At 62.1% G+C, this 57,671-nt stretch carries 46 protein-coding genes and 2 pseudogenes (1 of these 48 running past the window's edge); 24 read left to right on the forward strand and 24 right to left on the reverse strand.

Going from position 1 to position 57,671, the window contains the following annotated elements; translation table 11 throughout:
* Nucleotides 1–558: 558 nt before the first annotated feature.
* The 3 genes from BJ122_RS11510 to pdxR all read right to left on the reverse strand — a co-directional run bounded on the left by BJ122_RS11510 (nucleotide 559) and on the right by pdxR (nucleotide 4,314).
* Nucleotides 559–1,344, reverse strand: a complete 786-nt coding sequence (locus BJ122_RS11510; RefSeq protein ID WP_110781166.1) for a YggS family pyridoxal phosphate-dependent enzyme — start codon at nucleotides 1,342–1,344, stop codon at nucleotides 559–561.
* 17 nt (nucleotides 1,345–1,361) lie between these two features.
* On the reverse strand, nucleotides 1,362–2,666 hold the full coding sequence (gene glyA, locus BJ122_RS11515) for a serine hydroxymethyltransferase (protein ID WP_110781167.1): 1,305 nt from the start codon (nucleotides 2,664–2,666) through the stop codon (nucleotides 1,362–1,364).
* 154 nt (nucleotides 2,667–2,820) lie between these two features.
* Nucleotides 2,821–4,314 (reverse strand): MocR-like pyridoxine biosynthesis transcription factor PdxR, encoded by a 1,494-nt coding sequence (gene pdxR / locus BJ122_RS11520; protein WP_110781168.1) that lies wholly within the window; start codon nucleotides 4,312–4,314, stop codon nucleotides 2,821–2,823.
* A gap of 115 nt (nucleotides 4,315–4,429) precedes the next feature.
* Between pdxR and BJ122_RS11525 the strand changes: the two genes are divergently transcribed.
* From BJ122_RS11525 to BJ122_RS11535, 3 genes are read left to right on the forward strand one after another with little or no spacing between them, the layout of a single operon-like run.
* Nucleotides 4,430–5,656: a benzoate/H(+) symporter BenE family transporter gene (locus BJ122_RS11525; RefSeq protein WP_110781169.1), complete on the forward strand. Its 1,227-nt coding sequence runs from the start codon at nucleotides 4,430–4,432 to the stop codon at nucleotides 5,654–5,656.
* Nucleotides 5,656–6,507 carry a pyridoxal kinase gene (pdxY, locus tag BJ122_RS11530; protein ID WP_110781170.1) on the forward strand — a complete coding sequence of 284 codons (852 nt, stop codon included), beginning with the start codon at nucleotides 5,656–5,658 and terminating at the stop codon, nucleotides 6,505–6,507. The genes BJ122_RS11525 and pdxY overlap by 1 nt, the downstream gene beginning before the upstream one ends.
* Entirely contained in the window at nucleotides 6,504–6,707 is a 204-nt protein-coding gene (locus BJ122_RS11535) for a hypothetical protein (protein WP_210205450.1), read from the forward strand. The genes pdxY and BJ122_RS11535 overlap by 4 nt, the downstream gene beginning before the upstream one ends.
* Nucleotides 6,708–6,944: 237 nt before the next feature.
* Here the strand turns inward: BJ122_RS11535 and BJ122_RS11540 are convergent, their stop codons facing one another.
* On the reverse strand, nucleotides 6,945–8,192 hold the full coding sequence (locus BJ122_RS11540) for an MFS transporter (protein WP_110781171.1): 1,248 nt from the start codon (nucleotides 8,190–8,192) through the stop codon (nucleotides 6,945–6,947).
* Entirely contained in the window at nucleotides 8,192–10,231 is a 2,040-nt protein-coding gene (locus BJ122_RS11545; RefSeq protein ID WP_110781172.1) for a TonB-dependent receptor, read from the reverse strand. The genes BJ122_RS11540 and BJ122_RS11545 overlap by 1 nt, the downstream gene beginning before the upstream one ends.
* A gap of 119 nt (nucleotides 10,232–10,350) precedes the next feature.
* Here BJ122_RS11545 and BJ122_RS11550 point away from each other — a divergent pair, with 119 nt between their 5' ends.
* The 5 genes from BJ122_RS11550 (at nucleotide 10,351) to BJ122_RS11575 (ending at nucleotide 16,622) form a co-directional block, all read left to right on the forward strand.
* Nucleotides 10,351–11,319, forward strand: coding sequence for a helix-turn-helix transcriptional regulator (locus BJ122_RS11550; RefSeq protein ID WP_245407705.1), 969 nt, complete (start codon nucleotides 10,351–10,353; stop codon nucleotides 11,317–11,319).
* A gap of 526 nt (nucleotides 11,320–11,845) precedes the next feature.
* Nucleotides 11,846–13,570, forward strand: coding sequence for an ABC transporter ATP-binding protein (locus tag BJ122_RS11560; RefSeq protein ID WP_181418940.1), 1,725 nt, complete (start codon nucleotides 11,846–11,848; stop codon nucleotides 13,568–13,570).
* Entirely contained in the window at nucleotides 13,567–15,342 is a 1,776-nt protein-coding gene (locus BJ122_RS11565; RefSeq protein WP_110781175.1) for an ABC transporter ATP-binding protein, read from the forward strand. The genes BJ122_RS11560 and BJ122_RS11565 overlap by 4 nt, the downstream gene beginning before the upstream one ends.
* Nucleotides 15,343–15,361: 19 nt before the next feature.
* On the forward strand, nucleotides 15,362–15,745 hold the full coding sequence (locus BJ122_RS19900) for a helix-turn-helix transcriptional regulator (protein ID WP_110781176.1): 384 nt from the start codon (nucleotides 15,362–15,364) through the stop codon (nucleotides 15,743–15,745).
* Nucleotides 15,746–15,785: 40 nt separating this feature from the next.
* A complete protein-coding gene (locus BJ122_RS11575) occupies nucleotides 15,786–16,622 on the forward strand; it encodes a class I SAM-dependent methyltransferase (RefSeq protein WP_110781177.1) in 837 nt (278 codons plus the stop codon).
* A 543-nt stretch (nucleotides 16,623–17,165) separates the two neighbouring features.
* Here the strand turns inward: BJ122_RS11575 and BJ122_RS11580 are convergent.
* Both BJ122_RS11580 and BJ122_RS11585 read right to left on the reverse strand, forming a co-directional pair.
* Nucleotides 17,166–17,876: a hypothetical protein gene (locus BJ122_RS11580; RefSeq protein ID WP_146227183.1), complete on the reverse strand. Its 711-nt coding sequence runs from the start codon at nucleotides 17,874–17,876 to the stop codon at nucleotides 17,166–17,168.
* A 782-nt stretch (nucleotides 17,877–18,658) separates the two neighbouring features.
* Nucleotides 18,659–19,252 carry a DUF3732 domain-containing protein gene (locus tag BJ122_RS11585; RefSeq protein ID WP_245407711.1) on the reverse strand — a complete coding sequence of 198 codons (594 nt, stop codon included), beginning with the start codon at nucleotides 19,250–19,252 and terminating at the stop codon, nucleotides 18,659–18,661.
* 353 nt (nucleotides 19,253–19,605) lie between these two features.
* Between BJ122_RS11585 and BJ122_RS19275 the strand changes: the two genes are divergently transcribed.
* Both BJ122_RS19275 and BJ122_RS19280 read left to right on the forward strand, forming a co-directional pair.
* Entirely contained in the window at nucleotides 19,606–19,971 is a 366-nt protein-coding gene (locus tag BJ122_RS19275; protein WP_110781179.1) for a hypothetical protein, read from the forward strand.
* 117 nt (nucleotides 19,972–20,088) lie between these two features.
* Nucleotides 20,089–20,625, forward strand: a complete 537-nt coding sequence (locus BJ122_RS19280) for a hypothetical protein (protein WP_110781180.1) — start codon at nucleotides 20,089–20,091, stop codon at nucleotides 20,623–20,625.
* Here BJ122_RS19280 and BJ122_RS11600 read toward each other — a convergent pair.
* On the reverse strand, nucleotides 20,622–21,131 hold the full coding sequence (locus BJ122_RS11600; protein ID WP_110781181.1) for a three component ABC system middle component: 510 nt from the start codon (nucleotides 21,129–21,131) through the stop codon (nucleotides 20,622–20,624). The genes BJ122_RS19280 and BJ122_RS11600 overlap by 4 nt on opposite strands.
* Nucleotides 21,128–22,312, reverse strand: coding sequence for an ABC-three component system protein (locus tag BJ122_RS11605; RefSeq protein ID WP_146227184.1), 1,185 nt, complete (start codon nucleotides 22,310–22,312; stop codon nucleotides 21,128–21,130). Before BJ122_RS11605 ends, BJ122_RS11600 begins: the two co-directional genes overlap by 4 nt.
* Nucleotides 22,313–22,591: 279 nt before the next feature.
* Here BJ122_RS11605 and BJ122_RS11610 point away from each other — a divergent pair, with 279 nt between their 5' ends.
* The 5 genes from BJ122_RS11610 (at nucleotide 22,592) to BJ122_RS11630 (ending at nucleotide 29,460) form a co-directional block, all read left to right on the forward strand.
* Nucleotides 22,592–23,221, forward strand: coding sequence for a DUF6088 family protein (locus tag BJ122_RS11610; protein WP_245407706.1), 630 nt, complete (start codon nucleotides 22,592–22,594; stop codon nucleotides 23,219–23,221).
* Complete coding sequence (locus BJ122_RS11615) at nucleotides 23,214–24,251, forward strand: nucleotidyl transferase AbiEii/AbiGii toxin family protein (RefSeq protein ID WP_110781183.1); 1,038 nt, start codon at nucleotides 23,214–23,216, stop codon at nucleotides 24,249–24,251. Before BJ122_RS11610 ends, BJ122_RS11615 begins: the two co-directional genes overlap by 8 nt.
* 102 nt (nucleotides 24,252–24,353) lie before the next feature.
* On the forward strand, nucleotides 24,354–25,160 hold the full coding sequence (locus BJ122_RS11620; RefSeq protein WP_110781184.1) for a restriction endonuclease: 807 nt from the start codon (nucleotides 24,354–24,356) through the stop codon (nucleotides 25,158–25,160).
* A 15-nt stretch (nucleotides 25,161–25,175) separates the two neighbouring features.
* The gene (locus BJ122_RS11625; protein ID WP_110781185.1) at nucleotides 25,176–25,955 is read left to right on the forward strand and encodes a Hachiman antiphage defense system protein HamA; all 780 of its coding nucleotides are present in this window, start codon (nucleotides 25,176–25,178) and stop codon (nucleotides 25,953–25,955) included.
* On the forward strand, nucleotides 25,939–29,460 hold the full coding sequence (locus BJ122_RS11630; RefSeq protein WP_110781186.1) for a DEAD/DEAH box helicase: 3,522 nt from the start codon (nucleotides 25,939–25,941) through the stop codon (nucleotides 29,458–29,460). Before BJ122_RS11625 ends, BJ122_RS11630 begins: the two co-directional genes overlap by 17 nt.
* Before the next feature lie 423 nt (nucleotides 29,461–29,883).
* Here BJ122_RS11630 and BJ122_RS11635 read toward each other — a convergent pair whose 3' ends face one another.
* The 6 genes and pseudogenes from BJ122_RS11635 to BJ122_RS11660 form a co-directional block, all read right to left on the reverse strand.
* Nucleotides 29,884–30,534, reverse strand: a complete 651-nt coding sequence (locus tag BJ122_RS11635; RefSeq protein ID WP_110781187.1) for a sensor histidine kinase — start codon at nucleotides 30,532–30,534, stop codon at nucleotides 29,884–29,886.
* Nucleotides 30,535–30,551: 17 nt separating this feature from the next.
* A complete protein-coding gene (locus BJ122_RS11640; protein ID WP_110781188.1) occupies nucleotides 30,552–31,244 on the reverse strand; it encodes a HAMP domain-containing protein in 693 nt (230 codons plus the stop codon).
* A pseudogene (locus BJ122_RS19615) lies at nucleotides 31,241–31,516 on the reverse strand (winged helix-turn-helix domain-containing protein); the annotation flags it as partial. The gene BJ122_RS11640 and the pseudogene BJ122_RS19615, both read right to left, overlap by 4 nt.
* A gap of 243 nt (nucleotides 31,517–31,759) precedes the next feature.
* A complete protein-coding gene (locus BJ122_RS11650) occupies nucleotides 31,760–33,988 on the reverse strand; it encodes a putative bifunctional diguanylate cyclase/phosphodiesterase (RefSeq protein ID WP_181418942.1) in 2,229 nt (742 codons plus the stop codon).
* A gap of 309 nt (nucleotides 33,989–34,297) precedes the next feature.
* Nucleotides 34,298–34,828: a hypothetical protein gene (locus BJ122_RS11655; RefSeq protein WP_110781191.1), complete on the reverse strand. Its 531-nt coding sequence runs from the start codon at nucleotides 34,826–34,828 to the stop codon at nucleotides 34,298–34,300.
* Nucleotides 34,829–34,958: 130 nt separating this feature from the next.
* The gene (locus BJ122_RS11660) at nucleotides 34,959–35,282 is read right to left on the reverse strand and encodes a hypothetical protein (protein WP_110781192.1); all 324 of its coding nucleotides are present in this window, start codon (nucleotides 35,280–35,282) and stop codon (nucleotides 34,959–34,961) included.
* Nucleotides 35,283–36,832: 1,550 nt separating this feature from the next.
* On the opposite strand from BJ122_RS11660, the gene BJ122_RS19460 reads away from it, so the two are divergent.
* A complete protein-coding gene (locus BJ122_RS19460; RefSeq protein ID WP_210205451.1) occupies nucleotides 36,833–37,195 on the forward strand; it encodes a hypothetical protein in 363 nt (120 codons plus the stop codon).
* A gap of 8 nt (nucleotides 37,196–37,203) precedes the next feature.
* On the forward strand, nucleotides 37,204–37,818 hold the full coding sequence (locus tag BJ122_RS11670; RefSeq protein WP_110781194.1) for a helix-turn-helix domain-containing protein: 615 nt from the start codon (nucleotides 37,204–37,206) through the stop codon (nucleotides 37,816–37,818).
* 163 nt (nucleotides 37,819–37,981) lie between these two features.
* Here BJ122_RS11670 and BJ122_RS19620 read toward each other — a convergent pair.
* Nucleotides 37,982–38,212, reverse strand: a pseudogene (locus BJ122_RS19620) (histidine kinase); the annotation flags it as partial.
* Nucleotides 38,213–38,525: 313 nt separating this feature from the next.
* Between BJ122_RS19620 and BJ122_RS11680 the strand changes: the two are divergent.
* A complete protein-coding gene (locus tag BJ122_RS11680) occupies nucleotides 38,526–39,860 on the forward strand; it encodes an IS5 family transposase (protein WP_013502955.1) in 1,335 nt (444 codons plus the stop codon).
* A gap of 175 nt (nucleotides 39,861–40,035) precedes the next feature.
* Here the strand turns inward: BJ122_RS11680 and BJ122_RS11685 are convergent, their stop codons facing one another.
* Nucleotides 40,036–40,650 carry a response regulator transcription factor gene (locus BJ122_RS11685; RefSeq protein ID WP_181418943.1) on the reverse strand — a complete coding sequence of 205 codons (615 nt, stop codon included), beginning with the start codon at nucleotides 40,648–40,650 and terminating at the stop codon, nucleotides 40,036–40,038.
* Nucleotides 40,651–41,599: 949 nt separating this feature from the next.
* On the reverse strand, nucleotides 41,600–41,962 hold the full coding sequence (locus BJ122_RS11690; RefSeq protein WP_013502957.1) for a YidB family protein: 363 nt from the start codon (nucleotides 41,960–41,962) through the stop codon (nucleotides 41,600–41,602).
* An 865-nt stretch (nucleotides 41,963–42,827) separates the two neighbouring features.
* Here BJ122_RS11690 and mscL point away from each other — a divergent pair.
* On the forward strand, nucleotides 42,828–43,238 hold the full coding sequence (gene mscL, locus BJ122_RS11695; protein ID WP_013502958.1) for a large conductance mechanosensitive channel protein MscL: 411 nt from the start codon (nucleotides 42,828–42,830) through the stop codon (nucleotides 43,236–43,238).
* Between the two features lie 689 nt (nucleotides 43,239–43,927).
* On the opposite strand, the gene BJ122_RS11710 is transcribed toward mscL, so the two are convergent.
* Nucleotides 43,928–45,114, reverse strand: a protein-coding gene (locus tag BJ122_RS11710) for an IS3 family transposase (RefSeq protein ID WP_110781196.1) whose coding sequence is annotated in 2 segments (ribosomal slippage) — nucleotides 43,928–44,862 and nucleotides 44,862–45,114 — 1,188 coding nt in all. Because the reading frame shifts where the segments join, the coding sequence is not laid out codon by codon here.
* 253 nt (nucleotides 45,115–45,367) lie between these two features.
* On the opposite strand from BJ122_RS11710, the gene BJ122_RS11715 reads away from it, so the two are divergent.
* A complete protein-coding gene (locus tag BJ122_RS11715) occupies nucleotides 45,368–45,844 on the forward strand; it encodes a hypothetical protein (protein WP_110781197.1) in 477 nt (158 codons plus the stop codon).
* Between the two features lie 172 nt (nucleotides 45,845–46,016).
* Here the strand turns inward: BJ122_RS11715 and BJ122_RS11720 are convergent, their stop codons facing one another.
* The 5 genes from BJ122_RS11720 to BJ122_RS11740 all read right to left on the reverse strand — a co-directional run bounded on the left by BJ122_RS11720 (nucleotide 46,017) and on the right by BJ122_RS11740 (nucleotide 50,120).
* Complete coding sequence (locus BJ122_RS11720; RefSeq protein WP_245407707.1) at nucleotides 46,017–46,553, reverse strand: hypothetical protein; 537 nt, start codon at nucleotides 46,551–46,553, stop codon at nucleotides 46,017–46,019.
* 76 nt (nucleotides 46,554–46,629) lie between these two features.
* Nucleotides 46,630–47,802, reverse strand: coding sequence for a HEPN domain-containing protein (locus BJ122_RS11725; protein ID WP_110781198.1), 1,173 nt, complete (start codon nucleotides 47,800–47,802; stop codon nucleotides 46,630–46,632).
* Nucleotides 47,799–48,632, reverse strand: a complete 834-nt coding sequence (locus BJ122_RS11730) for a hypothetical protein (RefSeq protein WP_110781199.1) — start codon at nucleotides 48,630–48,632, stop codon at nucleotides 47,799–47,801. The genes BJ122_RS11725 and BJ122_RS11730 overlap by 4 nt, the downstream gene beginning before the upstream one ends.
* Nucleotides 48,629–49,486 (reverse strand): nucleotidyl transferase AbiEii/AbiGii toxin family protein, encoded by an 858-nt coding sequence (locus tag BJ122_RS11735; RefSeq protein WP_245407708.1) that lies wholly within the window; start codon nucleotides 49,484–49,486, stop codon nucleotides 48,629–48,631. The genes BJ122_RS11730 and BJ122_RS11735 overlap by 4 nt, the downstream gene beginning before the upstream one ends.
* A gap of 13 nt (nucleotides 49,487–49,499) precedes the next feature.
* A complete protein-coding gene (locus BJ122_RS11740; RefSeq protein WP_110781201.1) occupies nucleotides 49,500–50,120 on the reverse strand; it encodes a type IV toxin-antitoxin system AbiEi family antitoxin domain-containing protein in 621 nt (206 codons plus the stop codon).
* Nucleotides 50,121–50,388: 268 nt separating this feature from the next.
* Here BJ122_RS11740 and BJ122_RS11745 point away from each other — a divergent pair, with 268 nt between their 5' ends.
* The 4 genes from BJ122_RS11745 to BJ122_RS11760 form a co-directional block, all read left to right on the forward strand.
* Nucleotides 50,389–51,582: a DUF932 domain-containing protein gene (locus BJ122_RS11745; RefSeq protein ID WP_110781202.1), complete on the forward strand. Its 1,194-nt coding sequence runs from the start codon at nucleotides 50,389–50,391 to the stop codon at nucleotides 51,580–51,582.
* Nucleotides 51,583–51,754: 172 nt separating this feature from the next.
* On the forward strand, nucleotides 51,755–53,905 hold the full coding sequence (locus BJ122_RS11750; protein WP_110781203.1) for a ParB/RepB/Spo0J family partition protein: 2,151 nt from the start codon (nucleotides 51,755–51,757) through the stop codon (nucleotides 53,903–53,905).
* A gap of 95 nt (nucleotides 53,906–54,000) precedes the next feature.
* Nucleotides 54,001–54,417 (forward strand): hypothetical protein, encoded by a 417-nt coding sequence (locus tag BJ122_RS11755; RefSeq protein ID WP_110781204.1) that lies wholly within the window; start codon nucleotides 54,001–54,003, stop codon nucleotides 54,415–54,417.
* Between the two features lie 147 nt (nucleotides 54,418–54,564).
* Nucleotides 54,565–57,671 carry the 5' portion of a strawberry notch family protein gene (locus tag BJ122_RS11760; protein ID WP_110781205.1) on the forward strand. It continues 1,222 nt past the right edge of the window, so 3,107 of the gene's 4,329 nt are visible here — the first part of the coding sequence; it begins with the start codon at nucleotides 54,565–54,567; its stop codon lies off the right edge, out of view.

Raw genomic sequence — 57,671 nt, forward strand, 5'->3', positions numbered from 1 at the left:
ATCCGATCGCCAGCCGCTCTGCCGCGGATGGCCGTCCGCGGCAGAGCATTCCTTTCGGAACACCCCAACGATATTCGATTTCGCTATTACAAGGGCGGGTTAGCCGCAGGCGTAACCCGCCGAATTACCGCAGGGCTTGTCCTGGCGAAATGGCGGATGACGCTTCGCTCATCCGCCCTACGGGCTTGACCACCTGCGTGAAGTTCACGAGCAGGCCCGTCGCGATATCTCAGGTCGGCGCGATCACGTGGAGCCCTGCCCGCCTTCATGGAGGCTTATGGCCCATGCAACCTCAAGGTGCAATCAGCACTAAAGCAGGAAAGGCCTGTAGCCCGGATGGAGCGCAGCGCAATCCGGGTGTCGCAAAGCTGGACGAGGTAAGCGCTGTTCCCGCGCCTTATTCCCATTATCCCTATCGTCAGCTGGAGGCCTTCGCCCAACTCAATCCGTCGATGGCGGGATCTGGATAGAGGCAGGAAATGCGAAGGGCCGGCATTCACGCGGGGATAGAGGAGCAGTCTGAACTGCCTGACTGGATATCGCCAAACATGCAGCTATTCACTGTTCAGCGAGACCGGGCCAATAGAACGCATTGCCGGTCGGCCGCGCACCAAAGATGGCCTGGCCGACCCGCACGACGTTCGCGCCTTCTTCGATGGCGATCTCGAAATCCCCCGACATGCCCATGGATAGCTGCGTGAGTCCCGGATGGGACCGGATGGCGCGATCCCGCAAATCGCGCAGCAGGCGAAAGCAGGTGCGCACCCGCCTCTGATCAGCGCTGAAGATCGCCAGTGTCATCAGACCGCGCGGCTTGAGGCGCGGATATTCCGACAGGCGTGCGACGAAGGGCATGAGATCGTCTGGGTGCAAGCCATATTTGCTTTCCTCGCCCGACGAGTTGACCTGCACGAAGACATCAAGATCGCGGTCCAGAGCGTCAAGCCGGCGGTTCAGTTCCTCCGCCAGCCGGAAGCTGTCGAGCGCATGAAACTCCGTCGCCAGCCGGACCAGATATTTCACCTTGTTGGTCTGGAGATGCCCGATGATGCTCCAGCGGATGGGTAATTCGCTCAAGGTCGCCTGCTTGTCGCGCGCCTCCTGAAGCTTGTTTTCCCCGAAATCCGAAATCCCGGCAGCATAGGCAAGTCGTAGGATATGAGCCGGAACCGTCTTGGTGACGGGGAGAAGGCGCACGTCGTCAGGAGACCGCCCGCAACGATGACAGGCAGCCGCGATACGCGCCTGCACGGTTTTCAGGTTCGCCGCGAATGTCGTGGCGGGGTCGTTGCCGAAGCGAGCGATGTCCTCTGGCAAAAGCTCGATCTTAGATCGCGGGTCCATGCCGATCTCGCCTCCGATCAATAGGGCAACGGGAAACGCGCGACGAGCTGGCGCACCTGGCCATTGATCTCCGGCCGGCGGGCATCGAGCGTTCCGCTACGGATAGCTTCGAGGGTGTCGAGCATGAACGCGGCGATCTGGCGGTATTCATCGACACCAAAGGCGCGCGATGTCCCGGCGGCGCTGCCGACGCGGATGCCCGATGTGACCATCGGTTTTTCCGGGTCGTTCGGTATGGCATTCTTGTTGAGCGTGATGCCGACTGATTCCAGCGCCTTTTCGGCGATATTTCCGGTTACGCCGATGGGACGCAGATCGACCACGGCCAGATGGCAATCTGTGCCGCCGGAGGTGATCTTCAAGCCGCCATCGGCAAGAGCCTGCGCCAAAGCCTGACAATTCTCGACCACCGCCCGCGCATAAGTTTGGAAGGACGGTTCCAGCGCCTCGCCGAACGCTACGGCCTTCGCGGCGATGACGTGCATGAGCGGACCGCCTTGCAGACCGGGAAAGACTGCCGAATTGATCTTCTTCGCGATCTCCGCATCATTGGTCAGGACGAACCCGCCGCGTGGTCCGCGCAAGGTCTTGTGCGTGGTCGAGGTGACGACATCGGCGAAAGGAATGGGCGACGGATAGACGCCGCCGGCCACCAGACCGGCGAAGTGCGCCATATCGACCAGCAGAGTCGCGCCAACGTCATCGGCGATCTGGCGGAAGTGCGCGAAGTCCATGACGCGCGGATAGGCCGAACCGCCGGCAATCATCAGCCTGGGCCGGTGCTGACGGGCAAGGGCGGCTACCTGATCCATGTCGATGAGATGGGTTTCCGGGTCCACGCCATAGCTGACGACGTTGAACCAACGGCCCGACATGTTGACCGCAGCTCCATGAGTGAGATGCCCGCCCGCCTTGAGGTCGAGTCCGAGGATCGTATCGCCAGGGTTGAGCAGCGCGAGGAAAACCGACTGGTTGGCCTGGCTGCCCGAATGCGGCTGCACATTGGCGTAAGAGCTGCCGAACAGCCTGTTCAGCCGCTCAATCGCCAAATCCTCGACGACATCGACATTCACGCAACCGCCATAATAACGGCGATGCGGGTAGCCTTCGGCATATTTGTTGGTGAGCACCGACCCTTGTGCATCGAGCACGGCCTGGCTGACAAAATTCTCCGAGGCGATCAGTTCGATGGATTCGCGCTGCCGGATCTTTTCGCTGGCGATTGCGGCAGCAACGGCATTATCGGCGGCGGACAACCCGGCTGCGCTCACACCTGCTTTTTCGACATTCTGGACTGCATGCGGCGCGGCCGATGTTTGCATTGCTGATCTCCTTCAAGGCGCTGATGACTGGTCCGTCGCCGGGCTGCCTCGCGCGGCGGTGTTTCACCAGCTCCTATCATGGGCGTGGTCTGCCGCTCCCCTCCACTTTTCGCGAATCGATCAGACCATTTTGTTTGAGACGGAAACGGCTGATCTATGGTGATTTCGATATCGCCCGGAGTGCGTTTGCCAGCTTCTTGACCGCAACCTCGATCTCGGCCCGCGTATAGGCGGCAAAGCCCATTAGAAAACCGGCCCCGGCTTCGCCTGATGCGTGGAGCGCCGACAACCCAAGAAGCTCGATCCCAACCCGTCGCGCCGCGTCGATGGCGGCGCGCTCGGTTAGATTGCCCGTCAGCAAGCAGGGCATTTGCAGCCCGCCGATAGGAACGCGCGGTTCGACAAAATCTGACAGATGCTTGTTGACCAGGCTGACCAGCACATCGAGCCGTTCAGCATAGATGCCGCGCATGGTGCGGACATGCGCGCCGAAATGCCCGCCTTCCATAAAGCGGGCCAACGTCAGTTGCGCCATGGGGGCCGTGTGACCGTCCAGAAGCGTGCGCGCCACCGTCATCGGCTTCACCAGTTGCGGCGGCAGCACGACATAGCCGATCCGCAAGCCCGGAAACAGCGACTTGGTGAAGGTGCCGATATAGATGGTGCGGTCATGCGGATCGAGGCCCTGCACGCAGGCCGTCGGCTTGCCCGCATAATGAAACTCGCTGTCGTAATCGTCTTCTATGATCCACGCCTGATGCCGGGCGGCCCATTCGATCAGGGTGAGCCGACGATCCAGCGCCAGCGTCGCGCCGGTTGGGAACTGATGCGAAGGCGTGAGGAAGACGGCCTTCGCCTTTCGTGGTTCGGCCCTGATCTGCTCGACCACGATGCCCTGCCGATCAACGCGGATCGGAACACATTCCAGCCCTGCCGCATCGAAGGCTTTGCGCGCGCCGTAATAGGCCGGATCTTCGATGAAGATCCGATCACCGGGATCGAGCAGCATATTGGCGCAGAGCGACATGGCCTGCTGCGAACTGGTCAGCACCAATACGCGGTCGGCGGTCGCGCGCGCTCCGCGCTCAAGGTTCACATAGTCGGCGATGGCGCAGCGCAGCGGCTCGGTTCCCTGCGGATCGCCGTGATGGAGGGCCTGCGCGCCGACCTCCTTGCGCACCTGCCGTTCCAACCTCTCCCAGAGCGGAAGCGGAAATGTCCGGGTTTCCGGCACGCCATGCGCAAAGGGGCGCGGGATCAGCATCTCGCGCACCCCGCCGCTGCGGAACATGCCGTTGCCACGTTTGCTGAGGTTCGGGGCTTGGTTGCGCGCGAGTGCGTCCCGCTGGGAAAGGCGGTGGCCGGGCGTGAACTCTGTGATCTCGGCGACGAAACTGCCGCTGCCGACACGGCGGTCGATGAACCCCTCAGCATGAAGCTGCGCGTAAGCCGCTTCAATCGTGTCGCGTGACACCCCCAACGATTTTGCGAGCGCACGCGACGCCGGCAGCGGTTTGCCCGGCCCAAGTGCGCCATCGACGATTAGTTGCCGGATCGCCCGCTGAATCCGCGCATGAAGCGGCATCGCCGCATGGGCGGGATGGGCAAGCCATGCCTTCACGGATTCGAGTTGGGAGTGCTTGAACAAATGGTCTGTATCTCTGAGGAAAAGTGGATGGGAAACTCAGGCCATTGGTCGGCTAGTTGTCAAGACACTTCATCGCCTTCGCGGTCCCAAAGCCTTCAGGAGTTTCGTCACGACCATGCCGCCCAGTTCATCGCCCATCCGCCTCAACGATCTGCCCCATCCCATCGTGGCGGGATTGATCTCCGTTATCGTCAACTATGGCGGCACCTTCATTCTGGTCTTTCAGGCCGCGAAAGTTGCGGGGCTTAGCCCGGAATTGACGGCCTCCTGGGTCTGGTCGGTTTCGATTGGCGTCGGGGTGACCGGACTGTTCCTGAGCTGGAGGTTTCGCGAACCGATCATCACTGCCTGGTCTACGCCAGCGGCGGCGTTCCTCGTCACGGTATTGGCAACGACGCCCTATGCGGAGGCGGTCGGCGCTTACATGATCTCGGCGGCGGCCTTCGTCGCGCTTGGGCTATCGGGCTATTTCGAGAAGGTGATCCGGCTGATTCCGCCGGGCATCGCCTCCGGTCTGCTTGCAGGCATCCTGCTGCAATTCGGCATCGGTGCATTCGGCGGCGCAAGCGTCGATCCGCTGCTGGTCGGACTGCTGATCGTCGCCTATGTCGTGTTGAAGCGCTTCTCCGCACGCTATGCCGTGGTCGGCATCCTCGCTCTTGGGCTGGTCCTCCTGCTGACGCAGGGCCGGGTCGATCTTTCGGGGCTGAAACTGGGGTTCGCTGCACCGGTCTTCACGATGCCGGCCTTTTCGGTGAATGCGCTTCTATCCGTCGCGCTACCCCTGTTCCTCATCACGCTGACCGGCCAATACATGCCGGGAATGCTCGTGTTGCGGAATGACGGCTTCAAGACGAGCGCCAATCCCATCGTCACCGTAACGGGCCTCGGTTCCCTCATCATGGCTCCGTTGGGCTCTCATGCCTTCAATATTGCGGCCATCACGGCGGCAATCGCCACCGGCAGGGAAGCCCATGAAGACCCGCGTAAGCGCTGGATCGCAGGCATCGCGGCGGGCTGCTTCTATGTGTTGGTCGGGGTGTTCGGTGTCACGCTCGCCGCTGTCTTTATGGCCTTCCCGGCGACCTTCATCACGACGCTTGCCGGTCTTGCGCTGCTCGGCACGATTGGCGGCAGCCTGGCCGGCGCAATGGCCGATCCGACATCGCGCGAAGCGGCGCTCATCACCTTCCTGGCGTCCGCTGCCAATATCAAACTGCTTGGCATCGGCGGTGCGTTCTGGGGGCTGGTGATCGGTCTTGTCGCTCACATGGTTCTGAATGGCCGTCTGCCGCGCCGTGAACGAGCCGACCTGATCGTGAACGAGGGAGCGGCGAAGTGATGGCGATGACCACTTCCGTCATCTCGATCCAGAGCCAAGTTGTGCATGGCCATGTCGGCAACAGCGCCGCCGTCCTGCCCATGCAAACCCACGGTTTGAACGTGGCGGCGGTGCCGACAACCTTGCTGTCGAACCATCCCGGTTTCGAAACCATGCGCGGGCGCGTCCTCGAATCCGAGCTTGTCGGCGATCTGCTGCGCGGCGTCGAGGAACGCGGGCTGATCGAGACAAGTCGCTATATCGTCTCCGGCTATCTCGGCTCCCGCGCGAATGGCGATGTGGTTGCGGCTTTCGTGCGGCGCGCGCGCCAGATCAACCCGGACATTACCTATATTTGCGATCCGGTGATGGGCGACTCCAATCTCGGGGTGTTCGTCGCGGATCAAGTGGTCGAGTGCATTTGCAGCGAGCTTGTGCCGCTGGCCGATCTGCTGACACCGAACCAGTTCGAGATCGAGCTGATAACGCAAATTCAGCCTGCGAGCTGGACCAAGCTCGATGCGGCTGCCGCGAAAATCCAAGGCCATCGTGGAGCGAGACTGGTCGTGACCGGCTGCACCCTGGACGACACACCGAACGGCTCCCTTGAGAACATTGTGTTCGAGGGCAAATCCTGCACGCGGCTGACATCGCCGCGCCTGCCCATCGTTCCGGTCGGCACCGGCGATCTCTACGCGGGTCTGCTGACCGCCAAACTCACGCAAGGCTGCTCACTGGTTGAGGCTGCGCGCAGCGCCGCCGCGACCGTGCTCGAAATCCTCGGTCGAACCGTGGCGGCGGATGCCCATGAAATGCAGCTTGCCAGCGTCATCGACCTTCTTGGCCCGAAGCAGACGGAGCCCCCCCAATGACCAAATTCAACTATCAGGACTTCTTTACACATGAACTGGCGCAATTGCACCGCGAGGGACGCTATCGCGTGTTCGCCGATCTCGAACGGGTGGCGCAGACCAATATCTATGCTTTCGATCATCGAACCGGCAGGCGCGTCACGATCTGGTGTTCCAACGACTGCCTGTCGAAAGCCCCATGGCGACAAGTCACGAGGTAACAGCATCATGTCCACTGAGGCAGCCATCGCCGAACCACTCGTGGTCCTGGTCCTGGTCCTGGTCCGAACATCGCGATCAACGCGACCATCAATACAATGGCGCCGCGCCGCGGCACGCGGACAGACCGTTCTGAGGCGATCTATCTGCAGCTGATCGACGGCGCATGGATGCCGGACGTATCCGACATTGGAAAACTCACTTTCTTGCACTCCAGGACGCGACAGCGCCAGGCCACCTCAGCACTGAACTCCCGATCCGGGCAATTCTCGAACGATGATTGGGATGATTGCGAGCCCCGCTACGGCCAAAAGCGCAGCCAGCGCGAAGCAATTACCATAACCGAAATACTGCGAGACAAAGTTGCCCCCAAACCCGAACAGACCCGCGACTGTGGCGTCGGCGCATTGAAACAGGGTAAAATCCACGCCGGCCTGTGACAACGAGGCGAGGCCCATCAGCAGCGAATAGAGCGCAACGAACCCGATCGCCATCGTGATGGTTTGCAAGATCACGGCCGCAACCAGCCACGGCGCATTGTCAGCCACCAACATCGCCGCAGCGGCCAGCGTCGCCAAGGCCAGCGCCTGCAGTGCGGCGCCGATCAGCAGCGCCCGCCGCGGCCCCAGCCAACGCACCAGAGCGCCGCCGACCACCGTGCCGCCGATCCCAGCAATCGCGCCGCCGATGCCGTTCAGCATCCCCAGCACCGCAAGGTCAATGCCGGCATCGATCAAGAACGGTCCAACCACGCCCTGCGCGAGCCGGACCCCGATCTCGATCAACACCGTCAGGACCAGCCCCCAGCGCACCGCGGGCCGAGCGAGAGCGAAGGCCAGACTGGGACGGCGCGCCTTGTGATCGATCACGCGATCGGGCTCTGCCGTGGCCATGAACGGCATCGTCAGGACCACGATGAGAGCCGCCATCGCCAGCCCTGCCCACATCCAGCCGGCGAAAGCCACGATGATCGGAAACAAGCCGCCGCCGAGCACCACCCCAAAATAGCCGCCCGCGACCTGAGCGGTGTTGCCCCATCCCCGGCTCTCGGGCGGGAGCTGTTCGATCGCAAAGCCATCGCAGGCGATATCGACGGTGGCGGAGGCGATCGCCGTCACGCCAATGCAGACGAACAGCGCCACATGCGAGATCGCGCCCATCAGGGCCAGCCCGACCAGCGCCACGGCGACCAGCCCCTCGCCGACGATCACAATGCGCCGCGAGCGGCGTTTCGCGCCGCGTGGCAGGCGGTAGCGCTCCAGATACGGTGCCCAGAGAAACTTCAAAGCCCATGGCAGCATCGCCAGCGAGACCAGCCCGATGACGTCGAGGGCAACCCCGTTGGCGCGAAGCACCGCCGGGATGCCCTGAAACGTCACACCGCCGACGACACTCTGCGCCGTGTAGATGCCCCCAATGGCGGCCAGCACCGATCCGAACGGTAACCGAGTTCCCGAAACGGACGCGCCAATTCCGCGATCGACCATCAGAACTTCATCTGCATCGAGGCACCGACCAGCCGGCCTAGCCCGATCGTGCTGATGATGGTCCCGCCATAGTTGAAGCTCGCGGTGCGGTAAACCTTATCGGCGATATTGTCTGCAAAGATCTTGACGGTCAGCCCCTTGTCGAAGGCGAATTCAAGACCGGCGTCGTAGGTCGCGAACGCCGGTTGCGACAGCGTATTGGCCACATCGAAATAGGTCTTTCCGACGAGGCGGGTCGCCCCCGTCACGGCGATCTGACCGGGGAAGAACGTCTGCCCGACGATATAGCGGGCCGACAGGTTGGCGGTCTGGTCCGGTGCGTAAGGCACGCGATTGCCTGTGTAACTCACGCCGCTGAGCGGATCGACCAGATCGGTGAATTCAGAACGTCCGAAATTTGCCGTCGCGTTCAGAGTCAACTGATCGGTCGGCTTCAGCATCGCCGAAAGTTCGACACCGTTGCTCTCACCCTTGCCCGCGTTACGGATCACCTGCAAACCCGCGGGACCGACATAGATCTGCTTGTCGTTGGAGGCGATATGGTAGAGCGCGGTGGTGAGCGACAACCGGCCACCGAACAGCGCGGTGCGCAAGCCGGCTTCGTAGTTCCAGGCCTTCTCCGGTCGATAGGCCTCGGCATCCTGCGGATAGGACACCGCATGATTGAAGCCGCCGGGCTTATACCCCTCGGAAATCAACCCATAGACGCGGGTCGTATCGGTGATCTGATAACCGAGCGACACTTTTGGCTGGAAGCTGGAAAAGTCGGCAGTCTGATCAAATCCAAAACCCGATCCATTGCCGTAACTATCGGGCCTGTTGAAATTGATGGCGGCCCAGTCGTACGCCCCTCGCGCGCCGGCTGTCAGTTCAAGTCGTTCGGTGAATGCATAGGACATTTCGCCAAACACGGCTGCGCTGCGGCTCTCCACCTTGTTGCGGGACCGACCGTAGTAGCCCGGGTAACCGTCGTCATCGCGGGTGAACCAGTCGTTCCAGTACGACAGCCCGACGACTCCCTTGACTCGGCCACCACCGTCATAGGCGAGCCGCAATTCCTCGGTGAGACTGTGATCGGTCTCCGGATAGCCGACGCCAAACAGCTTGCGCTTCATGTCGACACTCTGAAACGAGGTCGAGTTTGAAAGCGTGAAGTCATCGAAGCGATAGTTCCACGACACGCCTGTGGTGGTGATATGCCGCTCGAAGACATTGTAGGGACCGTAGGCACTGAGGATCGGGCTCCGATAGAGCCGCTTGCCGACGTCCTGGTCGAGAATGAACGTCTCTTCGTGCGACCGCAGCGCTTCATGGGAAACCCAGACATTGGCGTCGAACGGACCGCCGGTCGGCGCATAGCGCAGCGCCGCGCGCCCGCTGCCGCCATCCCAGCCGTCGATACGATCGTTGCTGCCGTCCGTATCCTTGATCTGACCGAGCCGGCGGCTTCCTTTCACCGCCAGATCCATGAACAGCGTATCGGGGATCAGCACTCCCGTGGTGGTCAGGCCGCCTTCAAACAGCCGGTTGGCCACGGTTCCGAACACCGTCGAGGTCGGAGTCCGCGCCTGCTTAGTGATGATGTTGATGACGCCACCGACCGCGTTGCGGCCGTACAATGTCCCCTGCGGACCGCGAAGAAACTCGACGCGCTCGACATCGACCAAATCCTGCACCATCGCCGATGGCGCCTGCGGAACGCCGTCGACATAGACCTGCACGGAGGGGCTGTAGTAGTCGGGCGACGAGATGCCGCGAACGGTGAAATTGGCGTAGGCGCGATTGCCACGGTTGTCGATAACGAGGCTGGGGAATACTTTTTGAAGGTCCTCGATGGTGCGGACGTTCTTTTCCTGAAGGTCCGTTGCGGTCGCGACCGAAACGCCTCCATCGACCTTTTCGAGCTGCTGCTCCCGTTTGTTCGTCGTGACGGTAATCGCATCGAGCGCGATGACATTGCTGCTCTGAGCGTGAACCGGATTAGAACCAATCAAAACAAATCCGGAAACCGTCGCGAAAAACACTTTTCTTGAGAGCATTTCCAACCTTCCAGCCTGCGATCTGCAATATCACTCATGTCTTCTGTTACCGGAATGTTGTCTAACGATTTTGGGACGGCTATTGACGCAAGCCGAACCAAGATGAGAGTTGGCTTCGATTGGAGGCGAGTGTGCTTTCAAATCAACACTGTTCTTCCTCGATCGAGGGAGCGGCAACGGACTGGCGGCAGGCAGTCGATCATGAGATCGCGGCGCTTGGCTGGACTGATGGCACGCGCGTGGAGCAGCTCGACGAGAGCGTGACCATCTTCACGATCGATACGTTCATTGCCAAGGCGTTGCAGCGGCAGCAAGAAGGGCCGGCCACCTTCTCGCTGAGCGTGTATCTCGAGGGTCGAGGCGCACTGTCAATCAATGGCGCCAAACCGCTCACGATCGGCCCGCGGGTGGCGGCGGTGTTCGCCAGCCCTCGGTTCGCTCGCGGCGAAATGGTCATTCCGGCGGCGCAGCGGCTGCATTTCATTGACCTGCGTTTCGAGCAGCCGTTCTTGATGAAGGTTGGAGGAGAGCCGCTGGCACGTCTCGGCGGCGATCTCCTCACCGAGCATAGCGTTCCGGAACAGGACGTGTTTCTCGTAGGCTTGGCTTCGCCGGCGGCCTTGCAGCAGACCGCATGGGACATCGCCAGATGCCAGTTGCCCGATGGATTGGCGCGGCGGCTCTATCTGCACAGCAAGGCGATCGAAAGCCTGAGCATCGTCGTCGATGCGTTGTGCAGAAGGTCGGCCGGATCATCGACGATCAAGGCCCATGAACGCCTGCGCGTGGAGCGGGCACAGCAGCTGATCTCGACGCGCTACGATCTCGATTGGACGATCGCGCGCCTGTCTCGCGAAGTCGGACTGAACGAGCGGAAATTGAAGCACGGCTTCCGCCAGATCGTGGGCAACTCGGTCCATTCCTATCTGCGCCAAGTTCGCCTGGACGCGGCCGCCTCCCTCTTGCGCGACGGGCACAGCGTGACTCACGCGGCGCTCAGCGTCGGCTTCGACAGCCTCAGCCATTTCAGCAAGATATTTACCGAGGTGAAGGGCGTCGCGCCGAGCCGTTACCGGCAGCAATTTTAGACGCTCGCACCGCCGGCCGCGAAAAACCGCGCGTCGTCGACGCACGGATCCGATATCGGCGATACAGATCATGGCGCCGCGATGCCGGCCGGCATGCTATCTGTCGCCGAGCTTTTTGATGTGATGGCCCCTTCGATTGAACCGGCCGATGACGCCCGGACGCATCCGCCCGGACGCACCGGTGGCGTTCGCCGCGCTCCGAGACGGTGCGGCGAATGTCGGCGTTTGGCGCGGCGCCATTTTCGCGTGGCGGCGCCTCGCCATCATGGTCCGGTTCACGACAATCACCGCCCCGGATTCGTTAGACAAGCCTGTCGCGGATCGGCACACCGACAGTCATCGGATTGCGCAGGAGGCGGCATGTTCGGCACCGAGATGATGGCCACGAGAGCAGCGTTCAACGCTTCGCGACACGCGACCGCGTAACATGTCGAACACCTCCTCCTCTGCGCCGTCCGAAAACTCCGCAGCAACGTCAGACGGCAATGGCACGGGGCGGTCCGGTTCGCCCGATCAGTCGCGCGCCTTGAGTTTTCTGATCGCCGAGATGCGGCCGCACCGCACTGGAGTCGTTGTCAGCATCCTGATGGCGCTGCTCGGCGGCGTATTGTCGTTCGCGCCGCAGGTCGGACTGTGGTTGACGCTCTCTGCAGGATCTGCCGATCTCGGCCACCTGGGGCTCATCGCCGGTGCCGTCCTGCTCGCCATCGTGCTGGGGCGCGCGGCGTCGGCGGTCTCGAGCGGCGTCGCTCACCAGGTCGCGTTCCGAATCCAGGCAAGGCTGCGGACGGCGATCCTCAAAGCGCTGGGACGCACCGAGATGGGGTTTCTCGGCCGCAAGCATTCCGGTGACCTGCGCAAGGTGGTGCTGGATGACGTCGACAAACTCGAGGACGGCGTGGCTCATCTCCCGCCGGAGTTGACCGCCGCGATCTGCGCGCCGCTGGTGGCGATCGCCTGCCTGCTGGTTCTGGACTGGCGGCTGGCGCTTGCCGCGCTCGGGCCGCCGCTGCTGGGAGCCTATCTGTTCGTTCGGTTCATGCAGCGCGGCGATGGCGCAGCGCGCGCCTACTACGAGATCGTCGGGCAGATCGGCGCCGCCACTGCGGATGCCGTGCGCGCGGTCCCCACCATGAAAGTGTTCCGCCAGGAGGGCGCGGCGCTGACGCAGATCGACCGGCTCTACGAGCGCTATATCGTTCACGCCCGGTCGTGGATTCGCGATCTGGCGATGCCGATGAGCGTCGCCAATGCCGTCATGTCGTCAGCGGCGCCCGTCACCGGCGTGGTCGGCATCGTGCTGCTGGCGTTTGGCTCGGCCGACTGGACGACCGTGCTGATTGCGGTCGCGTTCGCGCTGGGCATCGACGACCTGTTCGCGAGCGCCAGCAACCTCTCGTTCCGCATCGAGCAGATCGCCGAAGCGTACGCCCAGATCCAGACATTGCTGGACGCGCCGCCGCAGCCGGTACCGGACCGCCCCGCTCGACCAAAACGCTGTTCGATCAGTTTCGACAACGTCAGCTTCCGCTATGCCGAACGCCTTGCGATCGATCGGCTGTCGTTCATCATTCCCGCCGGCGAGGTCGCGGCCGTGGTCGGGCCGAGCGGTGCCGGAAAGAGCACGCTGGTTCGCCTGCTCGGCCGCTTCTTCGACGTTGCCGACGGTAGCATCGCGATCGATGGCATCGACATTCGTCAGATCGAGGCCGCCACGCTCGCCGATACCGTGTCGTTCGTCCTGCAGGACGTATTCCTGTTTCAGGGAACGATCGCCGAAAACATCGCGCTCGGCCGGCCCGACGCGCCGCGCCAGGCGATCGAGCAAGCGGCCCGCCGCGCGCGCGCCGACGGCTTCATCGCGCGGCTGCCGCAAGGCTACGACACCATGCTCGACGACCGCGGCGCGGGCCTTTCCGGAGGCGAGCGGCAACGGCTGTCGATCGCGCGGGCGCTGCTTCGCGATACGCCGGTGCTGGTGCTTGACGAGGCGACATCCTATGCCGACCCCGACAACGAGGAGCTGATCCAGCAGGCGCTCGACGAAGCCGTGCGCGGCCGCACCGTCCTGGTGATCGCGCATCGCCTCAAAACCGTCTGCAACGCCGATCGCATCCTGGTGCTCGACCACGGCCGGCTGATCGAGCAGGGACGGCACCACGATCTGGTCGCGGCCAACGGCCTCTATGCCCGGCTGTGGCGGCGACAGAGCGAACGCGCCGCCCCTGCTTTGCCGGAGACAGTCGCATGAAGCTGATCGCCCTGATCGGCCGTACGCCGCGTTCGACGCGCGTCGGCATCGTCGTGCAGTTGCTGCTGCAACTGGCCGCGGGAGGGTGTGCGGCCCTTGCGATCGCGACGCTGGCCGTACCGGCCTGGACGGACGGCGCTCAGTCCATCGGCACCGGGTTGCTAGTCATCCTGGCCCCGATCGCCGTGCTCGGCCTGATCGGAATGCGCATCGTCGCATCGGCGGTCGCCGGCCGGATCGGCATGCCTGCGGCTTTTGCGGCGACCACGGTGCTGCGCCGCGCGCTGCTTCGCCACGTGGTCGACGTCCCGCTCGACGTGTTCAGCCGGTGGTCATCGGCACGGCTGGGCATGATTGCGACCGACCAGGTACGCAAGGTGGAAATCGCCTTCAGCTTTGCGGTGGGCGAACTCGTCTCCTGCTGGGCCACCACGGGGCTGCTGCTCGCGCTGTGTTGCGCGCTATCGTGGCGGATCGGCGCGGCCGCCTTGCTCGGCGTTGGCCTCTACGCATTGACGAGCTGGCTGAGCGACCGGCTGATCGCACGGGCCTTCGCAGCGCTGCAGCCGGCGACCAATGAAGCCGCGCGGCGCATTGAGGAGCATCTGCAAGGCCTCGCCACCATCCGCGCCCACGGCGCGCTGCCGCTGCGGGAAAGCGCGCTTACAACGGTGATCGGCAGACTTCGTGACATCATGGTGGCGCACAGCCTGCGCCTGTCCGGAGCGGTGCGCTCCGGCGCGGCCACCATCGACATCGCCGTCTTCGCCGGCTTTGCCTGGGCGGCCAGCCAGGCCGAAAGCGCCGCCGCGCTGACGGCCGCCGGCTGTGCCGCCGTGCTGGCGATCGGCGCCAACCGCGCTTTGGCGCGGAGCGCCGCCTACCTCGCCCTCCTGCGGCTTGGAGAAAGCGCCGCCGCCGAGATCGGCGAATTCCTCGCCGCTCCTCCACTGACCTGCCAGCCGCCGGCCGCCATCCCCGATCGCTTCGACATCGCATTCGACGGCGTCACCCTCGCCTATGACGGCCGGTCCAACGCGGCTCTGCGCGGGCTCGATTTCAAGGTGCCGGCCGGCCAAGTCACCGCGATCGTCGGGCCGAGCGGCGCCGGCAAAAGTTCGATCCTGGCGCTCGTTGCCCGTCATCGCGAGGCCAGCGCCGGCACGATCACCATCGGGGGCGTCGATATCCGACGGATTCCAGCCGAGGCGCTCGCGCAGTTCGTCACCTTCGTCGAGCAAGAGCCTTTCTTGTTCAACCGCCCGCTCGGCGACAATGTCCGGCTCGGCAGGCCCGAAGCACGACAGCACGAACTCGACGCGCTGGCACGCGACGTCGGGCTCGACGAGGTCGTGGCCGGGCTCGACAAAGGCTGGGATAGCATTGTTGGCGAAGCCGGCGGAACGCTGTCGGGCGGCGAACGCCAGCGGGTGGCGATCGCCCGCGCCGCTCTCAAAGACTCGCCGATCGTGCTGCTGGACGAAGCCACCTCCTCGCTTGACGCCGACATGGAGGCTCTGGTCCGCACCGCTCTGGCGCGCCGCTTTGCAGGCCGCACGGTGCTGATCGTGACTCACCGCATGTCGATCGCCGCCCAGGCCGACCACATTGTCGTGCTGGCGGATGGCCGCTTGGTCGGTGCAGGCACTCATGAAGTCCTGCTAGCCGCCGACGGCCTCTACGCAAAGCTCTGCGAAGCCGAACAACGATCCGCTGGGTGGCGGCTGGGCGCCGGTCGCGCGGGGCCGTCGTCGGCATCGGCGCGTCGATGAGATTTTGAGTAGCAGCGTCATGCCTTACCCCTTAGACGCAACAGGTGGCAATTCTCACATTTGCGCGTTTCTTGAATCGACTTCTTTGCGAAGACGCGCCACCGAACTACACGTGAAGATCGCACGATCGAGCGATCGAATTAGTCCAACTCTAATCGACCGCCCGGCCAGCCTCAGCCGATCGCATGTCGCCCGGGCGTTTCGTGCTGCCACCAGCAAGTCACCGCAGGACTATTTGCAGGAGCGCCGGCTGTCCAAAGCAGCCCGGCTGCTGGAAGCTACTGAACGTCCGATCACGGATACTGCATTCGCGCTGGGTTTCAGTAGCCCGAGTGCATTGGCTCAGAGATTCCGGCGACGCTTCGGAACCACACCAACCGCTTGGCGCCGGGGCGGACGATGACCCTGCGGCGGCGTCCAACCGAGCAATATAGGCATTCCAAATGACCGATCGACAGTCGCCGAACAACAACTTCGCACTCACGGGCGTTGCAGAGACCCTGCTGTGGCCATTGTGGACCCGCACCACGGAGGCTCGCAAACTGAACGGTTTCTTCGACGATCCGATCGGGATCGCTTTGATTGACCATCTCGACTATGATTTCGCCAAATTCGGACGCCCCAATGGCTGGCACGCCGTGCGATCCAAATTCTCCGACAATCTCATTCGCCGCTTTCTCGCCGCACATCCCCACGGCACCGTCGTCGCGCTCGGCGAGGGTCTCGAGACCCAGTTCTGGCGCACGGACAACGGCAGCGTGCACTGGATCTCGGTCGATCTCCCCGATGCCATCGCGGTCCGCCGCCGATTTCTTCCACCCGAGCCCCGCAATTCGCTGATCGCCTGCTCGGCGCTCGACGCAGCCTGGATGGACGCGGTCTCCGCTGCTGAACCGGTCTTCGTCTCGGCCGCCGGCCTCTTGATGTATTTCACCCGACCGGAGGTCGAAGGCTTGCTGCGCGCCATCGCCGAGCGGCTGCCGAACGCGGAACTCTTCTGCGACCTGATTCCACCGTGGCTGTCGCGTCGCACCCTGAAGGGGCTCTACACGACGCGACGATATCGAACCCCCGCGATGCCGTTCGGACTGGGCATCGATGATATTCCTGTATTCCTGGCCGGCGCAGGCGGCTTCGTGGTGCTGCAGAGCGTCACCTATCCCCAAGCCTTCCCAGAATGGTCGCCGGTCGGCGCTGCGGCAATGAGGATCCCCTGGTTGCGCAGACACGCTCCGTCTCTGGTGCATGCCCACCTCCGGCCGAATGAAGCAGCGACATGAGCTCGATCAACTCCGGATTGGAACGAACGGACGCGCGAGCTGACCGAGAGCGCCGCGTTCATCCACTTTGTCGAACTGCGAACCAGGCGATCGCCTATCACGTTGCAGAGTTTCTTAACCGTCGCGCCGACCGGCGCCGCATCTGGCTGCGCTTGAGGATAAACGACTAGATCTTCGATGTTTGTGGATTTCTAATTCCCCCGATGCCGAGAAGATGTTTCAATGGCTTATACCAACGGCTCCTACCATTGACTCGTCATGCCCGCGCTTGTCGCGGGCATCCACGTCTTGAAAGCGCCGCAAGATCAAAGACGTGGATGGCCGGGACGGAGCCCGGCCATGACATGCGGATGGGTTGGTATCAATTTCCGTTGGTATTAGTATTCTCTCATCGTCTGCTGCCGCTGAACGCAGCCGATCGGCAACATCCCGCCGGCGGAAGCCGCGCAACGCTATTACGCAATACTGAAACAACCGGCCATGGCGGCGTAGCTTAAACCAAATGGCCTCCGGCAAACCCGGGGCAGTTCACCGGATCATTGCTCACCGCTTCGACCTCCGCCAAAATTCATCACGGGATATCGTTTGTGCCAACGTGGGATGAATCGTCAGCCCACTATGTGAGTCCAACAAAGACCCTCGATCGTTTAGCCACGGTAGTCGCTTGTCGATCCCCGTCGTCAGTTCGTCGCTGGTTGTTTCGAGCCGAATCCGCTTGACGCCGATCGTCTCGGGGCGGACCAACTCGACGCTGGTGGGATCGCTTAGGTCGCGAAACCGCACCATCCGCGGCCAGTCTTTGCGCGGGAGTTCGGCCTTGTAGTCGGCGAACCAGCCCCCCAGCTTGCCGACGGCCGCGACATGCGAATCCACATGCCCACGCCGCGTCTCGGGAAGGAAAGCCAACGTGACCATCGCCGATAGCGGCTGACAACCGCCGCAGATCTCGCGCAGAACAAAGATGGGGCCATCGGGCAGATCGACCGTGACCGCCTCGCCGAGAAAGTCTCCGCCCCCAGCATGTTCTTCGGGCAGGATCTTGAGAGCCTTGTAAGCGCTGATTTCCATCACCGACGAGCCGGTCTTCAGTCCGTCGGGTGTCTCCACCTCGACGGTCATGCGGAAACGATAGCGTTTTGGAAACAGGAAACTGCAGCCGGCGACCGGCAATGCCAGACCACCACTTGCTAACACGCCTAACAATCCTCGCCGTGTCACGCCTCTCGACTCGTCTGGATCAGTGCTGTTGCTCACGTCGAAAACCTCAGCAAGTCGCCCGTAGCCCGTAGGGCGGGTTAGCCGAAGGCGTAACCCGCCGAATAACCGCAGGGCTTGTCCTCACGAAATGGCGGATGACGCTTCGCTCATCCGCCCTACGGGCTTGACCACCTGCGTGAAGTTCGCGAGCAGGGCCGGCGCGATCACGTCGACCATCCACCCGCCTTCATGGCAGTTTATGATTGACGCAACCGAAAGATGCAATCAGTCCTATGGCGAGGAAAGCAAGTAGCCCGGATGAAGCGCAGCGCATGGTTTACGGCGGCGCAATACGCTTCGCTATTGCGCCCTTTGAGCTTTGCCCATGAAAAAAGCCCACCGAAACCGGTGGGCTTTCGATTCATGTTCTGCCGTAACGAGTAGCGGGAGTGATTACTCCCACTCAATTGTTCAAAACCCACCTAACATACTGATTTATCGTGGTCTTTTCTTGTTCGGCCCGCAGAAAGCCGACCCATGGGCCGTCAAAATCCTACACTATTGATCTTAAAGGGAAAATCGCGCCTAAAAATTTTTGATGGCTTCACCATCTATCGAGATCAGACGCTTCTTGGGCCCAGCCTGCGGCGACGTGTATGGCTTCATCGCGCACGAAGAAAGTACCATCACCGCCACATAGCATAACGCATTGTGCGAGCATTGCCTATTGCGTAGCTAGACCGTCCGATCTCGATGTTATCGCGCAACTCCAGGAGCACGATCTCGACGGCCGGCACCCCCGATTCGGCCGATCAGGATTCTCCAAAGCAGTTCCGAGATCATTCCTCTTCAAGCCAATCGAATGGCACCAACGCGCGGTCGCGCCATTCCTCGGCCAAAATGACGTTGGGCAAATCGCCCCATACATCCTCGTCGGCATGGTCGAGCACGATGACCTGCAACCGATCCCGCGCAGCCGTTACCTGCTCGCCCAGAAGTGCGAAGACTTTTCGCACAGCGACTACATCGTCATCACGCCAAGTCACAGGGTCCGCGCCGGTATCTCCAGCGGTCCGCCGCGGAAAATAGACCTGACTGGGTTGATCGTAGATCAGGAGACCCGGCACGGGATGATGCGGAAGGTCAAGGAAGAAGACCTGGAGGGCGAGCGTCAGAGCGACGTGATAGGCCAGCCAGTTGGCGCCGCTGCCGATTTCCCATAGGTAGTCGTCGCGCGTGCCCCTGATGACCTTAACTGTGAGATCGGGGATCATGAGCCGTACCGGCGCATCGGGCCACTCCGCATCTAGGTGGGGTATCAGGCGTCCGGTCGTCGCCTCGATACTGTCGACTGCATTGCGGAGCTTTCGTGCGATTTCGGTCTCAGAAACCTTGCGCTGTAGCTCGGCGATCTGTGCCTTGAGCGCGTCAATTTCCTGCCGCAGGTCGGCGGACTGGTCGGTGCGGTCGTATAGCTCGAGCGCCTGTTCCAGACGGCCAAGGAAGCGCTCCATACGGTCAAACCGGTCGATGGCCTGCTTGGCTGCCTTCGAATCCCGCTCGAGCACGCCGATCTCTCGGCGGATCTCGTTGAGCCGGACGAGCTGCGTTTCTGCCGCCGCGCGGAGACGAAGCACTTCGCGGTCCAGCGTGTCGGACACACTCGGATGGGTCTAAGCCGAACCTCAATCGAGGCGAGTGCGTCCGTGAGCTGGTCGATCTTCTGCTTGCCGCCGTTCGATATGAGCGCGACCGGCTCGCTCGCTTCAGCGTCCGTGGAAAGCTTTTGCAACCAGTCGGACAGCGCGAGGCGGTCGCGCTGAATACGGAGCGAGCTGCCGTAGATGTCGCTGCTTTCCAACAGGCGGCGCAGTTCGCTAAGACGCTGGCGATGCCGCGTCAGCTCGGTGGCAACCACGGTCTCTTCGGCTCGAAGCGCCTGGAGCCGATCGAGCGCGGTGTCGACACCGGCAAGGGTGGGATGCGCGGCATCTCCGTTAGCTTCGACGACTCTGCGGAGCAGATCGACGATTTCCGGCCAGTCCGTCGGGATAATCTGGTCGGCCGACAACAATCCGAATTCGATCGCCTGCCGGAGCCAGGATTGCGCCTCCATCCGCCATGCATTGGCGGCAGTCACCATAGCCTTTAGATCGTTCTCCCGCCGGCGCAGATTGCGCGACAGCCGGTCCAACTCATACCGGGCCTGCAGGATGTCCGCCGTCACCGCCTGTAGGATGTAGGGGAAGATTGTCTTGAGCTTCTCGCGGTGCTCGGTCGTATCGGCCTTGAAAAACATGACGTCGGGGTTGGCGACGATGTTTTGTGGCTGAAAGGTGAAGGCCATGAGATCGCGGAAGCTCGGCCGCGACTTGAAGTTCGAATCCGCCTCTGGCTCGAAATCGAGGTTGGTGAGACCCGCGAGCCGGTTGAGCATCGCTTTGACAACCTGCGTGGTAGTCCCTTTGTCCTCGATGTGTGCCGGGATTTCGACCTCGGCCCCCTCGATCATCACCATGTCGCTGGTGCTTTGCTTGTCGCCGGGTTCGCGCCGGGCCAGCAGCTTCTGCCCCTCGACCGTGTCGATGAGCACGCCGAACCAGCTACAATTCTCTCGGATAACACCGACCGGGATGGCGCATTTATCGGACGCCAAGCAGTAATCGATAATGGGGATCACGGCGGACTTGCCGGTCTTCGACGCGCCGCTAATAACGTTCACGACGCCCGGGTGGAACTCGACAATGCGTGGCTCGCCGTCGTGCCGGGGCCAGAGGATGAGTTTGCGCAGTTGAAAATACATTAGAAATCCACCCTCAGCGTCGAGGCCACCTGCGCTAGACCGAGCCTGGAGAACCAGTAGCCGAGCTTATCGGCTGCCGCCGCAAATCCCTTCAGTCGTTCGGGCAATCTCGGTTTGGCGGCGTTGAGAAGATCGAGCGGATATCCGCGGAGCTGGGCTGTGTCGTAATCGATCCGAACGAGCTTCGATGTCGCGGCCACGCCGATCGACTGAAGGCTGAGCGGCCGCAGTTGGATCGCGCGCCCATGAATGCCCATCAAGATTTCCCGCTCCTTTTCGAACTTCGCCGCGAACAGCGGCAGGCCTGACGCCTTTCGCGTTGATGCCACCTCATCGAACGTCTGCCGGTGCAGAAGCATCGGCAACACCAGGAACGCCAATGGGATCGGCGCCGCTTGGGCACCGTCTTCCTGATAGCCCAGCGTGAACTGCCAGATCAGATAAGCGCCGATCGCAGGATTCTGCACGATATCGAGTTCGGTGAGCCCTAAGGTGGATAAGGCCGTCATTCGCCATCCCCTTCCAGCAGCGTCAGATAATCGCCGTGCCAGCCAAGGCGACGACGATCGGCTAGGTCGTTGAAGCTGCCGTGAACGAAATGACTGGGAACCGCCCGCCCTTCGAGGGGGGCGACATGCTGAGCACACTGACGGTAAATCAGCCGGCCCTGGATCGCCGCCGACTTCTCTCCGTGCAGATCGGCGACGTCGCCTTTAGCAATGCCGTACTTCTTAAGGAGATCTTCGTCCCAACCGTCCAGGCTGCCGGAAAATATCTCGCCACGTTCGGCCCAATCGGCCTTGTCTGCCGAGGCGCGAAGATAGTCGCTGACGGCGCGAAGCCGGTCCTCTTCGGTCGCCTCGATGAGTTCGAGCTGCCGCACGAACACCGGCCGGGCCGCGGCGATGCCGGCGATCAGCGTGTCATCGGGCGACTCGCTGAGCGATGCCAGCAGGCCAGGCAGGTTGTTTTGGCGTATGAAGGCATGGAAATCGCGGCGGAAGGCTTCCGCATCGAGGATGGGCTTTTCGCCCCGCTGGATTAGTCGATCCATCGCCTGTTTCGCTTGGCCGATGCCGGAGCGGACGATGATGTCGATATGGGCCTCGGCAATCGACGGTCGAAGACGATCCCTGATGCTTTCCAGTGGATCGTCCGCCTCCGCCTCCAGTTCGAAATTCCGGAAGAGACCATGGCGATGGTCCTTGGGCGCATCGAGCAACGCCAACACCTTGGCCGCGCTAGCTGGCGGAGTCTTCTTCTTGTCGAGCTTCGCCTTGATGACGGCGAGTGTGGCATCAACCTCTTCGTCGGACGCGGCCGCGGAGAGCGCCTCCGCGAAGGCGCCTTTCTTCGCGGGCGTCACGTACAGCCGAAAAGTGGCGGATGCCGCCTGGCACTGCCCGGCATCAAGCATGACCCGCCAATTATCGAAGGCCTTCCAAAGGTCTTCGTCCCAGTCCGAAATGGGATTTTGCTTCAAGGCGCTCTTCGTCTGCTCAAGACAAACACTGCCATCGGCGTAATGGACTGAGACATCGTCTTGCAGCTCTAGAGCAACCTTGGCACCTTTGGGCGCGGTGAGCAGGTGATAGAACGCCCGTACGGGCTGAAGCGCAAAGCCGAGATATTGCCCCGGAGCACTATGCTTCGTTGGTTTTATCTCGACGTTCAAAAAGTCATGCCCCACTTCTTAACTGCGCCCCCGCTCGGTCGGATATATAGATAGTTAAGCCATAGCACGTTCCGCACAAGTGAGTTGTCAGATTCCGCGCACGGAGCCCGGTTGAGGACATCAGCATTGGCGTGAAGCCGGATCGCCGGTCGCGTCCATGAGCTTCTTCAGGAATCACCGAGGATCTCCGATCCACAACGTTGTCGTGAGCTCGGCCCTCCCTCCGAGTAAACAGCGGGAGGCTCCTCGTGCACGCCCTTGCATGTCAGAAAAAGATGCATTATTTTCTGACGCATGAAGACGGTAGCCGCCTCTGTTCCTGACCGGGTCATGAAGCGCGTCCGCGCCAGCGGACGCGGCAGCGTCTTCACGCCCAGCGACTTCCTCACGGTTGCCGCTCGCCCGTCAGTCGATCAGGCCCTCTCCCGGCTGGTGAAGGGCGGACAGCTCCGCCGGCTTGCGCGTGGGCTCTACGACTTCCCCAAGCTGCACCCGAAGCTCGGGGCACTGTCCCCTGCGCCGGACGATGTCGCACACGCTCTTGCCCGGGAGACCGGCTCCCAGGTGCAGATCGCCGGCGCACGGGCAGCGAACGCGCTCGGCCTTTCGGCGCAGGTCCCGGCCCAAAGCACTTACCTGACCGATGGCCCGTCACGGCGCGTCGTGCTGGGAAACCGCGTCGTGGATCTTCGCCACGCCTCGCCCAAGCATCTAATCGCGCCCGGCAGCCCTGCCGGAACGGTGGTTCAGGCGCTTCGCCATGTCGGCCCCGTTCGGGCGGCTGACGTCGCGCAGGTCGCGGCGCGCCAGCTTTCGGCCAGCGACAAGAAGACGTTGGCCTCAACCGCTCTTCAAGCGCCTGCCTGGATGCGGCCCACGCTTGTTTCGATCGCCAACGCAGCGGTGGCCGATATCGATGGATGACGTCGCCCGTCTCCCTGCCGACGATCGCGCGGCTCTCTTCGGGGAGACCGGCGCCGGCCGGGGCGTCGCCGACACGATCATCGAAAAGGACTTTTGGCTCTGCTGGAGCCTAAGGCGCCTGTTCGGTCTCCCGAAGGGCGCCACGGCCACCCTCGTCTTCAAGGGCGGCACGTCGCTCTCCAAGGCGTTCAATGCCATCCGCCGCTTCTCCGAGGACATCGACCTATCGTTCGACCGGGCAGAACTCGGATATACCGGCGAGCGCGATCCCGAAAAGGAAGGGATCAGCAGGAAGCAGGCGGCCCGGCTTATCGACGACCTGGTCGGCGACGTCGAGCGACACATCGCCGAGAAACTTCTCCCGGCGCTCCGCGCCGCGATCGTCGAGCAGCTCGGCGAACCGACCAACGGCGAGTGGTCGTTGGAGATAGACGCTGCCGACGCCCAAACGGTCAACTTCCACTATCCGACTGCGCTACCTGCCGCCGAATACGAAGGCATGGCCTACATCACCCCGCGGGTAAAATTCGAACTCGGCGCGCGCGGCGCCCCCTGGCCGATCGAAGAAAAGGTAATCAGTCCCTACGCGGCCCACGACTATCCGGACTTCTTCGCCGATCCCGACACCAGCGTGACCGTGCTGTCAGCGCGGCGCACCTTCTGGGAGAAGGCGACCGCGCTCCATGCGGAGGCGCATCGCCCGGCGCAATCACCGACGCCGCAGTATTTCTCTCGGCACTACTACGACCTCGCCATGCTCCTCGACACGGATGAGGGCCGAGCTGCCGTTGCCGACCTCGATCTGCTGGCGCAGGTCGCGCATCACAAAGCGACCTTTTTCCGCTCGAGCTGGGCCAGCTATGATACGGCTCAGCCAGGCACGATCCGGCTGACGCCGGACGACGCGCGCGTCAAAGACCTGAAGGCGGATTACCGGGCGATGGCGCCAATGATGTTTGACCAGACACCGCCATCGTTCGACGACATATTGGCGAAAATTGCCGCCCTTGAAGAAACGATCAACAGCTAACTCAAGGCTGTCCGCTGGGGAGGAAGATCTATCAATTCGATTCGATCCATTGACCTGCGTCTCATTGACGACCTCGTCGACTTCGTCCGGGGCCCGGGCTTCGTGCTGGATTTTTCCGACACCAGTTTTTCGGACTTCTTCGCCTCCGTACTCAAGGTGAACATCGACGATCCGAAATACGCGGCCAACGGCGGATCGAAGGGCAAGCGCCTCCGCTATTTCCTCCAGACCTGCGATGACGCGACCGCTATTCGCGCCCTGGAAGCGCTCTGGGAGCATCGCAGCGAGTATCTGGCCCGCTCCGGCGGCGCCGACCCCGTCGCCAATGCCGAGACACGCTACCAGGGCCTGATCAACCGCCTATCGGGTGGTGGTGTACCGTCGCGCCCTTCGGTAAGCCCCCAGTCTGTTCCCGTCGACCGCGCGGCGATCGCGAAGATCAAAGCGGACTTGCTGCAGGTCACGGCCTTGACGCCGCATGCGCACGGCTATGCGTTCGAGGGATTCTTCGAACGACTATTCGACACCTTCGGATTGGCAGCGCGGGAGCCCTTCCGGTTGCGCGGCGCGCAGATCGACGGCAGCTTCCAGCTCGGAAGCGAGATCTACCTGCTCGAAGCCAAATGGCACGGCCAGCCGATCGGCGTCGCCGAGCTGCACACCTTCCACGGCAAGATCGAGCAGAAGGCGGCCTGGACCTGTGGTCTCTTCGTCAGCAACAGCGGCTTCACCGAGGACGGCCTCGCCGCCTTCGGACGCGGCAAGAGCGTCATCTGCATGGACGGCCTCGACCTCTATGAGATGCTCGACCGTGAACTCCCGCTCAATCAGGTTCTTGAACGCAAGGTCCGCCGCGCCGCTGAAACCGGCGCGCCGTTCATTCGCGTCCGCGACCTCTTTCCTCAGTGACCGGGAGGAACGAGGGTGGCGCAATTCAATGATTGGTGCATTTCGGTCGACCAGCGGGTGGGCAATCATCACCGTCGAGTGATGACGGGCCAGGCCGCAAATCTTGCGGTCGGCATTCAGGCGACGGCGGCCATCGTGCCCGGGCACTACGCCTCGGAAGAACAGGTGGCGCGCGCACTCGCCCGGCTCGGCAAGCCTGCGGCCGCCGCGCTGATCGAGAGCAAGCTCCCGACCACCAAGCAGATCCGGTCTGGCGATCTCGGCGAGATCTACGCGACGGAGTGGATCGACGCCCATAGCGGCGGCTACCGCGCGCCGATCAAGCGGCTGCGCTGGAAAGACCATCGCAACATGGCGATGCGGGGCGACGACGTGATCGGCATCCTGCAAGACCCGCAGTCGCAACGCCTCCAGTTCCTCAAGACGGAGGCGAAGAGTCGCGCCGCCTTGACAGCGCAGGTGCTGACCGAAGCCCGCGCGGGGCTGGATAAGGATGGCGGGCTGCCCTCGGCACACGCCCTGCACTTCATCTCGGCACGCCTGCTTGAGCTCGACAATCTGCCGCTGGCCGATGCGATCGACGACGCGCTCCTCAAGCACGGAATCCCGCCGCAGAGCGTCCGGCATCTGCTCTTCACATTCTCTGGCAACGCCCCGGAGGCGCTCTTGGCCGCCTCCCTTCAGGCCTATCCTGGCCCCATCAATCAATGGGGTATCGGGCTTCGCGTGGATGGCCATGGCGCCTTTATCGGCGCAGTCTACGATCGAGTGATCGCCGATGCCAACAACCCCTGAGGCCATTGCCGCGGATATCGCCGAAGCGGCAACCGCCGGCTTTCGCGGCCGGCTGATCGCACGCGGGCAGGCCCGCGCCATCATCTGGCGCGATGGTGCGCTTCCGGCCGACGCACCGGCGTTCGCGCCGCAGCTCAGCTACGACCTGCATAGCTACGCCTATTCCCTGCTCGGCCTGGGCCTTCGCCTTCGCGAGCTTGGCGGCGATCCCACCCAGGCCCGCACGGCCTTCGAGCAGGCCGCCACCGCCCTTGAGGCGGTGATGGCCAAGGGCAATCGCCAGGAGATCGATCGCGATTTCCATTTCGTCATGGCGGCGGCCGCCTATCATCTCGCTCACCTGTCCGCGCGCGCCTATTCCCTCCTCGCCATCGTCGAGGCGGATGAGAATTTCTCTCCGATCGAGCGCGTGCTAGCTCAGTTGATGCGTCGCAATTTCGGCGTCTTGCGCAGCAGCGTTCTCAACTACCGGGTCTCCGGCCAAGGCAGCGACGCCCGGATCGCTGCCGACATCCAGGCTCGGCTCGACCAAGCCGAGGGCGTGGCCGCACCGCCGGAGGCCGGTGGCGACGACTTCCTTTTTGACGGCCTGGATACGGCACTCACCGACGCCTTCATGGCCGCCATGTCGCTTTACCTAGTCGCCCTCGATCGCGGCGAGCAGGCGTTTGTCGATCAGGCGCTGGAACGGCTTCGCGTGAGCCTCGCGATTTGCGGCGAGATGAACATGCTGCCCCAATGGTGGGCGCACCGTGTCGCGATCCACCTTCTGTCGGATCTATGGTCGAGCACCTTCCATGAAAGGGTCCCGCTTCAGCCTGCAGGCGGATTGGCGGCCGACTGGCAGCGGTTGCGCGAACTGTTCATCGCGTTGCTGCAGCGTCGCGCGAAAGCGGAGATCGACCTCTGGCCGTCGCAGACCGAGGCAGCCGCCCGCGCCGTCGACCAGTCCGATGACCTGGTCGTGTCACTGCCGACGAGCGCCGGCAAGACGCGCATTGCCGAACTCTGCATCCTGCGCTGCCTCGCGGGCGGCGAGCGGGTGGTGTTCGTCACGCCGCTACGAGCGCTTTCGGCTCAGACCGAAACCACGCTGCAGCGAACCTTCGGCCCGCTCGGCAAGACCATCTCGGCGCTCTATGGCAGCATCGGCGTCAGCGGCTTCGACGAGGACGCGATCCGTGAGCGCGACATCGTCGTCGCGACGCCGGAGAAGCTCGACTTCGCGCTTCGCAACGATCCGTCGCTGCTCGACGATGTCGGCCTGCTCGTCTTCGACGAAGGGCACATGATCGGCCTCAACGAACGTGAGGTCCGCTACGAGGCGCAAATCCAGCGACTCCTTCGCCGCGCCGATGCCCAGCAGCGCCGGATCGTCTGCCTATCGGCCATTCTGCCCGATGGCGACCAGCTCGATGACTTCGCCGCCTGGCTGCGCCGCGATCATCCGGGCGGGCTGATCAAGAATGACTGGCGGCCGACCCGGCTGCGCTTTGGTGAGGTGGTGTGGGGGTCGCCAACCGCCCGGCTCGATCTGAGAGTCGGCGAGGAGCGGCCGTGGGTTCAGCGCTTCCTCACCGGCGCCGCCCCGCCCAATTGGATTCCGCCGAAGCGCCGCCGCACCCGCCTGTTTCCAGACGACCAGCGCGAACTCTGTCTCGCGACCGCTTGGCGGCTTGTCGACGACGGCCAGACCGTCCTCGTCTTCTGCCCCGAGCGGCGCAGCGTCGAGCCGTTCGCCGATGTCATCGTCGATCTGCACGAGCGCGGCGCCCTGCGCTCGCTGCTCGATGCTGATCCGAACGTCCTCAGGACTGCCATCGCGCTCGGCGAGGAATGGCTGGGCGCCGACAACGCGATCCTCAAATGCCTGCGTCTCGGCGTCGCCCTTCACCATGGCGCCCTGCCGACCGCCTATCGCAAGGAGGTGGAGCGTTTGCTGCGCGAGAACGTCCTCAAGGTCACCATCTCCTCGCCGACGCTGGCCCAAGGCCTCAACCTGTCGGCCACCGCCGTCGTCATGTACTCCCTACATCGCGCCGGCGAGCGGATCGAGATCAGCGAGTTCAAGAACGTCATCGGCCGGGCGGGACGAGCTTATGTCGACGTCGAGGGCATCGTCCTCTTTCCCATGTTCGACGACATCCCCAAGAAGCGGCGGAATTGGGAAGCGCTCATCACCGACCTTGGCGCGCGCGAGATGGAAAGCGGTCTGGTCCGTTTGGTCGCGGTGCTGCTGACGCGGATGCGCGCGCGCATCGGCGGAGACCTCAATCAGCTCGTTGAATATGTCGTCAACAACGCCGCCGCTTGGACCTTCCCCGAGATCGCCAACGAAAAGCCGGAAGACCGCGAGCGCGCTCTCGCCGACTGGGAACGGCACGTCGCGACGCTCGACACCACCATCCTCAGCCTCATCGGCGAGAATGACATTCCCGACGAAGAGATCGAGGCCGCCCTGGACGACATCCTCCAATCGTCCCTGTGGCACCGGCGCCTGCAGCGTCAGGATGCTCACGTCCAGCAGTTGCTCAAGGCCGGTCTCGTGTCCCGCAGCCGGCTGATCTGGAGCCAGTCGACGGCTGCCCGGCGGCGCGGCTATTTCCTGGCCGGCGTTGGCCTCACGACGGGCCATGCCCTCGACGCCATCGCTGCCGACGCCAACCTGCTTCTCATTCAGGCCAATGGCGCAATCCTCGAGGGAGACGCCGAAGCAGCGATCACCGCGATTGCCGGCCTCGCCGAGCGGGTCTTCGCGTTCTATCCCTTCACACCCGACCCACTACCGGCGAATTGGCGCGACATCCTGCGCGCGTGGCTGCTCGGGCAGCGGCTGGCGGCGCTGGGCGGGGCTCAGCCATCGGAAACCCTACAGTTCGTCGAAGGCGGTCTGGTCTACCGGCTACCCTGGGCGATGGAGGCGATCCGCGTCCGCGCCGCCGCCAATGGTGACACGGTCGGCGTATTCGACCTGCCGTTGGAAGATCACGAACTTGGTCTCGCGGTGCCGGCCGTCGAGACCGGCACCCTGAACCGTTCCGCGTCCATCCTCATCCAGGCGGGCTTCAATTCGCGGCTGGCAGCGATCAAGGCGGTGACCGACACTGGCGCGACGTTCACGACGGGTCAGGAGTTGCGACAATGGCTCAACTCCGAGCCTGTCGCTGCCTGGAGCGCGCTGCCTGACTGGCCGACGCTGGAGACAAAGCCGATATGGGCGGAGTTCGCCCAGAGCTTCACGCCAGCCGAGAAACGCATCTGGGCTGATCGACGCTATTGGGCGAATGTCGCATGGCTGGGCGCCCCCCCTCCGCCTGGCACGGCAGTTCAGGTTCACAACTGGGCGGGTCAGCCACGAGTGCTCTCGACCGACGGCACGCCCCTTGGCACCGTCCAGGCAGCACTTTATCCGCTTCGAGCCGGACTCCTTCGCGCACAGGTCGCGCAGGACGTCAGTAAAATCGACATCGCATATCTCGGTCCTGACGATTTGGCAGGCCCATAGACTGAACCCTCGTGGCTGCCGACTGCCGCCGCTGCGCTCATGGCGCCATTGGCTTTCCTACCGGCCGGCAACCTATCAAGAGTGAGAAGGTCCCGGCTATCTTCGGGTTCGATATGGTCACGAACACAACCGCCAACCAGTCGGCGGCAACGGAGGCATTGGACGTGCCTTCGCGCTACAATCAACAGAGTGATGAGCACGCGTCACCGCGATCGCCACGACATTGCGCAACAATGGCGTCTCGCCACTCAAGCTCCCCGCAATCCCCCCGCGCCGCAAGCGATGATGTCTGCAACTTTTCCAAATAGGTAGAGTCGACGTTGTAGAAGTGACGCGCCGTCGATGCTCGACCAATCTTGCGGAGTGAACGATATCCGGTCACTTCGGTTGGGTTGGACGCTTCGGCGCAGCCCTTTGGCTTGATCACGCGCACTGCCGTTTCGAGGACTTTGACGAGACCGCGCCTACGGCCGGCATAGTCATCACAACTCGAAGCCCTGTCGGGTCGTTCGAATTCAATTCGATCGCACCTCCGTGCCGCTGGACGACTTCTCGCGCGATAGATAAGCCCAAACCGAACCCCTTATTGATCGAGGTGCGGGCATTGTCGGCCTTAAAGAATGGATCGAACACGCGATCGCGGATAGACTCGGGAATACCGGGACCATTTTCCGCAATTTCGATCTCAATTTGGCCGGTCTCGTCTTCCGCGAGCGCTACCGAAACCTTTCCAGCAAATTTCACCGCGTTCCCAACGATGTTCGTGATGGCGCGAGACAACGCGCGTGGACGGCACTCGTATGAGAGGCGACCGGGGCCGACGTAGGCCACGTCGTGACCCATGTCGGCTAAATCAAAGCAGATAGTCTTCAGAAAGCTGGGCAAATCGATTCGGGTAACCGTCTCTGACTGGGCGTCGTCCCGCAGATAATCCAGGGTCTCATCCATCATTCGACTAATTGTCGTGATGTCGGTCAGCATCGCGGCCTGCAAATCCGAATCTGCAACCCGCTCCGTTCGTAGCCGACGCCTCGTCAGAGGCGTTCGCAGATCGTGGCTGATCGCGGCCAGCATGCGCGTACGGTCGTCGATCAGTCGCGGATACGGGTGCGCATGTCGTTGAGCGCATCCGTGACTTGGATGATTTCTTGCGGACCTCTTCTAGCCAGCGCCTCTGAGGCCAGGGACGTTTGGCCGAACGAGGCTGCGGCATCGGCAACTTTGGCCAGCGGAGTCACCACCCAGCGGACCGCATACAAGGATAGCAACACGGTCGAAACCACGATGATCGTTGCCATCAGAGCAGCGGGCGCGAGCAACATGCGCCACAGCGGCGAGTCAACTCTCAACTCGAACACCATAGCCTCGGAACCAGCCAATCGCATAACGACCTGCGATTCTGGTCCGTTAGGATCGCGAAGGTCCGCAATCAACTCAACGTCGGGTTGGTTCGTCAACGCGCGCTCAACGAGCCACGGTACAAGCGACCCGTTATTGTCTTTGATCGGCACAAGCTCGCCGATTGCGACGCGCCTGATCTGCGGATCGAGGCGCTGCGCTGTTGAAATGATCGCGTCCCGCTCCGATGGTGTGCTCGCATTGCGGGCAAGTCGCGAGATTTCTGCAATCCGTGCGATCGCCGCCCGATTGTCGTTGGCCGGCGGGCCGATGAAAAGGATGAGCACCGATGCCAGCAGCGCGACCGCGAGCAGGACGGAAACAGCTACGATAAACGTGATCTGGCTCGTGATGCTTCGTGGCATAAGCCGCTGCGCCAATTTCATCGATGTTCCTCAACTGACGGCGTGAACACATATCCTCCCAACCGCACCATCTTGATCATGGAGCGATCGGATGGGTCAGGCTCCAGTTTCGGTCGGATGCGGCTGATATGGACGTCGATGCTGCGCTCAATCGACCCAGCCATTCCCCCATGCACAAGCGCGATGAGTTGCTCGCGCGACATCACCTTTCCGGGGTTGCGGCAGAACCCGAGCAGGAGATCGAATTCGACGCTGGTGAGCGTGATCTTCACACGGGAGAGGTCCAAGGTTCGATCCCTTGTGCGCCCACCATTTTTATCAATATTTAAAAGGGTTGGGACTTTACTTCCCTTGCGGAGTGCCCCGAGAGGACTGGGGCACAATCTGGGCACAGCATGCTCGGTGACCGCGGCGCATCCGGGATCGACGACGCCCGCTCGATCGTCGAGGTGGTCTTCTGTTTGGACAAGCCGTAAAATCTCCCCCGCGCTCGGCGACCGCGACACCCTCTTGCGGGTGATGCGGATACCGTGACGTCAGCAGGCCAAAGGTTCGCTGATCCGCGCCTTACGTGCACGGCGGCGGCTGCGGCGATCGAGAAACGGCTGGACGTCTTCGGCGCGCAGCGGCTTTGCGAAGTAATAGCCCTGGCCCTGATTGCACCCCAGTCCGCGAATCCACGCCAGTTCGGCTTCGTTCTCGATACCTTCCGCGGTGGTCTCCATCGACAACGCCCGCGCCATGCTAATGACGGCCGAGATCACTGCGTTGCGCTCCTTCAGCGCGGTCTGGCCGGAGACGAACGAGCGGTCGATCTTCAGTTTGTGAACCGGCAGCCGGGTGAGATAGCCGAGCGAACTGAAGCCGGTCCCGAAATCGTCGAGCGCGATACGAACGCCCACCGCATTCATCTTCTCGATGAACGACCGCGCCCGTTCGCCGTGGCGGATAAACACTGCTTCGGTCAATTCCAGTTCGAGCCGGTGAGCATCGAGGCCGCTCTTTGCGAGCGCGCCGAACACCATTTCGTCGAGCCGCTCGTCACCCAATTGCACCGGCGACAGGTTGACCGCGACGCCGATGTCGTCCGGCCAGGTCGCCGCAATCCGCGTCGCCGTTTTCAGCACCCATTTTCCGATTTCGGCGATCAGGCCGGTGGTCTCGGCGACGGCGATGAAGCGATCTGGCGGCACCAGCCCCTTGGTCGGATGCGTCCAGCGCAGCAAGGCTTCGAAATACACGACGCGCGACGTCGCGATGTCGACCACCGGCTGAAACGCTAGCCAGAGCTCGTTCGCAGCCAGCGCTCGGCGCAAATCCTCGGCGAACTCGCGCCGCTCCTGCTGCGCCTGGTCCATCGCGGCATCGAACACCGCCACCGAGCCTTTGGACCCGTGCTTGGCGGCGTAGAGCGCGGTATCGGCCTCGTTCAGCAAGCGGTCGACGTTCTCCTGAAGATCGGTTCGGAAGGCGACGCCGGCGGTCGTTCCGATCACGACGCTCGCCGCATCGAGCGCGAATGGCTGCGCGATCGCCGAACCGATCGCCCGCAAGGTCGACACCACCTCGCTTTGGCCCATACTCTCGAAGAACAATCCGAACTCGTCGCCGCCGAGCCGGCCGACTCCGATCGACGCGCTCTCGAACGTCTTGAGCCGTCTGGCGACCGCGACGAGCAGTTGGTCGCCCGCGGCGTGCCCGAGTGAATCGTTGACGCCCTTGAAGCCGTCGAGATCCAGCACCGCGACGGCGAGCGCCGTCGGCGACAGCGCGGACGCCGCCGCGTCGCGGAAGGTGGTCCGGTTCGGCAGGCCGGTCAAAGCGTCGGTGGTGGCGAGCCAGATCACTCGATCCTTTGCGGTCTTCGCATCGGACACATCCGAGCCCACGCAGCGCCATCCCGACGCCCGCCGCCCCCGTTGCACGATCGGGCTGGCCGAGATCGACCACCAGCGCCGGGTGCCGTCGTCGAGAACCACCTCGACCAGCAAGCCCTTGAACGCGACGCCAGCTTCACACGTCGCCGCGAAGGATCGCTTCGACGCGGCGGAGAGCCAGTCCGCGAACGGCCGCTTGAGCAGATCGTCTTCGGACAGGCCGACGATTTCGGCAAGGCGCGGCGAGACGTCCTGAAAGCGCTGCTCGGCATCGAGCTCGAACAGCCAGTCCGAGGCGTTCTGTTGAAATTCGCTGAGCAGAAGCTGGATCACCTCGCCGCGTTCAGTCAGTTCGGCCTCGGACGTCACCTTGTCGACGTAGAGGCGCGCGGTTCCCACCGCCGCGTAGCAAACGGCAACGGAATACGCCAACAGCAGCACGACGAGCGGGATGGCATGTTCGAGGTCCGCCCCCAGCACGCCGGCGAGGCCGCCCGCCGTCAGGCACACGACGTAGCCGTTCGCCGCGCTCGGAACGGTGGCGAGCGCGAAGGCGCCGCAACAGATCATGCCGGTGACCAGCGTCGCGACGAGAAGCTGACCTCCGCCCGTCAGCTCCGCGAACCACAGAGCCGGCAACGCGCCCCACAACAGACCGAGACCCGCTCCGTGCCAGGTCGCCCGCCGGATCGCCCGCGGCGACGCGGCGCCCCGACCCGGGCGTCGTTGCGCATCGATCCACGACCGGATCGCAAATCCGGCCGCGAGCACCACCAGCGACAGCCACACCAGAACGGCCAGCGCGCCGGCCTTGGTGCTGACGATGTGTGCGGAGACCGCCGCGTTGACGACATTGGCGACCATCATCACGGGGGTGAATCGCAGCATCGCGTTGAGCTGCTGGCCGCGTACATAGTCTGAGCTATCGGTTCGCTGTTGCGCAAGGCCGGAGACGCGCATGAACTCGGAAGGATCGACTATCGCGCGCCTCCATCGCTGCAGACCGCCGCTATGAGCGAGAACGGACTGCTGGACTGAAACTAGGCGATCACCGAGTGAACGGAATATGCACCAGATTGGCAATGTTCGAACTACCTCAGGGGCAGGTGACGCTACTCGTTGCCGACTGAACTCAATACGCGATACTTCTTTCACGCGCGTTAAGCGTCGGACTGGGACGCGGCACACCGGCAGCACTCAGTATCCGCCACGATCCAGATTGGCGGTGCCGCCGCCGTTGCCGGTTGCCGCGATAAGCGCGTCGGCCTTCCTATCCCAATCGGTCGCTAATGTGGCGCGTTTCTCGTTGAGTTCGAGCATCTTCTTCTGCTGCTGGGCCTGTTCGTCTGCGCCGACGGCATATTCGTCCGTAAGTCTCGTGATTTCACCGTACATCCGCTTTTCTTCTGGCGATGCCGAGAGAGCGATCGATACCTCCAGCAATTTCGCCTGCGCGGCCTTGGCATCCCGAAACTGGCTGCGTCGCTTATCAAAATCCTTCGTCGAGCGTGCCAACCGAACGCCACGCACAGCAAGCTGCATGTTTCGCATTTCCGATTCCGCGATCAGAGCGTTTTCCGAGATCTGGGCTTCGTCGTCCGCGTGTCGGTTCGCTTCGCGCACCTTAGGCTCGGTGGCCGCCTGATTGGCGATCATCCCGACCGCTAGCATAATGCCGATCACTCCCGCAAAGCCGAGCTTGATCCCGATTCGATTGAGGCTACGCATGTTGTCTACTCCACTCCTAAGTGGCCCCTCGGCTATGGTTGCAATTTCGGCAGATTGCCGCTTCTAATGCCCGACCGACAGCGATCGCAGCACACGATCGAGGGCGCTCGATCGGAGACCTCGTGCGCTCCTATCCCTCCTCGCGCTCGTTGATCTTCGAGAGCAGATGACGAAGAGTCTTTGTCTGGTGGTTCAACTGCTTCGCGGCGATTGCAAGCCGATCTCGATTAGCGTTGATGCTCGCGCTCAAATGGCCCCTTATACGCGCATCCTCGATGGTCGGAATCAGGAGGGCCATTTGATCCAATTCGTGTCGCAGCCGGCCGGCCACTTCTTGGCAACTTGCACTCACCTCGGCGAGCGCATTTCCTTCCATTGAAACGCGTTCGACGGACGACACGATCCATTCCGTGGACACACTTCGTTTCGTAGGAAACTCGATGATCAACCCCATACTTCCTCCGTACCTTGGATACCGTGCTCACATGGCCGTTCTTATAGCAGCCAACCCAACAGACACATCGCTCTACGCTCTCCGGATCGCGCGAGGCTCTCCTTGGTTGATAGGTCGCTCGATTTGATGGGGCCCGACGTCGACATATGGATCCACGAAAAACAACCTAATTGCTCGTCTGGCGACCGCCTGTCTCGACAGAGACACAATCGTACTAACGTGATCCTTTCTAACTACTTATTCTCTACCTGGCATGCATGCATATGGCACTGTGGTTACACGATGTCGCAATCCACAGACACTAGCACGTACCAAACACACAAATACCGCAACTGGAGATGCCATCCAGCGCAGATTGGGTCTCCCATTTCCTGCGGCACGCAGTCATACAGCCTGAGGGGCTGGGCATCGTGATTCGCAGCGACGCTGCAGCGCGCGCAAGATTGGGGGTTGCCGCCTCAAACGGGTCTCGGCGTCAGGATAGATTTCGGAACATTATTGCCGGCAGAGGCCCACCGCTTCGCAGCCACGGCTGACGTTTCCTGGACTAATTCTGCACTTGGGAGCTCGGACTCCCGTTGTCTGCGCCGACAATTCAGCAGCCCGGATATCGTCCGCTACGCCCTCGGGCAGCGCGTGCCCTATTTGACTAATGCCCGAGGAGCAGCCATCCAAACTGAAGGGCGCTATCCAATGCGAGCAAATGACGCGATGCCCGATACTACCCTTTGTCGCCGCCATCACTCAGGGCCTGAATTCCCCTCAGCCGCCTTCCGTCCGTACTGATCGCACTTCCGTTTGGGTTGGACCTCACAACGACATTCATCCTGCCATCGCAGTCTGGACAGACATACTCGTGTACATCGTAGCCACTCGCGATGCGCCAACGGCCATTGAAGTTCCTATTGCGGCTGCATCGAGAACAGACATTCTGGATCACGACCATGGTTTTCTCCCAAATCAGTGAACTAATGCTCATCGTTGCAAGCCTGACATAGACCTCTCGATCTGAACACCTGTGCTCAACACCAGTCCCGACGACGTCGCACCAAACGACAGTGATCTGACAGGTCAGGCTTGGCGCGAAATGTCCATAATGTCACCTTTCATCCACCTTCACGACCGACTGCTGTCCCGCTTCGGCGCCTCACCTCATTCTCCCATGGACATCCCAATTCTACCGTTGGACAAGGCCTCAACAGAAATTCTTCTTTGAAGACTCTCCCGGAACCTCTGTCCGAATCAAATTCGCAAGCGAACAACACTCGAACAACACTTTCCCGTTGAACGTGGACCACACGCATACGGTGAATTGGCAGCTAGGACGGCACCTCGAGCCAATCGGAAAAGCACCGAAATCTGGAGGCCACCTTATCAACTAATGGTTGTGGCCGTTCCGTTCGATTTTGGCTCCTTATCCGATGCTTAGAGATCTCATCTGCCAGCAGAAACAAGACCGCAATTGATTTGGTTTCGGATTTCGGTGCCGATCCGGTATATCGGGACTTGAAGACTATGCGTTTCGAACATCGAGCAAGGCGGATTCGACTGTGCTATTGGGCCGGTTCCCCGAAATTGTTTCTTCCGACATTGACGAACTCGCGGCATCGCTAATCGCGAACGCAGGTGGGCGGCGATTCGACTTCGAGAAGAGCGACGAACTCTTCGTCTTTCGTGTGAACGCAGTGAGATTGACCCAGGTCGGCCTCATCTGGATCGCAACCAACAACAAGGTGACTGTGAACTTTGGTGCGACGGAATATGCACGGCGGGTGTTTCAGTTGCGCAATTCTGCTCAGGTGCAGATCGGCCGGCAACGTATCGATTGTACGCCACTCGACGCAGATTTATCGTACCACCCGACTGCGAGGACTGGAGTGTCGAATATGGAAAGGGCGGATTCGAGTGCCTAAGTCTACGGGTGGACGGTGAAGCGCTGTCGCGAAAGCTGCAGACGCTTACAGGACTCGACTCGACTCCCACCGTTACGCTGAGTCAGCCGAATCGGAACGACGTCCGAAGAGATGCTCTCTTACGTCAGGCGGTCTGCCAGTTCGCTATCGAACTCGATGAGTTTGGAGACCATTTCACGCCTCACGCTATAGCCGAATTCGAGCACGAGCTCATTTTCCGGTTCTTACTACATACGAATCACAACCAGAATCATCTATTGGAGCGCACCCCGACGCTTGGAAGCGCCGGACAGATGGCACGAATTGAGGACTACATCTATGCCAACTGGGACAAGCAGCTCGATATTGACCAATTGGCACATGTCGCCAGTGTGAGCGGAAGGACCATCTTTCGCATGTTTCGAGCGCGCCATAGTTGCTCGCCGCATCATTTCATTCAACAGGTACGTCTTCATCGTGCGCGACAACTCTTGCTCGAAGCCGCCGACGGGCTCACAATTTCTGGAGTTGCATTCCGATGTGGTTTTACCAACCCGGGATACTTTGCAAGATCGTATAGGGATATCTTCGGCGAACTGCCTTCGGACACCGTTAAGCGACCTCGTTCACGGATTCCGAAATGAGACACTGCACTCGTACGAGAAGCCCACCCGCACTTGGTCTTTGCGACATTGACCGGTTCGTTTGAGAGCCACCTATCTTCGGAACGTCAGCCGAGCCTGCACGGCGATCGGCTATTCCGGCAGCAGTCATACGAGATCCGGAGTGTTGACAATTGGGGATTAGCTAGCGCCCTGCGATCGCCGCCGCTTCTGCGGCCGCGCGTTGCATGCTGGTGGACATCTCGTTCGTTACTGTACTCTGCTCCTCGATCGCGGCAGCAGTCGAAGTGACATATTCGCTGACGTTGTTGATCGCTTGCTTGATGACAGACAGAGCGCTGACAACGTCGCCTGAAATGCTGTTCAGGCTTTCAATTTCTCGGCTGATCTTATCGGTAGCTTGCTTCGCTTGATTCGTTTACTGCGGCGTTAGCCCATTGAACGTAACGACCGCCTGGAAAGCGCATCCATCAACAGCGCGGTCTCGATGCACCACGGACTAGGCAGCGCTTCGCTCCGTGCCAACAGGATGGTCGACGGCTTCCAATGTTACGTAGTCGCCCGTGAACAATTCGGGAGCCGCTGATTTTTCTGACTGATCGATCGTGGGCAAGTATTCGCTTTTGCAGGAAGCCGCGGGACGACCGCGGTTTTCTTGCGTTTTGGGATTCTCGATTGGGCCGGTTTGTGATTCCTTTGGTGGCGGGTTCGTCTGTCGGGAGGGATAGGTGAGCAAGCCGCGCGACGATCGTCAGGTGGAGTTGTTTCGGCCGGCGCTGGAGCAGATCATCGATCTCACCCATCCGCTGGTGCGGCTGGCCGCGGAGATCGACTGGGCGTTTGTGGAGAGGCGCTTCGGCGCCGGCTATCGCACGGGTCCTGGGCAGCCGCCGTTGCCGACGCGACTGATCGCCGGGCTGTTGATCCTCAAGCACATGCACGATCTGTCCGACGAGGTCTTGTGCGCGCGCTGGGTGGAGAACCCGTATTTCCAGTTCTTCTGCGGCGAGGTCGTGTTCCGGCACGATCTGCCGTTCGACCGCTCGTCGCTGAGCCGCTGGCGCAAGCGGCTGGGCGATGAGCAGCTCGCGGCGCTGCTGCAGGAGAGCCTTTCGGTGGCGCATCGCTCGGGCGCGCTGCAGACCAAGGATTTGGAACGGGTGGTGGTCGACACCACGGTGCAGGAGAAGGCGGTCACTCATCCGACCGACGCCCGGCTCAACCACCGCGCGATCGAGAAGCTGGTCGATCTGGCCAAGCGCGAGGGCGTGGCGTTGCGCCAGAGCTATCTGCGCGTCGCCAAACGCGCCGCGATCATGGTCGGGCGCTACACCCACGCCCACCAGTTCAAGCGCGCCCGCCGCGAACTCAAATTCCTGCGCACCCGGCTCGGGCGCATCATCCGCGACATCCGCCGCAAGATCGAGGGCAACGCCGCGCGCGAGGATCGCTTCGCGCCGCTGCTCGATCTCGCCGTCCGGGTGAAGCAACAGGATCACCGCCAGCGCGGCCAGAAGGTCTATTCGCTGCACGCCCCGGAGGTCGAATGCATCGGCAAGGGCAAGGCGCGCTCACCCTACGAGTTCGGCTGCAAGGTCTCGGTCGCGACCCCGGTCACCGCGCCGAAGGGCGGCCAGTTCGTGCTGCATGCCAAGGCGCTGCACGGCAATCCGTTCGACGGCCACACGCTCGGGCCGATCATCGCAGACCTGCAAAATCTGACCGGTGTCGAGGTCCAGCGCATCCATGTCGACAAGGGCTATCGCGGCCACAGCTATCCCGACCGCTTCAAGGTCTGGATCTCCGGCCGGGTCCGCAGCGTCACCAGGACCATCCGCCGCGAGATGAAGCGCCGCACCGCCGTCGAACCGGTGATCGGTCATCTCAAGGCCGAGCACCGCATGGGCCGCAACCACCTCAAGGGCCGCCACGGCGACCGCATCAACGCCGTCCTCGCCGCCGCAGGCTTCAACTTCCACCTGCTGCTGCGCTGGTTCGAGCGGCTCTTGCGTGCCCTGCTGTTGATGCTGTCGCTCCGCCCCGAAGCCGACCGCCACCCCTAAATCAATCCGATCCAGCAAACTTCACGGACGACTACGTCAATTTGACACCTCGGACTTGTACGAGGTAGCGGCCCAGAGACCGAACAGACGTTCAATTTGCACGCTCACGAGATCGATCAGCAAGACCAGACTGGGATTACTGATCGGAAGCCGACAAAGCTCCGATCCCGTTCCGTCATGCCGATGCCACTCGTTCTTCCGCAACTGTTACGGTATCGGTAGCCAAAATGAGGAGTTGCGTGGAGCTTCTTGCTCCACACTTACGCATGATATTCATACGATGATATTCTACGGTACGATGACTAATTTCCATCGTCTTGGCAATTTCCTTATTGGTGCTCCCGCTCACAATTAGGTCGAGCACTTGCTTTTCACGCATTGTAAGCTGTCTGAACGATGTTCGCGGCACAACTTGTTGGGGCGCCCGCGTTTCAATGGCGCTCTTGATCTTGCCCACCAATTGACGACGATCTATCGAGCTGTCCACGAAATCAAATGCACCAAACTTGATGGCCTTCACTGCGGATCTGATCGACGCGCGGCTCGACATGGCGATAATCGGAGCAGCGCATCCAATCTCTTGCAAAATCCGAAGCACTTTAAAGTCGACCTTGTCCGCGACAGTGAGATTCACGAGCAGGCAGACAGGTTGTCGATCTCTCGCGGTGCTGATCAGCGCCGGCACGTCCGCGAAGAAGACGGCCGCGAGACCAGCCTCCAATAGCAGCTCGCAAATCTCGTTGGATCTCGTCAACCTGGAACCGAGGATATAGACTTCGTCGCTCGTCATGGCTCGCCGACCGCTCAACAATATCATTATTACTCTAGCTGATTCGCGCCTTGTTGCGTCGCGTAGCAAGGCAGCGCTGGGCGCTCAAATTCGGCACTTCTTAGACGGTCGCCGCATCCTGATGAAAACTGCGCCCTACCCGTCTTCGTGCGGAGCCAGGTAACCTTCGTTGCGCACCCCGCCGCGCGGAGCCAGATCGCCCGCGCTGCGACCCGCGGGCCGTTACGCGTCGATTGACAACCAAATCGCAGATGCGACAGTCGTGATGTCAAATGAAAGCGACGCCGAGACGAAAGAGCGCCGGACCCTGCTGCAGAAGATGTTGGCACAGAGATCATCTCGCTGAACAACGTTTGCCGGCGTCATCGTGAGCCAGACTCGCAGCATTACACCGAGCCGCCCCGTCGTCCGGAGTCAGTCCGCGCCTTCGTATTGTTCTCGCGCAACGCCGGGGCGTGGAACGCTGCTCGCCTTGTTGATGCAAGCTGCCTGCGTTCGATGTTTTACGAGGCGACGGAACATGCATCAGGACAGTGCTGTTGAAATCTCCTCGCGGCAGATACATGGCGATCAGCGTTGACTACGCTTGATTGTCAGCGTTGTTCTAACGCGCGTTGAGAAAAATGGTTCTGGGCGGCGACGCGTTGAGATCAGCCGCTAGGCGCATCGATCGTGGAAGATTTGTCCTCGAGCACCGGCAATGCCCGTAATCACGACAGGCGGCGTGCCTGCAGAAGTCATTTGTCGGACTGATCTTCGGGCGGCCCCGCTGACCGAAAGCTTAGACCTGGTGGCCCTTGTCGTCACATATTTGGTGCGGAACTGCAGCACCAAGTAAGCAACCTTGACGATCTCGACGAAAGTGTCGCTTCGTATACACGTGTCCATTGTCTGGGGGCGCAGTCGTCAGTGCGCCCCCAGTGCTTGGGCTTCGATTGGAGAAAGCCTCTCATGCGTTGCTTTCGATCTTTCCTTCAGGGCTCGCCTGATCGACCACCGTCGGCAGATGATCGGCCAGAAATTTCGACACTGCATCGAGCGGAACACCGAACTTGTCGGCAAGCTGCTTGACCTGCTCGTTACCAAGTGCATCGTGAATCTGCTGGGCGGTGACTGGCAGGTTACGGCCGTTGCTCAGCCATGAGTTGACCTGTTCTTTTAGGCCGCCCAATCGCAGTTTGTCGATCAATCCCTGCAAATCCCCGAAATCGGTCTTCGCCAGCGCCTCGGATATCATGGCCGGAATGGCTGCGGTTTCAATCTTGTCGATTGCGCCTTTGATCGCGCTGCCAACGTCGTCGAGAAATCCCATGACTACCTCCTCATCGAATAATCGTGAAGCTACGCGCGCTGAATAGCATTGAGTTTATGCGCTCCGGGCATTTGCGGCAACGCAGAACCCATCGATACATCGGTACCGGAGAGTGGTGGTCCGCCAGTCGCAAATTGACGCGAGACGACTAGGCTATCCAATTCTCGGCTGCAGATTTCGCTCGAAAATTGCGTCTTCGTGCAGGTGAACCGGACGATTAGTCCTTCAAGGCCTTTTGCGATCGATATGCAGCGCTGTGCGCATACTCTCGGTGGCATCACTCCATCATGAGCAAGACCATTCACAATCCCATCGAAGTACCGATCCGCCCGGTATCAGGCCGCTCGCGCCACGGGGGTCACGGCCAACGGCGCAATGATATCGCCTCATCGGCGCCGACCGACTCGGCCGCCAGCCCGAATATCGGTCAAGCGGTCAAGCGGCTTGTCGTTCAGGAATGCCGGGAAACGCCCGCGTCACGCCGTCGCCCTGCTCTCGTAGAGTGCTCTTTGCCAAAATAATGCACAAAGGCCGCTTCGCTTGACTGCAAATCGTGATGGGCCGAATAGTCGGATTCTTCGTCCGATCTTCGACGCTGAGACGGTTCAGGACACGTATCTGACAAAGGGCTGTCTACGGATCCGGCCGGTTCGCGCCAGACTGTGCTGCCGGACACCTCCAAACTACCTTTCTTTGCGGCCGCTTGGGTCGACAGCACCACGGCCGCTTCTCGACCGCCACGCTTGGGCGGGCTGCGCACGAACTGGGCCTGACATAGATTTGACGTAATACCAGACTGTTTCTTCTGTAAGAATGCCATGGCAATCATTTGTGGTGCGCGACTTCAATAATCTGGAGATCACCAATGCTCGATGAATTCAAGAAGTTTGCATTACGCGGAAACGTCGTCGACTTGGCGGTCGGCGTGATCATCGGCGCCGCATTCGGCGCTATCGTAACATCTATTGTGAGCGACGTCATTATGCCCGTCATTGGTGCAATTACCGGAGGTCTTGATTTTTCGAACTACTACACAGCTCTCTCTTCAAAGGTGCAGGCCGGCGTTTCCTACGCCGACGCGAAGAAACAGGGGGCTGTGTTGGGGTGGGGTCAATTTCTCACGGTCACCCTCAATTTCGCGATCGTCGCGTGGGTACTATTTTTGGTAATCAAAGGAATGAACAGATTGAAGAAGCAAGAACCGGTAACTGTTCCGGCTGGCCCCAGCGACGAAGTCAAATTGCTGATGGAAATCCGCGACCTGCTCAAGAAATAGGTCAACTTTTAGAAAGGTCTCGGCAGACAGCGCGCTACATGGCACCAGATCTGATTAGGCTACGATTCTGGCTCGGCTTGGCGCATTCTCCATCTAAACCCGCAACTCGTCTTGAGGGCCATTTTGCAGCAATGGACAGCGAGGGCCGCGTCGCCGCCCCTCGAATTGTCGCTACAGCCCGTTCTCTTGATCCGAAGTGGCGGCACGGACCATTCCAGCAAACAATCCGAGCGCTTCATCCAAGCCATCTTTGCAGCCAATGGTGTTGTCTTGACAAGCCTCAACACGCCCGCCCCGATTGCGTATTTCTACCAAGTTGAACGATCGTTCTTGACGCTCTAGGCTTTCGTCGAAAATGGAAGCTGTGATGGTTTCTGGGTCGGTAGACTATTTGCGTGATACGGCGGAGCGTTGTCGTCAGTTGGCTGGCGTGACGGAGAGCCGGACGATGCTCCGCCTTCTCGCGCTGGCTGAGAGGTTGGACGATCTTTCACGGCAACAGACTGATCTTGTCCGCTGCGTCGCCGCCGGACATGAATATGGATCCAATTCAGTCAAACACCAGATCCGGGTTTGAATTGAACATCGAGATTCGTTCAACCATGACCTCGACCGACACAACGGTCTGGCAGGTTTCGCACTGGAAGATCTTCGATCTATTCGAAATCCTGTGACCTGCTCCCGAACTTTCATCCAGTCACGGTTAGAGCCTCGGCGGTTTGTACGCCGTGGGGCGTGGGTTGAGCAACGGGCGATCGGCGGAGCTGGTCGGTGTTGCGGAGCCGATCGCCCGTTGCAGTGAAGGTGGCGGCATAAGCCGTCGGTGTGAGATAGCCGAGCGCCGAGTGTGGGCGTTCGTTGTTATAGTCGGTGACCCAGGCGGCGATCTTGGCGCGGGCGTCGTCGAGGTCGAAGAACAGCGTCTCGTTGAGCAGTTCGTCGCGCATCCGGCCGTTGAAACTCTCGACGAAGCCGTTCTGCATCGGTTTGCCGGGCGCGATGAAATGCCAGTCGGCTTTGCTGTCCTGACACCAGGCGAGCATGGCGTTGCAGGTGAACTCGGTGCCGTGATCGGACACGATCATGCCCGGCTTGCCGTGCCGTTCGACGATCGCGGTCAGTTCGCGGGCCACCCGTCGGCCGGAGATCGAGGTGTCCGGGATGGCGCCGAGGCAGGTCTTCGTCACGTCGTCGACGATGTTGAGGACGCGGAAGCGCCGGCCGTTGGCAAACTGGTCGTGGACGAAATCGATCGACCAGCGTGCGTTCGGCTGGGCCTCGACCAAGATCGGCGCCCGCGTGCCCACGGCCTTGCGCCGGGCCCGCCGTTTGCGCACGCAAAGCCCTTCCTCGCGATACAGCCGGTGGATGCGATTGAGGCCCGATCGTTCGCCCTCCCGGCGCAGCAGCACGAACAGCCGGCGGTAGCCGAACCGCCGCCGCTCGTTGGCCAAATCGCGCAAGCGGGCCCGCAGCTCGGTGTCGGGTGGCCGACGGGATCGATAGCGGACCATCTTGCGGTCCGCGCCGACGATCCGGCAGGCCCGCCGCTCCGACAGGTCCATGACGGACTGAAGGTGCGCGACGCCCTCGCGCTTGGCGACGGGCCCTACCATTTTTTTGACAGAAGCTCGCGCAGTGCGGCCGCATCCAGCATCTGCTCGGCCAGCAGCTTCTTCAGCTTGGCGTTCTCCTCCTCCAGAGCCTTCAGCCGCTTCGCTTCGGAGACGTCCATCCCGCCGAATTTGGCCTTCCAGTTATAAAACGTCGCCTCCGAGATCCCGTGCTTGCGCGCCAGATCGGCGGTCTTGGCGCCGGCCTCGTGCTCCTTCAGCACCGCAATGATCTGCTCTTCCGTAAACCTTGCTCGCTTCATCAGTCCGTCCTCGTCAGGGCCGGACTCTAACTCCAACTGGGGGAAAAACTCAGGGGCAGGTCAACGTTCGGCGCCGCTCTGAATGCTATCGGTGCAATGACGAGATCCCGGCCGGAACATCCTGCATCGCAATACCCAAGCTTGGGGGCGCCTTCACGACCGAGCGCCGCGTATGCGTCACCTGCTACGAAGCGATCTTGAAGCAGACGGCCGACGACTTGGACGAACTGCGTCAGCTCTAGGAGGAACAGAGATGGGAGATGGCTATAATCTCCAGCAGCTCAAGGCGCACATCCTTCCCCTGAGCAATGCGGGAAGCTGGGACGTCGCCGTCAAGGAATGGAGCCTGGTCGGCATCCATGAAGCTGATGAGCCAGAGGCATGTCCGTGTGGACACTTCCCCATCATAGAAATGTGCTCCATCCACAATCGTGTCACCGGCCACTCGACAGAGGTAGGCAACATCTGCGTGAAGCGGTTTCTCGGGTTACGATCCGACCTGATCTTCACCGCCATCAAACGAATTCGGAAAGACCCAGACAAGAGCCTGAACGCCGACGCGATCGCTTTTTTCCATGAGCGACGCGTGCTCAATGAGTGGGAATACAATTTCTGCCAGAACACGATGCGCCTTCGAAGTCTGACCTCGGCCCAACTCGGCAAGCGTCGTGACATCAACCGCAAAGTTCTCGCAGCCATCGAAAAGCGCGGATTTCAGGGGCCGCAGTAGCGAGCGAGTGACGGCAAATGAAGAGCCGCGTGCAGTCGCCAAGGTTTTACCAACTATCGCAGTCATTCGACCGATTTTCGCTCTCTCGCGGTCTTCGGTCGCGCCATCATTCATGTAGGCCCCAGTTTCGATCAGGGTCATTACGTCGATTGTCGGCCTCCGGCGGGACTGTCTAGGAGTGCCGGACCTGACCATCCGATCCTGTCCAGTCAAACCGGACCCGCCAACCGGTGCTCTTCCCGCTGTTGCTCTTATAACCGATGACCTGCTTATGCACCGTGATGCCTGCCAACACCATCGAACCTGATCCAGTGCCAATATTGGCGATAAACACGCTGTCGATCAGACGGTGATCCATCAGATCGCGTTCCAGAATGAGCAATGGGTTTTTGACCGCTTGCTCCCTCCTCCTTCTCTCCGCGAGCTGCTCCCTAAGTTTGTCTCCTTCGGCAAGATAAGCTTCTGCTTCCGGCGCATCCGTTGGCGTGCAGCCTCTCTTCATCGGAAGGCGCCCGTCCTTGTAGGCCGACAGGATCGCCGCGGCCGCATCAGGACCAACCTCGAGAACGAGATCGAGCCAGTTCCTTTCGCGCATGTAGATGTCGGCGCGCTCAGCTTTCGACAGAGCACCTCCTTCAAGGACGAGCTTTCTCGTCTTAATGGGCATGATGCCAGGCAGGCCAGCAAGGAAGTCCGTAAGAGAGCGCATCGCCGATTCCTATTAAATCATTCGTAGGCCGCTAGAGCGGCCGATGTATTATTGCTGTCGATCCAACAAGACCGCGTCAGCCTTCGCCCCCCAGAGTCAGGCTCGTCCAATCCGGAAAACTGCCACGCTGCAGGATGGCTTGCACGACACGGACAACAAGCTGATCGGCGAGATCGAGATCGACCTTGGACTTCGGCGGAAGCACACCCGAGTGGACCGCGTCCGACCGGGCTTTATATAGATGCTTCATCTCATCGAAGATCTTGGTGCGCTCGGCGGCGCCCTCACCCAAGAGCCAGGCAGCGCGACTGCCAATCTTATAGGCGATTTCGGTATTCGACGTTCCAAGATCGTGCATCAGCACGATTTCCGCGGCCATGCCCAAATCGAGAGCGCGGTCGACAGGATGGATTGCCAGCCGAGAGCGCCCGAGCCGGTCGATTGCACGGGTAAGACTATCTCCCTCGGCGAATGCCGCGAGCTGCCCAAATACGGTCTTGATCATCGCCATGTCCGCTGGGAAAGCCACGAGCGGGTGAGCCGCAAACGGACGGCCTGACATCGTGCCACCAGCCGACAGCAAGGCGCGGCGATCCGACAGAATTACCGACATCGGCAACTCGACCCCGCCGCTGGAGCCAAGCAAACAGGCGAGCCGGAAACGGCGGCGGATTGCATCACGCGCCGATGAGGCGGGCTGTGTCATGCTGGTCCCGGCTGGCCCATTTGCGTCATCCGGTTGTTGCTCGAAGGCTGGCGTTACCTTGTAGGACTGGATGAGGAAGCCGGTTCCGGTGGGCATGCTCGGCCACGAATATCGCCAAGGGTAGTCGAAGGCACTGAAGATGTCGGCCGCCGGCGGCACAAGGCGAACACCGTCGCCCAATTCACATGGCTCGTTGATTTCGATGCCAAGCACCGGAGAGACGTCCTCGTAGATCGCGGCATTCCGCGCCACTTCGTCCGTGAACAGTGCAACGATGTCTTCCGGCGCTATTTTTTCGACGAGCCGGTCAATCGCCCATTCACCGAAGCGGCCCCCGACGACAGAGCCACCGCCGTCACCACTGAACACCCAACACGTCGCGAAATCGGAGAACGGCTCCGCACGCGAGAGATATTGATCGACGCGGTGCTTCGCCTCGCCGCGCCAGAGTGAATAGTCGCTGCCGCGGTGAATCTCGGCGAGTTCTCCAGCGATCTCGCGCAGGAAGGCTACCGCGTCGGGTGTAGTGTCCGCTCTGCTCATTCCTCGTCCCACCGATCGCGGTTCACGTCGACGAAGCCGGCCGGGTAGCCCCGAGCCATGACGCCGAAGTTGGGCTCGCCTTCACTATGAACGGCGAGGATATGCTCAGGACCGAGCGGCTGATGTGTGTAGAGGTCGAACGCATGTTTGCCCGGCCGGCAGCCGAGCAACCGGCCATAAGTGGCAACCACTGCCTCAGCCGCCGAATAACCATGACGGGAATGGGCGAGCGGCATGGCAATCTCCAGGACACGCGGCCGACCGATCTTCTTCAGCATGTCCTGAAGTGCCGCGTCTCGCTGCCAGAAATAGGCTGACTCGCCGCCCCAGCTCTCGAGGAGCAATTCAACGCCGCTGTCTTCGACGTCGACGGGATGCGAGACCATCCAGAACTTGTTGGAGCGGGAGTCGAGCTGATCGCTTTGGTACGGGCTGTCGGCGAACAAGCGATCTGCGACCTTTTGGCTGAATGCGCCAGCAGCGACTTGCGCCGCGAAACGTGATCGGATGGTGTCGAAGCTGGATGGATAAATGCCGCCCTGTCGAAGAGCGCCGACTTCCGCGTCGGTCAGGCGGGTATAGTGCCAAGCGCGGATCGTGCGGCCTTCCATCAGCCGCATGATATGCTCCTTCACCCACATGAACTCGCCCGCATAAGGATTCTCGGGATAGGGCATGGTGCGATCGGAGGCCTCACGCTCCAGCCATTGGCGGCGCGAGGTGAGCATGTAATCGCGGATGACATCTGTGTGGGCGTCGAGGTCGCCGCGCAACGCGCTGTCGAAGGTTTCGACGTCCCAGACGTCAATGATGGCGACGCTCTCGGTCATGCCTCACTCCCGTTTCTTGCTACGATCCGCGCGCATGACGGGCCGACCAACCCCCAAACCTTTTCGATGATCGATTCCAGCGAAACAGCGTCGAGTTCGAGCGATGCGGCGTAAGCGCGCCATTGCCGCTGCTTCCCTTCGTCGCCAAACATCTCGGCTGAGAGGCCTGGGGGGCATTCCTTCGGAATCGGCGTCCGCCGGCGCTCGAACGTCGCGCGGATGGCCGCATCCAGATCGTCAGCGGAAATGTCGATCGCGCGCGGGATCGCCCACAGGTCGTAATAATCCTTCATGCGTCCGTTGAGGACGCCAAGCGCCACCATGGCCTGGAATTTCTCGGCAATCACCGTGGCGGGCGGATAGGAACGAACCTGCGGAGCGGGAAAATCCAGCAGGGTCGGATAGTCGAGCCGCTGCGTCGCATCGGCCATAGCGTCTCCGAAGCCGATGTCGATTGTGACGGGGATGCGCGTTCTTTCGAGATAGGCAGCGGTCTTGATGCGAATGCCGCCATATTCCATCTCCTCTCGAATGACGGTCGCAGCGAGCGCATCGATGTCGAAGGCGAGTCCATCGTCGCTCGCGATCGCCATGATCTCTCCGAAGTCGGCAATCAGGCCGTCAGGATCAGCGTCCCCGTGTCCGAGAAAGTCCGCATCCCGCGTCACCCGATTGTCGTCGGCCACCCAGACCGTGACCAGCATGCCGCCTTTCAGGACGAAGCGGTCCCGATGCGCTGAGATCGACAGGCGGTAGAGCAGCCGTTCAAGCGCGAACCGCACCAGCAGGATGTCGAAAGCGCGACCTTCTTTCCGGGCGATATTGAGCAGCCGGTCCTTGACCGACTTCGCCATATTCGTCGGTGCTTTAGCCATTGGAAGTGAGCGCCTCGATATAGGGTTGCATCACCTTCCAGGCGCCGCCGGCCTTCGCGGCCTGGGCGATAGCGCTCGGAGTTGCCTTGTGTTGCTGGAGGGCGGCGCGCAGACCTTCTATAGCGACTGATCGATCGACCAGTTTGGGGTTTCGGAACAGGTCGGCAAGAGTCTTCGGGATCGAATAGACCGGGACGTCGATGCCAGCGATCGCATGATGCTCGATGCCCTGGCGCAGATAGGATTCCGTGAAACGGACCATGCGCAGCGGCGGATAAGACTGCACGGGCGCCCAATCGCTCGTCCCGATCGCCATCCAAACCCGCCGTGGCATCTGGTCGGTCAGTCCATGGAAGGCGAGAGCCGATACCAGAGCGACCACGCCTTTGGGGACGCGCATGGCGGCTTCGGCGAGGATCTGGTTCTCTTCGACTTCCGCGCCACGCTTCTGATAAACCCCGCGCGAGATACGCTCGACTTCACCGCTCTCGACGGCGCGCGCGATCGTTTGCGCGCTGATGCCAGCCTCACGCAGTTCATGCGCGTGCATCATACTGCGCGCTTCGAGCAGGCTTCTGAGCTTCGCCTTTTGCGAATCTTGCGCCGAGGGCATGTTACAAATCCTCTAATCGGCCGCGATCTTATCAGAGGTTTTGTCACATGTCATCCCCAATGCGATTTTCTGACGTATTTCAATCAGGTCGATGTGAACGAGCCTGGAGGGGAAAGCCTTCCCCTACGGCCGAGCCGAGGTCTCGGCCGACCCCTTCTACGGGGTGCCCCCGCAACGCCCCGAGAAGAGTGAGAGTGGGGATCGGAGATCCATGACGGGTTGAGTGTCGAGAGAGAGGCTCCCGGCGCCCGTCATGGAGTTTGGTCTCATGAACATGCAGATTCTCGACGCCCGCCGCGACATGACCGGTGGCTACAAGGTGGATGTCAGCCGCGGCGAGCGGATCGGCCGCGTTTCTTCGGAATGGTTCTCGCGCCCCGATGACGAGCGTTATCTTTCGCTGTCGGAGCTGGCGGATTCGGTTCGCAGGCGATCCGAGCGCAGCCGGACGCGCGTCGTCGAAACCGCGCTCATCCATGTCGAGGCGAGCCGCACCGATCCAGAGCGGTTGTCTCTCATCCTGCCCGGCTCGGACACGCCCGTCGCGCCGACCCATTGGAGCTTCGGCCAGCTCGCTGCCCAAGTCGGCGCTCCCGCCGCCTATCTGCGCCAGCTCCCCGCCGCACTTGCCGGCATCAACCTGCAATACGGTCTGTCCTCGCATCGGGCCGAGCAGATCAAGACCCTCGAAACCGACAACGGCCGGATCGAGCTGCGCGCCGTCACCGGCCCCGACTATGGCCGGATCTACGACCACGAGCTGGTCGAGGCGGTCCAGCGCATCGCCGGCAACGGCACGGGTGACACGCGCTGGAAGGTGCCCGGCGTGCTCGATTGGTCGACCGGCGTCTACAACCCCCGCGTTGACGTCACGAAGGACACGACGACGCTCTATGCGTCCGATCGCGACGTGTTTCTCTTCCTCGTCGACGATCTCAATCCCATCGAGGCCGGTCGGCTCCCCGACGGCTCGCCCGACCTCTATTTCCGCGGCTTCTACTGCTGGAATTCCGAGGTCGGCGCCAAGACGCTCGGCATGGCGAGCTTCTATCTCCGCGCGGTCTGCCAGAATCGGAATTTGTGGGGCGTGGAGGATTTCGAGGAAATCACCATCCGCCACAGCAAGTATGCGGCCTCGCGCTTCGCCCACGAAGCTGCGCCGGCGCTGCTGAACTTCGCGAACTCCTCACCAATGCCCTTCATCAACGGCATCAGGGCGGCCCGCGAACGGATCGTCGCGAAATCGGACGAGGACCGCACCGAATTCCTGCGCAAGCGTGGATTCTCGAAGGCCGAGACCGGCAAGATCATCGAGACCGTCCTGGCCGAGGAAGGCCGCCCGCCGGAATCGATCTTCGATTTCGTCGCGGGCATCACCGCCGTCGCCCGCGAAAAGACCAACCAGGACGCGCGGCTCGAACTGGAGGGCAAGGCGAAGAAGCTGCTCGACCGCGCCGCCTGATCGCCGTGAAGCCGGAAGCACGACTTTCCGTGTCTCCGGCTTTGCGCCTCCGTGCCTTTCCGTTTTCCCGATCCGTGGCGCTGCCCTCCAAGAGTGAGAGGGCGGCGCTTCGCTTCGTGACGAGTTTGGGTTCGAGGGAGAGGCTCTCGGCGCTCGTCGCGGAGTAACGAACATGGCAACCGCCGTTCAGAAGATCACGCTGTCGTCGTCGCGCGACATTCCCTTCAACAAGCTGGTGCTGAGCCAGTCCAACGTCCGGCGCGTGAAGGCCGGCGTCTCGATTGAGGAGCTGGCCGAGTCGATCGCCCGTCGCGGCCTGATCCAGAGCCTCCATGTGCGCCCGGTCGTCGATGGCGAGGGCCAGGAAACCGGTATGTTCGAGGTGCCCGCTGGTGGCCGCCGCTACCGCGCGCTGGAAATGCTCGCCAGGCAGAAGCGCCTCAACAAGACCACTCCCGTCCCCTGCGTCGTCTCGGCCGCCAACGCCGCCATCCTGATCGACGAAGTTTCGCTGGCCGAGAACATCGAGCGCGCGCCGCTCCATCCGCTCGACCAGTATCGCGCCTTCCAGACCATGCGCGACAAGGGCATGACCGAGGAAGACATCGCCGCCGCGTTCTTCGTCGACGTCAATATCGTGAAGCAGCGGCTGCGCCTCGCGTCGGTCTCGCCGGCACTGCTCGACATCTATGCCGAGGACGGCATGGAGCTGAAGCACCTCATGGCCTTCACCGTGTCGCACGACCACGCCCGTCAGGAGCAGGTCTGGGAGCAAATCCGCAATAGCTGGCAGAAGGAGCCGTACCACATCCGCCGCATGCTGACCGAGACGACGGTTCGCGCTTCCGACAAGCGCGCCGTCTTCGTCGGCATCGACGCCTACGAGGCGGCCGGCGGCATCGTGATGCGAGACCTCTTCGAATCCGACGACGGCGGCTGGCTTCAGGATGTCGGGCTTTTGGATCGCCTCGTCTCCGAGAAGCTCACGACCATCGCCGACGAGATCGCGACCCACGGCTGGAAATGGGTCGAGGCCGCCGTCAGCATTCCCTACGGCGTCACCCATGGGCTGCGCGAGATCAAGGGCGTTCCTCTCGACGTCACCGCGGAGGAGCAGGCCACGCGCGACGCGCTGCAGGAGGAACTCGACCGCCTGACCGCCGAATACGAGGACGCCGATGAGCTTCCGGACGAAGTGGATGCCCGCCTGGGCGAGATCGAGGCGGCGATCGACACGCTCGACAACCGCCCGGTCCGTTACGATCCGGCGGAAATCGCCATCGCGGGCGTGTTCGTCAGCATCGATGCCGATGGCTCGCTCTCCGTCGATCGCGGATACGTCCGCCCCGAGGACGAGCGGCCGGTCGAGGTCGCCGATGACGAGGCACCGGAGGACGATGTCGATCCTGAAACCGGCGAAATCCGCACGCCTGCCGTCCAGCGCACCGTCATCACCATCGACGGCCAGCCGGTGCAAACCGAAGAGGAGGACGAGGACGACGGCCTGAAGCCGTTGCCCGAGCGGCTGGTCATCGAACTGACCGCCCATCGCACGCTCGCCCTCCGCGACGCGGTTGCAACCCACCCGCAGGTCGCCCTGACCATGCTGCTGCACAAGCTGGTCAGCGACACGTTTCGCCACACCGCGCCGACCGGCTGCCTCGAAGCCTGGGTCAAGCACCTCTATCTCTCCGGCCAATCCGAAGAGATGAAGGCCAGTCCTTCGGCGCAATCGGAGAATGCGCGTCACGAAAGCTGGGGCGACCACGTTCCCGCCGATGACGACGCCCTCTGGGATTGGCTGGAACAGCTCGATGACGGCACCCGCCTCGATCTGCTGGCGCATTGCGTGAGCTTCGGGATCAACGCTCTGTTCGAGCGCCCGAATCCGCACGCCGCGTCCGGCATCAGCCGTCACGGGCTCGACGTGCGCTTGGCCCAGGCGGATCGGCTCGCCGTTGCCACCGGGCTCGATATGGTCGCCGCAGGCTGGAAGCCGACCGTCGGCAACTACCTCGGACGGGTGACGAAGGGCCGCATTCTCGAAGCCGTGCGCGAGGGCGCCGGCGAACGCGCCGCGCAGCTCATCGGCCACCTGAAAAAGGGCGACATGGCCAAGGAAGCCGAGCGCCTGCTCGCCGACACCGGCTGGCTGCCGGAACCGCTACGGATGTCGGACGACACCGCGGCCATCGACGATCAGCCAGTCATGTCGGAGGGCGGCGACGAAGACCTCCCGGCATTCCTGGCCGAAGACGGAGAGGACGACGAGGCGAACGAGCCCGAAGACGACGAGCACGTCGCAATGATCGCAGCCGAATAGCGCGGTGATGCGGGGCGGTTCCGCCGTCCCGCGCCATCCCTCTCCCAATTCCTCGCCCGGCCATGTGCCGGGCATTCTCGTTTCAGGAGCCTGTCATGGCCGATTATTTCACCCATTTCTCGTGCCTGCTCGACGTAGGCACGCCCGAGAACGCCGCGCGCGCCCTCGATCTCTACAATGCGCTGTCCGAAGAAGGCGCATCAGAGGAACCACCTTCGGATGGATTCCTGCTCTCGATCCAGCCCGAGCATGGCGGCACGAATCTCTGGATGCGCGATGACGTCACTGGCGACCCCGAGCGGCTCATCCAGTTCGTGAAGCGCTGCGCCACCGAATTCGGTCTCACCGGGCGATGGGGTTTCCAATACGCCAACACCTGCTCGCGCCCGCGCCTCGACGGCTTTGGCGGCGGGGCACACGCCCTGGATCTGGCGACCGGCGAGACGATCGGCTGGACCTACACCACTGGCTGGCTCGCCGAGCTGCTCGACGACGGTATGCCCGGCGACTGAACGAAAAGCCCCCACCTCATGGTCGGGCGCTTTTTTCATGTCAGGCCCCTGAGAGGAAGAGGCCGGCCGGGACGAGGCGAGTCCGGGTGGTTCGAGAGAGAGCGCCGCGCGGGCTTGCCCGTTTTCCGCTCTCCCGAGGTTCTCGACATGAACATCATGCTTCCCATCGCCGGCGAGCCCGCTGCGACGCCGCCGCTCGCCTCCAGCGCCAACCCCGCCGCAGCAATCCTGGCGGCCGCCAATCTACTCCTCCCCCATCTAGAACGCGGCGCGCGGATCGATGCCACAACCTTGCGTGCTGCGCTCGAGACGGCATTCGGCGCATCGGACACGTCCGGCGCCTGGACGTGGAAAACGGCCTATGAAGCCTGCGAGGCCGCAACCGTCCTTTTCCTACGCAAATACGGAAAGGCTCTTTTCCGTAAATCCGCATCTCCGGCAGCGCGGCTTTCCACGTTGTCGAAAATCACCGGGCTCCTGCCGACACATACCCGTCGCTCCGAGGAATCGCAGGCGCTTCAGCAATTCTCGACGCCGATCCCTTTGGGTCTCGCCGCGCTCACGGCCGCGTCGGTTGCGCCGACCGACCGCGTGCTGGAACCTTCGGCCGGCACCGGCCTGCTCGCCATCCTGGCATCGACGGCCGGCGGGTCGTTGATCCTCAATGAACTGGCCGAGATCCGCGCCGATCTTCTCGCTTCTCTCTTTCCGGCCTTGACCGTCACGCGCTTCGACGCCGCGCAGATCGACGATCACCTCGATCCCGCAGCGATCCCCAGCGTCGTGCTGATGAACCCGCCGTTCTCAGCGATGGCCAATGTCTCTGGCCGCGTAGCCGACGCCGGGTTTCGCCATATCGCCTCAGCGCTGAACCGCCTTGCGCCCGGCGGCCGGCTCGTGGCGATCACCGGCGCCAATGTCGGTCCGGACCTGCCGGATTGGCGCGATGCGTTCGTCGGCCTGCAAGAGCGCGGTCGTGTCGTCTTCACCGCTGCGATCGCCGGCTCGATCTATGCCAAGCACGGCACCACGTTCCCCACCAGGCTGACCGTCATCGACAAGCTGCCCGCCGACGACCCGGCAACCTTTCCGGCGTCGCCCGGCATGGCGCCCGATGTTGCTACGTTGCTCGGTTGGATCGAGCGCGACATACCGACTCGCTCGCCCGTCAACCTGCCGGCGATCTCCGCACCGGTAGCAGTCGCACCCCCGAAATCCGTGCGCGGCTATACCGCCCGCGCGGCATCCTCGCGCTTGCCCGCATCGGTCGCCGCCGATCCCTCCGGTATCGCGCTCGCCTATGAAACCGTGGACTGGACGCCGGCGGAGAGCGCGCATCTGACCGACGCGATCTATGAAGAATACGGATTGCAGTCGATCCGTATTCCCGGCGCTCAGGCGCATCCGACCAAGCTCGTCCAGTCTGCCGCGATGGCGAGCATCGCGCCGCCGAAGCCGAGCTATCGGCCGACCCTCCCGGCGAACATTCTCCGCCTGCTATCCGATGCCCAGCTTGAGACCGTGATCTACGCCGGCGAGGCGCACGGTGACTATCTCGCCGGTTCGTGGACGGTCGACGAGACCTTCGATGTCGTGAAGGCTGCGCCCGCCGACACGGCCGACACCGTTCGCTTCCGCCGCGGTTTCATGCTCGGCGACGGCACCGGCGCCGGAAAGGGCCGCCAGTCGGCGGGCATCATTCTCGACAATTGGCTCCAGGGCCGGCGCAAGGCGGTCTGGGTCAGCAAGTCCGACAAGCTGATCGAGGACGCACAACGCGATTGGTCCGCGCTCGGCATGGAGCGCCTGCTGGTCACGCCGCTGTCGCGCTTCCCGCAGGGCAAGCCCATCGCGCTCTCGGAAGCCGTCCTATTTGCAACCTACGCCACGCTACGCTCCGACGACCGAGGCGAGAAGGTTTCGCGCGTCCGACAGATCGTCGAATGGTTGGGCTCCGATTTCGACGGAGTGATCATTTTCGACGAGAGCCACGCGATGCAGAACGCCGGCGGCGGCAAGGGAGAACGGGGCGACGTCGCCGCCTCGCAGCAAGGTCGCGCTGGCCTCCGGCTTCAGCACGCCCTGCCGAATGCCCGCGTCGTCTATGTCTCGGCCACCGGCGCGACCACCGTCCATAATCTCGCCTATGCCCAGCGGCTTGGCCTCTGGGGCGGAGACGATTTCCCCTTCGCCACGCGCGCCGAATTCGTCGAGGCCATCGAGGATGGCGGTGTCGCGGCGATGGAGGTGTTGGCGCGCGACCTGCGTTCGCTCGGACTCTACACCGCCCGCTCGCTCTCCTACGACGGTGTGGAATATGAACTGGTCGAACACCAGCTCACCGACGAACAACGCCGCATCTACGACGCCTATGCCGGCGCCTTCGCCATCATCCATAACCACCTCGATGCGGCGATGGAGGCGGCCAACATCACGGGCTCGACCGGGACGTTGAACCGGCAGGCTAAGTCCGCCGCCCGCTCGGCCTTCGAAGCCGCGAAACAACGCTTCTTCGGGCATCTGCTGACGTCGATGAAGACGCCGACCCTGATCGGCTCGATCGAGCACGACCTGGCGGCCGGCCATGCCGCCGTTGTGCAGATCGTGTCGACCGGCGAAGCCCTAATGGAACGTCGCCTGGCCGAGATCCCGACCGAGGAATGGAACGACGTGCGCGTCGACATCACGCCGCGCGAATATGTTCTCGATTATCTCGCCCATTCCTTCCCGGTGCAGCTCCATGAGCCGTTCACCGATGGCGAGGGTAATCTGTCGTCTCGCCCGCTCTATCGCGACGGCCGACCCGTCGAGAGCCGCGAAGCCGTCGCGCGCCGCGACGAGCTGATCGAGCGCCTTGCGTCGCTTCCACCCGTGCCGGGCGCGCTCGACCAGATCGTGCAGCGCTTCGGCACCGATATGGTCGCAGAGGTGACGGGCCGCTCGCGGCGGATTGTCCGCAAGGGCGATCGTCTGGCCGTGGAGAACCGCGCGCCATCGGCCAACCTCGCCGAGACGGCCGCCTTCATGGACGATCTGAAGCGCATCCTCATCTTCTCGGATGCGGGCGGCACCGGCCGCAGCTACCATGCAGAGCTGTCGGCGAGGAACCAGCGGCTGCGCGTGCATTACCTGCTCGAACCGGGCTGGAAAGCCGACGCGGCGATCCAGGGGCTGGGCCGCACCAACCGCACGAACCAGGCGCAGCCGCCCTTGTTCCGCCCAATCGCGACCGACGTGAAAGCGGAAAAGCGCTT

The organism is Rhodopseudomonas faecalis (assembly GCF_003217325.1).
Classification (GTDB): domain Bacteria; phylum Pseudomonadota; class Alphaproteobacteria; order Rhizobiales; family Xanthobacteraceae; genus Rhodopseudomonas; species Rhodopseudomonas faecalis.

What these genes read in the sequence shown, in the direction of transcription:
- BJ122_RS11715 (WP_110781197.1), top strand. Translation starts at nt 45,368, where the DNA reads ATGGGAGATGGCTATAATCTCCAGCAGCTCAAGGCGCACATCCTTCCC.
- BJ122_RS11640 (WP_110781188.1), bottom strand. Translation starts at nt 31,244, where the DNA reads ATGAAATTGGCGCAGCGGCTTATGCCACGAAGCATCACGAGCCAGATC.
- BJ122_RS11575 (WP_110781177.1), top strand. Translation starts at nt 15,786, where the DNA reads ATGACCGATCGACAGTCGCCGAACAACAACTTCGCACTCACGGGCGTT.
- mscL (WP_013502958.1), top strand. Translation starts at nt 42,828, where the DNA reads ATGCTCGATGAATTCAAGAAGTTTGCATTACGCGGAAACGTCGTCGAC.
- BJ122_RS11655 (WP_110781191.1), bottom strand. Translation starts at nt 34,828, where the DNA reads ATGCGTAGCCTCAATCGAATCGGGATCAAGCTCGGCTTTGCGGGAGTG.
- BJ122_RS11630 (WP_110781186.1), top strand. Translation starts at nt 25,939, where the DNA reads ATGCCAACAACCCCTGAGGCCATTGCCGCGGATATCGCCGAAGCGGCA.
- BJ122_RS11545 (WP_110781172.1), bottom strand. Translation starts at nt 10,231, where the DNA reads ATGCTCTCAAGAAAAGTGTTTTTCGCGACGGTTTCCGGATTTGTTTTG.
- BJ122_RS11540 (WP_110781171.1), bottom strand. Translation starts at nt 8,192, where the DNA reads ATGGTCGATCGCGGAATTGGCGCGTCCGTTTCGGGAACTCGGTTACCG.
- BJ122_RS11535 (WP_210205450.1), top strand. Translation starts at nt 6,504, where the DNA reads ATGACCAAATTCAACTATCAGGACTTCTTTACACATGAACTGGCGCAA.
- BJ122_RS11720 (WP_245407707.1), bottom strand. Translation starts at nt 46,553, where the DNA reads ATGCGCTCTCTTACGGACTTCCTTGCTGGCCTGCCTGGCATCATGCCC.
- BJ122_RS11730 (WP_110781199.1), bottom strand. Translation starts at nt 48,632, where the DNA reads ATGACCGAGAGCGTCGCCATCATTGACGTCTGGGACGTCGAAACCTTC.
- BJ122_RS11750 (WP_110781203.1), top strand. Translation starts at nt 51,755, where the DNA reads ATGGCAACCGCCGTTCAGAAGATCACGCTGTCGTCGTCGCGCGACATT.
- BJ122_RS11685 (WP_181418943.1), bottom strand. Translation starts at nt 40,650, where the DNA reads ATGACGAGCGACGAAGTCTATATCCTCGGTTCCAGGTTGACGAGATCC.
- BJ122_RS11745 (WP_110781202.1), top strand. Translation starts at nt 50,389, where the DNA reads ATGAACATGCAGATTCTCGACGCCCGCCGCGACATGACCGGTGGCTAC.
- BJ122_RS11690 (WP_013502957.1), bottom strand. Translation starts at nt 41,962, where the DNA reads ATGGGATTTCTCGACGACGTTGGCAGCGCGATCAAAGGCGCAATCGAC.
- BJ122_RS11610 (WP_245407706.1), top strand. Translation starts at nt 22,592, where the DNA reads ATGAAGACGGTAGCCGCCTCTGTTCCTGACCGGGTCATGAAGCGCGTC.
- BJ122_RS11660 (WP_110781192.1), bottom strand. Translation starts at nt 35,282, where the DNA reads ATGGGGTTGATCATCGAGTTTCCTACGAAACGAAGTGTGTCCACGGAA.
- BJ122_RS11740 (WP_110781201.1), bottom strand. Translation starts at nt 50,120, where the DNA reads ATGCCCTCGGCGCAAGATTCGCAAAAGGCGAAGCTCAGAAGCCTGCTC.
- BJ122_RS11650 (WP_181418942.1), bottom strand. Translation starts at nt 33,988, where the DNA reads ATGCTGCGATTCACCCCCGTGATGATGGTCGCCAATGTCGTCAACGCG.
- BJ122_RS11565 (WP_110781175.1), top strand. Translation starts at nt 13,567, where the DNA reads ATGAAGCTGATCGCCCTGATCGGCCGTACGCCGCGTTCGACGCGCGTC.
- pdxY (WP_110781170.1), top strand. Translation starts at nt 5,656, where the DNA reads ATGGCGATGACCACTTCCGTCATCTCGATCCAGAGCCAAGTTGTGCAT.
- glyA (WP_110781167.1), bottom strand. Translation starts at nt 2,666, where the DNA reads ATGCAAACATCGGCCGCGCCGCATGCAGTCCAGAATGTCGAAAAAGCA.
- BJ122_RS11725 (WP_110781198.1), bottom strand. Translation starts at nt 47,802, where the DNA reads ATGAGCAGAGCGGACACTACACCCGACGCGGTAGCCTTCCTGCGCGAG.
- BJ122_RS11635 (WP_110781187.1), bottom strand. Translation starts at nt 30,534, where the DNA reads ATGCTGGCCGCGATCAGCCACGATCTGCGAACGCCTCTGACGAGGCGT.
- BJ122_RS11510 (WP_110781166.1), bottom strand. Translation starts at nt 1,344, where the DNA reads ATGGACCCGCGATCTAAGATCGAGCTTTTGCCAGAGGACATCGCTCGC.
- BJ122_RS11600 (WP_110781181.1), bottom strand. Translation starts at nt 21,131, where the DNA reads ATGACGGCCTTATCCACCTTAGGGCTCACCGAACTCGATATCGTGCAG.
- BJ122_RS11615 (WP_110781183.1), top strand. Translation starts at nt 23,214, where the DNA reads ATGGATGACGTCGCCCGTCTCCCTGCCGACGATCGCGCGGCTCTCTTC.
- BJ122_RS11525 (WP_110781169.1), top strand. Translation starts at nt 4,430, where the DNA reads ATGCCGCCCAGTTCATCGCCCATCCGCCTCAACGATCTGCCCCATCCC.
- BJ122_RS11755 (WP_110781204.1), top strand. Translation starts at nt 54,001, where the DNA reads ATGGCCGATTATTTCACCCATTTCTCGTGCCTGCTCGACGTAGGCACG.
- BJ122_RS19900 (WP_110781176.1), top strand. Translation starts at nt 15,362, where the DNA reads ATGCCTTACCCCTTAGACGCAACAGGTGGCAATTCTCACATTTGCGCG.
- BJ122_RS11735 (WP_245407708.1), bottom strand. Translation starts at nt 49,486, where the DNA reads ATGGCGAAGTCGGTCAAGGACCGGCTGCTCAATATCGCCCGGAAAGAA.